This window comes from Deinococcus marmoris, assembly GCF_001949125.1.
Classification (GTDB): Bacteria; Deinococcota; Deinococci; order Deinococcales; family Deinococcaceae; genus Deinococcus; species Deinococcus marmoris_A.
In genome coordinates this window covers 1-57,671 of record NZ_MSTI01000005.1, presented here as the reverse complement: position 1 = coordinate 57,671, position 57,671 = coordinate 1, and the positions used below count along the sequence as shown (strand labels likewise).

The window sequence follows — 57,671 nt, the reverse complement described above, 5'->3', positions numbered from 1 at the left end:
GGTGGAACTGGGCGACGAGCAGGTCACCGGGCAGGACGTGCTGATCAGCGACGCCGATCTGGAAATCCGGGGACAGGAAGTCGAGCGCATTCCGGGGCAACTGCGCGCCACTGGGGGCTATTTCACCACCTGCGCCAGGTGCGGGCGCACGCCCAACGACTACGCCTTCCGCGCCGAACGCCTGATCGTGTATCCCGGTGACCGGCTGGTGGCCTACCGCGCGCAACTGCTGCTGGCCGACGTGCCGGTACTCTTCCTGCCCGTGATCGTGATTCCGCTGAACGATCCCGAACGCCAGCCCCGGCTGCTGATCGGGCAGGATTCGGTGGACGGCTACACCGTCGAGGCCGATCTGCCGTTCTCGATTGGCGGCAGCACGCTGGGCACCACCCTGCTGCGCTACTACCAGAAACGCAGCCCCAGCGTGGGCGCGGGCGTGGCCCTGCGTTCATACGCGCCACTGCCCTTCGTGGACCGCCTCAACCTGTACACGCTGGCGGACCCCAAACCCCTGAACGCAGATGGAAAGTCCGGCTACGACATCGACATCAACTTCGGCGTGACGGGCCGGGTGCCGCTGTCTCTGGCGGTGCGCGATCTGGACTACCGCCTGAACGTGACCCGCCAGGACATCGGCCTGAGCGAAACCGATCCCAACAAGGGCGTGACGCGGGTGGATTTTGGCGCGAAGGTGGAATACCCACTGTTCTCGTCGGAGTTCTCTTACCTGAACCGCTTCGGGCCGGAGCCGACAGACGGCATCTATTCGCCGTACCGCAAGGCCGAGGTGGTGCTGGACCCCAAGCCCTACACCAACGGAACGTTCAGCGCCGACACGCGCCTGACGGCGGGCAGCTACAGCGCCCAGAGCAACCCGCTGTCGCCCAGTGCCACGGCGCAGGGCAAGAACATCGCCACCACGCGGCTGGAAGAACAGCACGCCCTGGCCTACACCGCCCAGCCGTGGACGAACGCGGATCTGGCGCTGGGCAACACCTTTACCGGGCGCTATTACGGCACCGGGGCCAGGACCGTGGACCTGAACGTCAGCGCCCAGCTCACCCAGCGCTTCAACACCACCAACACCGTGACCTTCGGCGTGGGCTACCTGCGGCGCGAGGGCACCAGCCCCTTTTCCTTCGACGCGGTGAACGGACGCCTGCTGAGCGCCCCGCTGACCCTGAACCTGAGTACCGTGCCCGTCAAGGACGTGAGTTTCGGCGTGCTGCTCCAGCGCGACCTGTTCCTGGCCCCGGACTTGCAGGCCCCCGCCCTCTTCAGCGTCAACGTGAACCGCCTGCCGCTGAGTCTGAGCGCGCAACTGGGCTATCAGCCGTTTACCAAGGAGCTGGAGACCTTCTCATACAACGCGACGGTGGGCGATTCCGGCTCCGGCACGCTGACCCCGGTGGACGCCCAGCCCGCCCGCGAGGCCACCGAGTACGGCCCCGCCGTTCCCGCCCGGCCCGCTTACCTGCGGCGCAGCAGCGCGTGGCCTGCGCCAGACCTGACCCTGAGCGCCTCGGGCAGCTACTCGCGCATCAACGGGTACTCGCCCTTTACATTGCGGGCCACCGTAACCGGGGCCACCCGCGCGGACTCAATCAGCGCTTACGCCACCCACGACATTCAGTTGCCCCAGATCGACGAGGTGGGAGCCACCATCAACGCCTCGGTAGGACGTGACGCGGTCCTCAATCCCATCACTTTCTCGGCCAGCGAGACGCTGTACCCCCCCACCGGGCGCGTCGTGGGCAACGCCAGCCTGACGTGGCGGGCGCGTTACAGGCTATCCACCGCGCATGACCTGCTGCTCAACCGCCCGGTGGACCCCAACCCGGCCCCCGGCAGCTCGCCGAACAGCGGCAACGTGAGCTTCAGCGTCGGCACGGTGAACGGCAGCGCCAACGACTGGCAACTGACCTACGGCGGCCCCTACGATCTGGTGCGCGGTGGCTTCACCCGTCCCGCCGCCACGGGCAGCCTGAGCGTGACCCGGCCCGGGCAGCGGCTGGCACTCTCGGCCACCGTCAACACCCCCGGCCTGGACCAGTTCCGCACCGAGCTGGCCCAGGCGCAACTGGACGCCAACATCCAGTTCGGCAGCCGCGCGGCGCTGTCGGGCAATGTGCAGTATTACCGCAACCGTAGCGGCCTGTACCCCGACGACATCGCCACCGATTACCTGAGCCTCAGTCCCCTGCGGGTCAGCCTGGGGATTGGCCGCAAGGGCGAAGCGCCCGGCGCATATGTCACCGCCAGCCTGCGCCAGACCTTTATCTGGCTCGACGGCGTACCCCAGAATCCCACGCCGCTGTCTCCGGTGATCGGGCTGACCATCGACCGCTGCTGCTGGGCGATCCAGGCCGAGGCCGATCTGGGCCTGCGGCGTTACCGCCTGTCGGTGGGCCTGCCCGGCCAGACCCAGTACCCCCTGTTCGACCTGACGCCGGACGGAGCCAAGGTCCCGCTGCTGAACCCCAGCACGCCCTGAGCGCCGGAGAGAAGTTTCCTCTTTCTGGAAACTGGCCGCTGGGATGGGGGAACTACCGTGCAGGCCGTCACCGACGCGGGCCAAACCCTTTCCCACGACACTCTTACCCACTACTCCCGAAGGAGGCCCATGAAACCCCTCAGACCATCACTGCCCAGATCGCCACTGCCCAGACCACTGACCCGTCTGTCTGCCCTGTGCCTGACCCCGGCCCTGCTGGTGGCCTGCACCGGCACCGAGGAGCCGCAGGTGGCCCTGCGCGTGGCCCTGCTCACAGACGGCGGCGCGACGTTGCGGACGGTGACGCCCAACGCCGACAGCAGCTCCGCACCCGTCAACGCCGACCAGCCCGTGCCCGTGACCGACGGCGTGACTCTCACCTCGCTGCCCAGCGGTCAACGGCTGGCCCTGACGCTGAAAACCGGGATCGAGAGCCGGAGCAGCGCCCTGGCCGATCCCCAGTCCTTCGCCGCGCCGCCGTTCACACCCGTCTGTCTGATCCAGACGGCCAGCAGCGCCGCGCGGGACCGCCTGCTGACCCTGAGCCAGTGCCCCAACGGCCCGCAGCAACTGGCGCTGTACAGCGCGGCTGGCACCCTGATCTGGACCGCCCCGCTGCCTACCTTTCTACCGCCCGCACCGGGAACCGATGTGCCGCCCGTGCGGCTGGCCGTGAGCGGAGACGTGGGCGTGGTGGCCCGCCCGCGCCTGGGCGGCGGCAGCGAGGTCCTGCGCGCCGCGCTCCAGAACGTGGGCGACACGGTGGCCGTGGTCAGCGATCCGCTCCCCACCCCCGCCATCCGCGATCTGGTGGCCTATAACGCCGATCTGCTGGCTGCCACGGACAGCGGGGTACAGAGGTTGTCGGCCACGGGCATTCCAGACGGCGTGGCGCTGGCCGCCTTCGCGGCAAGGCGGTATGACCGCCTGTGGAGCGGCACCGCCGGAAGCCAGAATCTGCTGGCGGCGTGGCGCAGCAATGTCCTGAGCAACCAGAATACCCAGCCGCTGCTGGTCTGGGACGGCAACACCAGTCGGGCGGCCTCCACCGTGACGTCCGTGGCCGACCTGCGCGACATCACCCTGGCCCCCGACGGCAATCTGTACACCCTGACCGCCAGCACCCTGACCCGCTACAACACGGCGCTGGGCCTGCAATCGGGCAACTTCACTCCCCGCGTGCTGCTGACGGACCTGAACGATGCCCGCGCGGTGATCTGGCTGGTGCCGCCCGCTGCCGCGAAGTAACCCTCCGGGTGAGGGGGGAGCCGACCATCCGGCTCATCCTGATTCCAGGCCCTCCAGTTCTTGTGCTGGGGGGCTTTCGACTGTCGTCTTCGATTAACGGCGGGAAGCACTTTTCTTCTGCAGGTAGCCCAGGGTTTGTCGTTGACCCAGGCGTAAGCCCGTTTCGCCCGGAGTTGCCGCTCTTCGTGGGCAGGAGGCCCAGGCTGGCCGCCACCTGGCATCCGACAGGCCGAATGTGTGCTGGGCGCGTTATAAACAAGGTTCTGCATGAAAATGCACCCCACTGTATGGTGAATCCATGAAGACCTCGCTGCGTCAGGCGGGGCTGTCATTCCCAGCCACAGGAGCGTGCCCCTATGCCGAACAACACCGACCGGAACCTTCCGGGTCAGCCTCAGCCTCAAACCTCTTCCCAGGGCGTGCCTCCTCCAGCGCCGCCCTCCCGTGAAGAGATCGAGGGGGCGCGGCAGCACGGCCTGTACGTGGGCCGCGAACATGACGCCTGCGGGGTAGGTTTTGTCGCCCATATCAAGGGCCACAAGCAGCACTCGATCATCGAGCAGGGCCTCAAGATTCTGGAGAACCTCGATCACCGGGGCGCGGTGGGCGCGGACGCGCTGATGGGCGACGGCGCGGGCCTGCTGATCCAGATTCCCGACGAGTTCTACCGCGCGCAGATGGCGTTGCAGGACGTGACCCTGCCCCCCGCCGGGGATTACGGCGTGGGCATGATCTTCCTACCCAAGGAAATCGCCTCGCGCCGGGCCTGCGAGCAGGAACTGGAGCGGGCGGTGCAGGCCGAGGGCCAACTGGTGCTGGGCTGGCGCGACGTGCCGGTCAACCGCGAGATGCCCATGAGTCCCACCGTGCGCGAGAAAGAGCCGGTGATCCGTCAGATCTTCATCGGGGCCGGGCCGGACACCCTGGTGCCCGACGCGCTGGAGCGCAAGCTGTACGTGATCCGCCGCCGCGCCAGCAACGCCATCCGCGCGCTGAACTTCACGCACGGGGCCGAGTACTACGTGCCCAGCATGTCGTGCCGCACGGTCATTTATAAGGGGCTGCTGCTAGCCACCCAGGTGGGCGAGTATTACCTCGACTTACAAGACACGGCGGTGGTCTCGGCCCTGGCCCTCGTCCACCAGCGCTTTTCCACCAATACCTTCCCCGAGTGGCCGCTGGCGCACCCGTACCGCATGGTGGCCCACAACGGCGAGATCAACACCGTCAAGGGCAACTTCAACTGGATGCGCGCGCGCGAGGGCGTGATGTCCTCTCCGGTGCTGGGCGACGATCTGAAGAAGATTTACCCGGTGTCCTTCGAGGGCGAGTCCGACACCGCCACCTTCGACAACGCGCTGGAACTGCTGACGCTGGCGGGCTACCCGATGGCCCACGCCGCCATGATGATGATTCCCGAGGCGTGGGAGGACAACCCCCTGATCGATGACCGCCGCCGCGCCTTCTACGAGTACCACGCGGCTTTAATGGAACCCTGGGACGGCCCCGCCGCGATGGTCTTCACCGACGGGCGGCAGGTGGGCGCGATGCTGGACCGCAACGGCCTGCGCCCCGCGCGTTACATCCAGACCCGCGACGATCTGGTGATCCTGGCCTCCGAATCGGGGGTGCTGCCGATTCCAGAGAGCCGGATCGTCAAGAAGTGGCGCTTGCAGCCCGGCAAGATGTTCATGGTGGATCTGGAAGCCGGGCGCATCGTGGAGGACGAGGAGCTGAAAAACCAGTACGCCTCGGCCAAGCCGTACCGCCAGTGGGTGGACAACACCCGCGTCCCGCTGGCCGACGCCGAGGACACCGGCACCGTGGGGCAGTTCAGCGAGTCGCTGCTGGACCGTCAGCAGGCGTTCGGCTACAGCCAGGAAGACCTCAAGTTTTTAATGGGGCCGATGGCGAAGTCCGGCGAGGAGGGCCTGGGTTCGATGGGCAACGACTCGCCGCTGGCCGTGCTGTCGGCGCGCAGTAAGCCGCTGTACTCGTACTTCCGGCAACTGTTCGCACAGGTGACCAACCCCCCGATTGACCCGATCCGCGAATCGGTGGTCATGAGCCTGCGGTCCTTCGTCGGGCCGCGCCCCAACCTGCTGGACATCAACGCGGTGAATCCGCAGATGCGTCTGGAAGTCGCACAGCCCATCCTGGACTTCGACGATATGGCGCGAGTCCGCTCCATCAGCGAACACACGCGCGGCAAGTTCAGCGCCTACGAGCTGGACATCACCTACCCGTCCGACTGGGGCGCACGCGGCATTGAGGCCAAGATCGCCACCATCAATGCCTGGGCGGTAGACGCCATCGAGGGCGGCCACAACATCATCATCATCAGTGACCGCCGGGTGGATAGAGAGCGCGTGGCGATTCCGTCGCTGCTCGCACTCTCCAGCGTGCATCACCATCTGGTTAAAGCCGGATTACGGATGAAAGTCGGGCTGGTGGTGGAAACCGGGGACGCCCGCGAGGTGCATCACTTCGCCGCGCTGGCCGGGTACGGCGCAGAGGCCATTCACCCGTATCTGGCCCTGGAAACACTGATCGACCTGCACACCGAGATTCCGGGGATGCCCAACCTGAGCGACATTCCCCCGGCCAAGGCCATGCGGAACTACATCAAGGCCATCGGCAAGGGCCTGAGCAAGATCATGTCCAAGATGGGCGTCAGCACCTATATGTCGTACTGCGGCGCGCAGTTGTTCGAGGCGATGGGCCTGCAAACCGACTTCGTGGAGAAGTATTTCCGGGGAACCGCCACGCAGATCGGCGGCATCGGCATTTTCGAGGTGGCCGAGGAAGCCCTGCGAACGCACACGGCGGCCTTTGGCGCGGACCCGGTGCTGGCGCGCGGGCTGGACGCGGGCGGCGAGTACGCCTGGCGCAGTCGCGGCGAGGAACACATGTGGACCCCGGACGCCATCGCCAAGCTGCAACACGCCACCCGCAGCAATTCCGCGTCCACCTACGAGGAATACGCCCGCATCATCAACGAACAGAGCAAGCGCCACATGACGTTGCGTGGCCTGTTCGAGTTCAAGACCGCAGAGGCGACGCCTGTGCCGATCGAGGAGGTGGAAAGCGCCGCCGAGATCGTCAAGCGCTTTGCCACCGGGGCGATGAGCCTGGGCAGCATTTCCACCGAGGCGCACACCACGCTGGCCGTCGCCATGAACCGGATTGGCGGCAAATCCAACACCGGGGAGGGCGGCGAGGACCCGGCCCGCTACGAGCGCGAGTTGCGCGGCGAGGTCATCGGCGAGGGCGAAACCCTGGCCGGCATTCTGGGAGCCAGTCGGGTGGAAGTCGATTATCCGCTGGAACCCGGCGATTCGCTGCGTTCCAAGATCAAACAGGTGGCCTCCGGGCGCTTCGGCGTCACCACCGGCTATCTGGGCAGCGCCGATCAAATCCAGATCAAGATGGCGCAGGGCGCGAAACCCGGCGAGGGCGGCCAGCTTCCCGGCGGTAAGGTCACGGATTACATCGGCTACCTGCGCCACAGCGTTCCCGGTGTGGGCCTGATCAGCCCGCCGCCGCACCACGACATCTATTCCATCGAAGACCTCAAGCAACTCATCCACGATCTCAAGAATGTCAATCCGCGCGCCGACATCTCGGTCAAGCTGGTGTCGGAGGTGGGCGTCGGCACGATTGCGGCGGGCGTCGCCAAGTGCAAGGCCGATCACATCGTCATCGCCGGGCATGACGGCGGCACCGGAGCTTCCCCCTGGAGCAGCATCAAGCACGCCGGGACGCCCTGGGAGATGGGGCTGGCAGAAACTCAGCAAACGCTAGTGCTGAACCGTCTTCGAGACCGCGTGCGGGTGCAGACCGACGGGCAGCTCAAGACCGGGCGCGACGTGGTGGTGGCCGCCCTGCTGGGCGCGGACGAGTTCGGCTTCGCCACCGCGCCGCTGGTGGTGCAGGGCTGCATCATGATGCGCAAGTGCCACCTGAACACCTGCCCCGTTGGCGTGGCGACGCAGGACCCCGTGCTGCGCGCCCGCTTCACCGGCAAGCCCGAACACGTCATCAACTATTTCTTCTTCGTGGCCGAGGAAGTGCGCGCCATCATGGCCTCGCTGGGCATCCGCAGCTTCGATGAGCTGATCGGGCGCTCTGACCTGCTGGACACCCGCGCCGGAATCGATCACTGGAAGGCGCAGGGCCTGGATTTCAGCCGCCTGTTCTTCCGCGCCGACCTGCCCGACGTGGGCCACCGCCACACGGGAACGCAGGATCACGGTTTAGAGGGTGCCCTGGACCGCGTGCTGATCGAGAAATGCCGCCCCGCCATCGAGAAGGGCGAGCGCGTGCATTTCCTTCAGGACGTGCGAAACGTGAACCGCTCGGTGGGCGCGATGCTCTCCGGCGAGCTGATCCGCGTGCGCCCGGAAGGACTCCCCGATCAGACCGTGTTTATCCAGATGGAAGGCACCGGGGGCCAGAGCTTCGGCGCGTTCCTGGCTCCGGGCCTGACCCTCTACCTGATCGGCGACGCCAACGACTACGCGGGCAAGGGCCTCAGCGGCGGGCGCATGGTGGTGCGGCCCAGCATCGAATTCCGGGGCGACGCGCGCCAGAACATCATCACCGGCAACACCGCCCTGTACGGTGCAACCGCTGGCGAGGCGTTCCTGCGCGGCGTGGCCGGAGAACGCTTCGCCGTGCGCCTGAGCGGTGCGCGGGCCGTGGTGGAAGGCACCGGCGATCACGGCTGCGAGTACATGACTGGCGGAACAGTGGTGGTGCTGGGCCAGACCGGACGCAACTTCGCGGCGGGCATGAGCGGCGGCGTGGCCTACGTCTATGACGAGGACGGCAGCTTCGAGAAGAAGTGCAACCACAGCATGGTCAGTCTGCATAAGGTTCAGCCCGCCGACGAGCAGATGCAGAGCGCTGATCTCGCCAGCCTGCACAGCGGCGAGGCTGACGAAACCCAGCTCCGCACCCTGATCGAGAGCCACCACCGCTGGACGGGTTCGGTGATCGCCAGCGACATCCTCGACGACTGGGACAACGCCCGCAAACGCTTCGTGAAGGTCTTCCCACTGGAATATCAGCGGGCGCTGAAGGAGCGGGCCGCCGCGCAGAAAGAGGCCGGAACGGTTCAGGCCGCCGACACCACGAGTATGCAAACGGGGCCGAGCCGCAAGGGTGGGCAGGGGACGCTGACGAAGTAGTGGAGGGCCGTATGGATCACCACGAACTTGTGCAGCAGTACATCGCCGTCTGGAATGAGACCGATGCCGAGTGCCATCTCGCGCTGGTGAAGGCAGTGCTGACCGGGGACGCCACCTACGCTGATCCCCGGATGACTGCCCAGGGCCAGCAGGGCATTTCAGACATGATCGGCGTGGTGCAGACCCATCTGCCCGGCCTACGGTTCAGTCTGGCTGAACGGCCCGTAGAGGCGCATCACGGGTATCTGCGTTTCTCCTGGTTGATGGGGCCAGTCGGCGGGGCCAGCGTGTCCGGCGGCACAGACATCATTGAGTTGCGCGGAGGTCTGCTGGGGCGCGTCATCGGTTTCGTCGACTTCCCCACGCCCGTGGACTGAGCGTTCAGATTCACGGCAATCTTGCCAGCTTCTAGCCGCCCACCACGCTCCCGTCTTCTTTGATATCCACCCATCCACACCCCCTGGAGGGCATCCCAATGAGCAAAATCACCGGCTTTCTCGAACAGCCCCGCGTCAAAGAGAAGTATCAACCCGTCGATGCCCGTCTCAAGAATTACGCTGAATTCGTTCTGCCGCTGGCGGGCGACTCTGCCCAGAAACAGGCGGTGCGCTGCATGGACTGCGGCATTCCGTTTTGCAACAACGGCTGCCCGGTCAACAACATCATTCCCGATTTCAACAATCTGGTGTACGAGAACGACTGGCTCTCGGCCATCGAAACGCTGCACAGCACCAACAATTTCCCGGAGTTCACGGGCCGCATCTGCCCTGCGCCGTGCGAGGCCGCCTGCACGCTGAACATCAACGACGATCCGGTGGGCATCAAGTCCATCGAGCTGGCGATCATCGAGCGCGCGTGGCAGGAGGGCTGGGTCAGGCCACAGCCGCCGCAGGTGAAGACCGGCAAGACGGTGGCCGTGATCGGCAGCGGCCCGGCGGGACTGGCGGCGGCGCAGCAACTCGCCCGCGCTGGACACGCCGTGACCGTGTTCGAGAAGAATGACCGCGTGGGCGGCCTGCTGCGCTACGGCATCCCCGATTTCAAGATGGAAAAGCACCACATTGACCGCCGCGTCGAGCAGATGGAGGCCGAGGGCGTCACCTTCCGAACCGGGGTGCTGGTGGGCGCGTGGGATAAGAAAAGCACGGTGACCAACCTCGCCAAGCAGACGGTGACCCCCGAAGAACTGCGCGCCGAATTCGATGCCGTGCTGCTGTCGGGCGGCGCGGAACAGCCCCGCGATCTGCCGGTGCCGGGCCGCGAGCTGGACGGCGTGCATTTTGCGATGGAATTCCTGCCAGGCCAGAACCGCGTGAATGCGGGCGACAAACTCAAGAAGCAACTGCGCGCGGGGGGCAAACACGTTGTGGTGATCGGCGGCGGCGATACGGGCAGCGATTGCGTCGGCACCAGCAACCGCCACGGCGCGGCAGGGGTGACCCAGTTCGAGGTGATGCCTCAACCGCCCGAACACGAGAACAAGCCGCTGGTCTGGCCCTACTGGCCCCTCAAGCTCCGCACCAGCTCCAGCCACGAGGAAGGCGTCACCCGCGAATTTGCGATTGCCACCAAGGAATTTGTGGGCAAGGGGGGCAAGCTCACGGGTGTCAAGACCGTGCGGATTGAACTGGTGGACGGCCACCTCAAGGAAATCGAGGGCAGCGAGGAAATCCATCCGGCGGAACTGGTGCTGCTGGCGATGGGCTTCGTCAGCCCGGTGGGCAGCGTGATCGACGCCTTCGGCATCCACAAGGACACGCGCGGCAACGCTCTGGCTGGGACGGAGGAGGAAGGCGGCTACGTCACCAACCTCCCCGGCGTGTTTGCTGCGGGCGACATGCGGCGCGGGCAGAGTCTGGTGGTCTGGGCCATCCGCGAGGGACGGCAGGCGGCGCGGGCGATGGATCAGTATTTGATGGGGACGAGCGTCCTGCCGAGGTAGCAGCAATAGCTAGAGCTATGGGGGAGGAGAAGTGAGGGACGGCTTCTCCTCCTCTCCGTGCATATGGCCCCACACCCCCTGCCAGTATGCAGGCGTTTCCGGTGTCCGGGCTGGATTTCTGAAAACGAAAAAACCCCGTACTGGACGGGGTTCTCTTGTGTTTGGTGCGGATGCCCAGACTTGAACTGGGGACCTCACGCTTATCAGGCACGTGGCTGCGCTCAAACCACCTGAACACTGTCCAGGACGCACTTTATCCAATCCCCGCGCTGGTCTGACACCACGCTCCCAACTTCAGAACCCGAACACCCAGAATATACAGTTTTGCCGTGCCAGACGCAAGTAAGGTCTCATGAGATGACCCAACGCTCCCCTGGCATCGGCTCAGTCCCTTCCCGCCCCCAGCCACCCTCACGGTGCGCTGGGGGCTTTCCTTTTGGAGGAATCCCCATGATGTATTTCACCGATGTTGAACGCACCCGCGCCCGCCTAGTTGACAGTGCCATTCCGGCCAAGGACGGCATGGCGTACCTGCAAGTCCTGAGCAACCTCAACGCTCTAAGCCTCCTCCTCGCGCCCCTCAACGCCGATGAGCTGGAGGACGGCGAGACCGAACGTCTGGAGAAGATGTTCCGTGACCACCTCGCTCGGCGCACGCTCTTCGAGGTCCAGTACCCCGAGTTGGTAGTGCTGTCCCGGCCCGACGACTGGACCGGTAACTAACCCAATATTGGAGAATGTGAGAATTGCGTCCTACACGGTTTCCCAGACTTTTGACATGACATTGACGAGGTGGGTTTGTGACTGAACCCAAACGCCCATTGACCTTCAGCTTCACCCTGGCTACTGAAATAGGCCGCCCAGCTTCAACGCCCTTTGGCCTAACATCTCGCTCTGCATGCGTCCTACCGGCCTCGGTGGACGGACTCAGGAGGTTGTCGCTTGATGCCCGGTCTCCGATGAAGCGACGCGCACCCGGCACCGACGCTGTTCGCGCCATGACAACAACCGCTAGGGGTCAACCATGGAAAAGTTGAAGCTAACCCTTTTGACCTTCCTGACTCTGTCCGTCCTGGTCTTCGTGGGCATGACGGTGGCCGAGGCGGTCCAACCACAACCACCCGCTGTCCCAGCCCAGTGGGAGTACATGAGCCTTCCCATCTCCGGCCAGGGAAGGGTCACGTCAGCCAGTGACCAGGACATCGAATTGAATGATGCACAGCTCGCGGCTCTGAGCCTCCAGGGCTGGGAACTGGTGTCCACCATCACCGAGCTGGAAACCACCCACACCAACTTTAGCAACTCGCAGTACGTCACCGGGCTTCAGCCAAACATCCGCGCTGACCGGGCTGTGCTGGTGTTCAAGCGGCTGCTGGACCCCAGACGGCCTGCCCTAGAAACTGGGATAGAGCAACAGCCATGAGCTTTAAGTCCCTAAATAAACAGCCCAGCCTGTCCCACCACAGGCTGGGCTGGTAACGGAGGAACAAGGATGGCAAGACTGTATTACGCCAACAATGGCGTTATGGACCTTAAGCCCAGCACGCTGGACGCGCTGCGGCGACTCCCGAAAGCCTGGGACATCGTCCTGAATCTGCGCCCACTGAACGGCAAGACCGCGCGTGAACTGGACGCCGTGGTCATCACGCAGCGGGCCATTCATGTGCTGGAATTCAAACAGCGCAAGGCACCTGTGACTGTCGTGTCCGACAGCCGCTGGCTGAGCGGAGGACGTGAGGACCGCAACGGGGTGCGGGGCGGCGAATCCCCCTCAGAACAGGTGTGTAACAGCACCAAAGCTTTTCAGGAGGTTCTGACTGGTAAGTTCGCCCAGTTGCGTGACCTCACTCTCCCCTGGGTGGTGCTGGAAACACTCAACCCCGCTAACCGGGTAGGCAATGAGGCCCATCCCATGCCCACTCAGGACTGGCACGACGCCGGGTGGGCCAAGGTCATCCACGGGCTGGATTATCTGGAGGCGCTGCTGCGCCGCCGGGAAGAGAAGATGACCGAGTGCATCACCGACATGGATGCCGAACACTTCCGCCGTCATTTCGGGGCCAAGCCGCTGGGCCAGCTCACCACCCAGGGAGTTGCACTGCTTCTGGATAACCGCGAGCGGCTGCAAAACACGGCGCTGTGCCTGACCACCCTCAGCACCAGACAGGTTTTCGAGACCACGACGGATGGGAACGGGGCCTTTGAGCTGCAAGGGATGCCCCTGGAAGCGTTCGAGGTCACGGTTCCCAGCCTCCCCGAACTGCGCGTGCTGCCCGGTGCCACCTTCAAGGCCACCACCGAACTGCTGGTCATGCACGTCTTTCTGGTGCGTCCGCAGGTCAGTGAGGAGCGTATTCAGGAGTTGCTCAGCGCCGAGATGGACCGTGTGCGCAGTGACGTGGAGGCCGTGCTGGAGCTGGCGCAGGGTGCTGAGCAGCGTTTGGCGAACCTCGAAGGCGAGCTGGCGCAGACCCGGCAGACCATCGGGGCACTGATGGGCCTTCCCAGCACACACGACAACGAGGTGATGCACCAGACCATCAACGGCCTGATAGCGAAAGTCGAGGAGCTGGAGCGGCAGCGGCGGCAGGTAGACGCCGTAACCTACCTGGACCCCGATGTGGTGCGGCGAGATGCCTTAAGTCCCTTGCAGGCTGAACTTGATGCACTGGCGACACGTGTGGGTGCGCTTGAAACCCGGTTGGACAAGGTGGGTCAGACGGCCACACGCGCAGACCAGAGGGCTCGGCGTGCTCTCGACGACGCCACCGGCGCGAAGCAAATGGCCAACGTGGCTGGGGAGCGTGCAGGCAAGGCTGAGAGCAGTGCCAGGGATTCGGCCCAGAGTGCCCGGCAGGCCCAGGGTCACGCGGCGATGTCTGAAGCGGAAGCTCAGCGTGCCGCTGACGAGGCCAGAATCAGCCGGAAAGTGCAGGAGGACGAGCTGAAGTTCAAGCAGGCTGTCTACTTAACCGAGGAGGAACGCCGCCAGAAACGGGCTGAGGCCCTCAAGCTGAGCGCCATTGTGGGGGCGGCGGGGGGCATCATTTCCATGCAGCCCATCCCCTTCGCCGACAACGTCATCCTGACGCCCATGCAAATCTGGCTGGTGGTCCGTATCGGGCAGTTCTACGGCCAGAGCATCACCCAGGACGCCGCCCTGAAACTGCTGGGAACCGTGGGCTTCGGCTTTGCCGCCCAGCACGCCACAGTGGCCCTGTACAAGCTCATCCCTGGCCTGACCTTTGGTCTGGATCCCTTCACCGTTTTCGGCTTCACGGTGCTGCTGGGGGCAGCGACGGCACTGTTCTACGAGCGCGGCAGTGCGCCCGGCAGGTCAGAACAGAAGGCCCTGATGGGCGGTATCAAGGTGCTGTTGGGTGACCGCACCTTCAGGGAAGATGTGATGGCCATGGGCAGGTCTGTTTTCAAGGAGTTCAAGGTCCGTGGGTACAAAACAGGTGCTGACGACTTGAGGGCAGTCTTCGATATTGCAGGCGAGCGTGCCAGACCCATCGGTGACCGACTAGAGCGAGAGCTGTTCGGCAAGGACGGAAATAGGGCGTAACCATGACAGCGGGGGCAGAACATCGCCTGCCCCCATTCACGGGTGTCCTGCGCGGTTCAGGCCACCAGTTTCCTCAGCACTTCTTGAATGTCCCGAAGTGGCTCCAGCACCTGGTTTTCCAGTTCATCAATCTCCTCATCGCTACGGGCATGCAACTCCGATAGGCGCTCGTAGTCGGCGAGCAGCTTCCTACCACGAACCGTCTCTGGGTTGGTCAGGTCATCAGTCTGGCGCTCCAGCCGCTCATAACGCCGCGTGAGTTGGTCATGTCGGTCATTCCTGCGAGCCAACTCTGCTTCCAGGTCTACCAGCATTTCAGCCAGCATAGCTTGGTGACCTTGCCAGCGTGCTTGGGACGCTAATGACGTTTGCGATTTCACGAGAGCCATCACCATAGCGGCTTCCTTTTGGTGTCGTGCGTGACGGAAATAACTTGCCATGAAGGGTTTTTACTGCTCCCCGATGTGTTCGCGGACTCCTCCTCAGCTTCGGCCTCACGCTCAACCATCCACTTCAGCAAGGCTACTTCGAGACGTTGCTCTATCACGGTCTCTAAACTTTTGCGCGCACCTTCAGCAAAAACCAGTAAATGAGGGAATGCTGGTTCAGACATAGCGACGAGTTCCCTCTTCGCCCGCACCTCTTCGTCTTGTAGAAGTTCGTCGAGCAGATTGAGCAATTTGGTCAGGTCAGTTTTTACAGCGTACTTGTTCTCGGTCATAAGTCTTTGCCTCCTAGGCGTAGGTGAAGCACAAGGGTGAAGTCCAAATCTTGCGCTTCAAAGCGAAGAGTCGATATACCGGGAGGTAAGCCCATTCCTGGGCTTTACTCAAGTCAACCGGCATGCGGACAGGGCGTCAGACCACTTGGTTACGTCATCTTCCTCTTCATAAGGACAGACAGCGGTGCGACTCAATTTCGATGTTCGATGTACTACCTATGCCCTTCCTGGGCGTTCTGTGGCCTGTAGGCCGTTCCCCTAAAACATACTTATAAACGCTGTCCCTGTCAACAAAATTCACCACGTCGCCAACGGGGGGGGGTACCGCAGATACCAAGTTGATGCACCAAGGCCAGGCATCATTCGGCGCTTCCCCAATGATATGAGCAGTGCCAAGACCGGCAATCGCCCATAAGTTGCCCATATCTTGAAAACATGCCGCGCTCAACAGCGACTGGCACGAGTTTTTTGGATATACACCCACTATTCACTGTCGCCCATAAGTACTCTTATCGTCATCAGGCTGACCCGCCAACTCGGAATCCAACTCGGAACCCACTTGGAAAGTCCTGGAACCCACTTGACGCAGAAAACCTGTGCCAGACAGAAGTTCCATCAAGGACACAGCTTCCAACTCGGAATCCAACTCGGAAATGGGGTTAGGTGTGGTCAGCTCTTTGGCCGCGAGTATCACTCCAGTTGCAGTTTCAGGCCCAGGTTGCGTGCATTCTCACTGAGGTTACGTTGCTGTGTCGTGTTCAGCCCGCCCCGCACGTCGCCGCGAATGACCAGTTCAACGCTCACGTCACCGCCCGCATCAATGACCTGCTGAATGATTTCCTCGTAGATGGTCTGGAACTTACGGACCATGCGGGCATCATCAAGCTTGCCTTCTGCAAAAACTTGCTGGGGTAAGGGCGGCGGCACCACTGGCTTTGGCTCAGGTCTGATTGGGTCAGTTCTGAAACCGTCCTCCGTGCCTGTCTCGTCTGGTGTTTTATCGCTGTCATGGGGTTTAGAGGACCTTCTGGCTTCCTCCGCTTCAGCAGTACGCTGAGCCTGCGCGGCGGCCCGACTGACCACCACGGACAGGTCATCGGCACGCACGGTGGCGTCCTGTCCGAATTTCAGGTTGGAGTACTTGCCGTCCACGAACCCATCGGCATAGCCAAAGTACGGCTCACTGGCCGCCACGCCCTCCCGTAGCGCTGCCAGCAACACCTCTGAGCTGGTGAGGCGGTCCAGATACAGATACTGCGCGAAGTACGCCAGAAGCTGTTTCACACTCAAATGTGGCTCATTGGCCCAGAGGTGTTGCAACTTCATGTTCAGCAGCAGCGCACCGAAGTTTCGGGTCAGCTTGCCGCTGTTTACCAGTTTCTTGGTGACCCGCTCAATCAATTCCCCGTCGCCTGCCAGACGTTCCTCGTCCATGAGGATGGCAGGCGGTCCCTGACCTGCATCTTGGGTCTGATAAGGCGTGAGCAAAAAGGTGTAGGCCGCGCCAATTTGGGCGTCGCTGCCCTTGTCATGCTCCTTCATCCGGCTCTCGGCCTGCCGCTTGTTGCTGGGCGTGAGGTTGCTAGCGTCGGCATCCTGATGAATCTTGCTCCAGGCCAGGTACTGTTTAATCCGGCCAAACAGTTCGTCCAGACGGGCCTTATCCACTGCTAGGACCACCACGTTGTTGCGGCCTAGACGGTCTGCATTGCCCCGGCGGGTCACGATTTCATGGGCGCGCGTCGTGGCCGGACTGGTAGCACTGCCCTTCAGGTGGGGAAACTCTGGCGGCAGGATGACCAGGCGCACGGCAGGCTCTTTCGATTCGTCCGGTACGCTGCCGCTGTCTGCCGTGACATGCACTCCTGCAAAATCGCCACGGGACCTGGCCGAGGTATGAACCTGCAAGCGGCGCTCGATGTCGTGCAACACCTCGTCCTCGGGGAGATGGGCCGCCAAATCAGCCGCACGCCGGTTAAGGCTGGGCTGCGTGCTGAACCAGTAATGGGACGCGTCCGCATACAGATACACCGCCTGTTGTGAGACGCGGCGCAGGGCGTCGCTGAACGGCCCGGCCTGCTCCCCTGGCTGAATGCTGCTCAGGAAGACGCTACGGGTGTCGATGCCCTGGTGGGCCGTGTTCGCTTTGGGGGCCGTACACATGAACACGCTCCGGGTGACCCGGCGCGCCGCCGCCACCTGCCCCAGCATGCCGCTCTTGTCCTCCGCCTCCACCTGAACCGGCAGGCTGCTGGGGCCGTCCACCTCTTGATTCATGATGGCTTCCCAGGATTCGCTGAGGTAATTCCGCAACTCGGCCTGTACGCGCACATCATCGAGTGGAAGGGTGCCGGGCAGAATCATCAGGCTCTTTTCACCGTCCTGCCAAAGTCGATGAATGACCAGGGCCATCAGGCGCAGCACCCCACGCGTTCGTTGAAAACGCTCCATAGCGCTCCACGTTCCGAACAGGGCATCAAACAGAGAGGGGTGAATGGGGTAGCTGTTCTTCAGCCTGCGCCCGAAATCCGGCTCTGCTGCGCCTACCGGGAAGTCGGTTCTGTTGGCTGCATAGTGGTCCGTGAACGCCTTGACCACCGCGTCCACCTGACGGTAGGCGTCTCCCTGAAGCGGCTCGAACAGGCGGCGGCGGACAATTTCAAAGGACTCCTCTGGGTTGGCGGGTAGCCAGGTACTCTGCACGCGCTTGAAGGTCTGCTTCAGGGCGTCCAGGGCTGCGCTGCCCCCCTCCCCGGCCACTTCCGTCTGACTCGCTGGCAGGCTTGCCACCACCAGCGCCTGCGGCACACTCTTGGCCGCCTCCGTCAGCGACTGGGCAAAGCTGACATTCGACTCAAAGGACCCGGCGGGCAGGTCATGACGGTTGTACAGTTCGCGCAGTTGGGACACCCACTCGTCAATCAGAATCAGGCAGGGGCTGGCGAGTTTCAGCAGACGAATAAGCTTCTCGGTGCCGGGATTGGCACGTTGCTCGTCGGCCTGCGACACAAGCGCATAGCCCTGCGGCCCGGCCAACTGGTAGGCCAGTTCGCCCCAGATGGTGTTGGTCACGGTGCCGTCGCGCTGTTTGCGCTGCCCGGTTCCTAGGCTGTTGCCCACTAGGACGGCGCGGTTGACATTGGCGGGCGCAGTCGGCACGCCAGATTTGGCATGCACCGCCTCCAGCCCTGGCAGCTCCTGCGAAGGCACATCCCCGAAGAGGTGATACAGCGCCAGCATGGAGTGCGTCTTGCCGCCCCCAAAGTTCGTCTGCAACTCCACCACCGGGTCACCCTCGCCCTTGCCCAGCCGGGTCAGCGCGTTGGTCAGCAGGTCCCGCAGGCCCGCCGTAACGAAGGTCCTGTTGAAGAAGGCTCGCGGTTCGCCGTACTCGGCGCTGGCATCTCCCTTGTAGACTTGCGCCAAATCTGCCGCGAACTCCGCCGCCAGGAATTTACCTTCGCGCACGTCAGCGTGGGGGATAATCACGTCACGCCAGGCTTTCAAGCCCTCTGGAATCTTGCCGTCCACATGTGTCACGCTGCGCGACACCGAGCGCTCCTGTTCACGCAGCTTGATGCGCATGGTCTCGTCGCGCTCCTTCATCAACTGCGCGGCCACACCCAGCCCGATGCGGGATGCTACCCGGTGCATGGTGTCCAGCGCACGGTGCGTGTCGTCGTAGGTGAAGGGCTGGTCATGGGCCAGGGCATTGCGCCAGTCGCGCAGCTCAAAGATGTTATTGCGGTCCGTCTGTTTGAGCTTGTCCCCGAAGGCGTCATGCCAGAACTCAGCCATCACTTTGACCGCCAGTTGCATGTCCCACTGCGGCTTGCCCACGCCATCAATCGGGGTGCCAGCAAAGCGCGCGGTGACGCGGTTGACCCAGTCTTCGCCATATGCCCCGCGAAGCGCGCGTTCCACGTACACCACCAGTTCATCCAGCAAAGCGTCCTGAGCGCCCTGCACGCGCTGTCGATTGGAAAGAGCCATATGCGCACAGGCTAACGGTTCCGCAGTGACAAGGTAGTCACAGACAAGCGACACGTCTGCTCAGCAGCCCCCCAGATTCCAGTCACGCTTCCTCCCATCGGGGTCCGCACTGGTGCGCCCCAGCTCTAACCTGTAGAGGGCTGCTGGTCTTTGTCCGTCCCCCGATGATGCCTCTCGTCACCAGCACCTGACCGCTACTCCAGCACTGGGCGGACCCAACCCAGCCTGAGCTGCATCGGTCAAATCTCAGCAATAAATGGATTGACTGGGGAGCGAGGGAACAGCTCTGTTCTGCCGCTGGCATTCTGCATGACCATATGGCGGTCATAGTTCGGGGTGGTGCCGTAAGAGTCTTCTTCCCAGGTCATTGGTAGGTAGCCTTGCTGCAAGAGAGGACGCAGGGTCCGAAACCACTCCCGGTACGTGTGGTCAGGGCCATACGCGAGCCGTGAAAAATCAGCGAAGTCCAGAACCCACAGCCCTACCAGATGCTTGGAAGCAAGTTCGCCCTCAAGCAGACCCGCCCATTTCTCTTCAAGACCCCGCTCAGCACAGGACATGCCCCACAGGTAAAGTTCAGTGTGGGAGAACGTGAATTGCTGAGCAATATCCCACTGAATGCCCTCACCACTGCGGCTCAGGCTGGCCGGATAAAGCTGAAGACGGACACGCTGACCCTCATAACTTCGCGCGAACCGAAACTGCTCAAAACCGATGCGGTGCAATTCGTCCAGCAGTTGTAGAACCCGCAGATGAAGCCGCAGAGGGTCCACGTCCATCAGTCAAACAGCCCTGGCTGCGTGTTTGTGGGTTGCTTGTCCACCCGCGCCGCCGCCTCTGCTGCTTCCGTCCAGCTTGCCACCAGAGCGTTGTAGACCTGGCCCTCGGCACTCCAGCCCTTCCGTTCACAGATGCCGTACAGACGGTAGGCTAGTTGACGCGCGCTATCGGCCAGCTCACCCAACTGGGCCATCAGCACGCCCGCCGCGTCTGCACCGTCCTTGGCGTTAATCCGCGCCAGATGTTGCACCGCTTCCCAGGCTGTCGGGCGCTTGTCGGTCTGGGGGGTCCAGTCCTGGGGTAACTCATCGCGCGTCCGCAGCCGCACTTTTCCGGCCCTCGCCACAATCAGGCCCGCTTCCTGCACCCCGGCCACGCTCACGCCACGCGCCGTTGCCAGTGTTTCGGCGTCGCCATACGCGGCTTCCTCGGTGCCGTGGCTTTCAAACCAGGTCACGGCAAAGCGGGTGTCCTCGTCCAGATGGCCTTCCTGTTCAGAAAAGAACTCGTCCAGCGCTGCGTTAATCAGTTGCAGCGCCACTCGCACCGGCATTCGCGAGCCGTCCGATTCCAGCACCTGCGCGTACTTGCTGAACACCGCCATACCGGGGCCAATGCTAGCCTGCGCCATGTCCACCGGGGCTATGTTGCTGGCAGTCAGGGCTTGCAGGGCATCGGGGAGGGAGCGGCGCAGTTCACGCAGGAAGTCGGCACGGGTGGTCATAGGTGCGTCGGCCAGACGAGGACGACACACCATAACGATGGAGGAGGCGAGGGCGTTGGTTCCATTGCTAACCATGCGGCCTTCTTTCTCACTTCGTACAGGCCAAGTGCCGTTGATTGAATAACCTGCCTCAATAACTGCTTCAAGGAAAGTCGCCCATCCAGTGCTGCTAACACCGCCTCCATCTGTCTCCGACTGCTTGAAGGCATAATAAATCGCCGCTGGATATTTTTGATTTCCGCGTGCCGCCATATTAGATATAGCTTGGGTCATGCCCTCAAGGAAGAACTTCTCCGCGTTATTCTTACCGCCGTGACGGTAGGGCGTCGCCACTAACTCCTCCGCTTTGGGGACCAAAATGCCGCCGAATAAATCTGGGTACGTGGATTTCAGGGAGCGCCGCATCCAAACATAAAAAAAGTCGGAGAGGTCAGCATACCCAATGTTGTCGTAATACGGCGGGTCAGTGGAAATTATTGCCCCCTCCGGGACGAGGAAGGAAGCAGCATCTAACTGACGCTCTGAGCCTGGTACTCCCCTGTAGGGCATAGCCTCCAAACCCTTTTGAATAAAATCAACGCATGTATCTATCCAACTGCCGCCAGCCGTGCCAAAGGGATTGGCTTCAGCAGAATCCCAGACCATTGGTAGAGCTTGACGAGAGAAAGTTGTCCGAGTTGAGCCTACGGAATTGCGCCAGCTCGTAATTTCGGACCAATTGTCGGCACCTTTATCTACTGCAAACCCAAGATATACCCCAACCGCTTCCGCATAAGCCTGCGCTCCAGTTCCACCGTCACGCAGAAACTGGCCTTCTTCCATAGCTGCGGTCAGGGCATCGGCCTTCACGCGTTCGCGGGCCTCGGCCACCAAATCAGAGAAGGTGGTCAGGGCGGTGAGCTGGCGGTTGGTGAAAATGTCCGAGTAAAGCGGCATTCCATAATCGGGCGGTGAGAACCAGCGGGGATTCTCAGGCATGGGCTGGTCAGGCTTCCAGGCTGGCTCAGACACTCTGGCAACCTCCTCCATCTCTTCTGTCGGGGCTAGGTAAATCCGTTTTCTTTCACCCTCGGCCACTGTCGCCATCAATTGTGCTCCCATACGTCCCGCCTTGCCCTCGGCCTTGATGTGCTTATCGTCCACGGCAGTTCCACACGCAACACAACGGAAGTTTGCGCCGCGTCCAGTTTTGGGCGACTCTGGTGGCGTTCCAGTCGGGCCGCCAATCTGGAAACTGACTTTTGGCGGCGAAACGCTGCGGTCTACCTGCGGCTCTACCCAGGCACGTTTGCCCACTTTGGTGCTGAGTTCAAAGCTGCTGGCAAGCGGCATGTTCGCGCCGCAAACCGGGTTGGGACATTTCACTGTTCTGGCCCACAACCATGCGATGACGGTGGCCTCACCCCCACCCGGCAGCTTGGCCTTGGGGTACAGGTGACCTATGCGGGCCTCGGCCTGCTCCTTCATCCACTGGCCGTAATAGCGGACATCCTCGGCCAGCCCCTGCGCGCCCTTGTACGTGCCGCCACTGATGGCTTTTGTCTGCGGATGGACAGGTGGACGGCCCGCGAAACGCGGCGGAATCTCGATGCTGGCCTTGCCAATCATGACCGCCACCGGGTTCAGGTCACTGCCGTGCGCTTCCAGCCCCAGCCGCTGCGCTTCCAGCGGGATGGTGCAGCCACCGGAAAAGGGGTCTAGAACGGGGGGTGGGTTGCCGTCGGTACTCAGCAGAATCAGGGCGTGGGCCTGCTTCATCACCATCTCGTTGGTGGTGTTCTCCCACTCCACCAGCTCGGCAATAAAATCGAACAGCCGATTACGCGGGGTGTCCTCGGCGGTGGCGAAGGTGCCTTTGACGCCTGGAATACGCGCCTTGGTGGTGATTTTCCCGCTCTTGTCCTTGACCTCCTGCCGCCCAGTCAGGACCACAAGGTTCTGGCATGCCTCCACAAACTCAGGTGGTGCGGCCTCATGGTTCGGGTCATCCACCAGTTGCGCGAACAGAATGGCGCGTGCTGTTGCCAGCGGGCGGCGCGCCCACCAGAGATGCAAGGTACTGGGGTGGCCGTGGCGAATGCTCTTCTCACGGGCCGAGGCAGCGTTGATGGCCTCCAGTGGCAGGGCCACCTCAATGAGTTTCCGGCGTGGAGCAGAGGCTGCGGTCATCGGGGTTGTGGGTTCCTGCGTGAAGTCATAGTGTGGGTCAGAATAAATTAGTAGTCAATGAGAATCTTCCGTATCCCACTCACTATCCTATTGGAGCATCAAGGTCTTTCGTGTGTCCCACTGTGACAAACCTGCTATAGCTTCTTCGGTTTACTTCGTCAACGGTTCTTAAGAATTGACCCGTTCTCGGAGGAGAAACCCATGACCAGTGCAACTCCATCAGGCAGGATGGACGCTGAACAGCTCTATCAACAGCTCGGCGCTCTTATCACTTTCGTCCGCCCCTTGGCTGACCGTCTGATGGAATCAGGCACGCTGGACGGGGCAGTGGCGCAGGGCAAGAAGATGGCCGCCGAGGCCGTCATGAATCAGTTTCAGAAAGGCTCAACAGCCACGGGAACCACCACAGGGCCAAAGCAAAATGCTTCTGCACCCAGTGCGGATATGCCAACGGGTGGGCCGTCCCAGTACGTTGGGCCTATGCCATCTCATGGAGTTTCCTTTGCCGCCGTGAGTGGCCCTGCAATTTCAGCTATCGGCTCGCGTTTAGCAGGTGGACTTGCGCCGGGCACGATGTATGTGCAGGCAGGTCTACAAGCTACAAAGACGGTTGGCGATTTTGCCATGGACTACGTGGAAACTGTGCAGCGTGAAACCACCGCCAGACACGACATCACAGCCCGAAAAGACGCCCGCATCGCTGAAATCGAGACTGTACGCGCCACGCTAGAGCTTTACCTGGAAAAGACCTTCGACGAACGCCGGTCTAATTTTCGAGAAATGTTCGCGCGCTTGGATACAGCACAGGCTCAGGCCAATTTGGCAGAGATGCAGCTCCTTCTGGGCGGCATCCTTGACCTCGCCAAGTCAAGCCCTTTTAAAGACCTGGCCACTTTTAAGGCGAACCTCGATAATCCCGATTTCGTACTTGAGCTTTAAAGGAGATATATGCCTTTTCCACTAATTTGGGTCGTTGGCGTTATGGCGGTTGGAGCAATCAAGAAAGGTGCGGATGCCGGAATGGCTTTCAGTGATGCCAAGTCCACCCACGAGAAGGCAGAAGTTGCTCGTACCGCAGCACAAAACAGGTTTGCTGAGCACATGGAGCGTGTGCGCCAGGCAAGCCTGGAGTTGGAAGAACAGAAGCATGCTGTAATGGACGGCACCGTTAAGCGGTTCGTGGAACTCTGGAAGCGACAGAAGAAGAACGTTAACATTTCCGATAAAGATTTTGCACTGAAGCTCAATATCACCCCGGAAAAGCTGGAAGAACTTAAGTTCAGCCTTGGGATTCAGGGGCAGGATGTCGTAAAAGGCGTAACTCAGGTTGCCGTGGCTGGAATGGCAACTGGCATGGGAGTCTCATCTGCTGTGACTGCGTTCGGAGCAGCCAGTACCGGAGCAGCCATCACTGGGCTTAGCGGCGCTGCGGCCAACAGCGCTGCTCTGGCGTGGCTAGGCGGTGGAACACTGGCGGCTGGTGGTGGAGGCATGGCGCTGGGAGCCATTGTCGCCACTGGTCTCTTCGCGGCACCAGCGGCTCTGGCAGGAACATTCATTGCTGCCAAGAAGGGTCAAGAGGCCCTCACTGCCGCAACCAAATACTCAGCAGATGTCCAGGAATACTGCGTCAAGGTGCATGTGGCGCAAGTGGGCTTGACCGGTATCGAGAGTCGCATGCAGGAAGTCGGTGACCTCATCAAGCAGATGGTGGTGCGAGTGCGCAGTGCACTAGCCCAGTGCGAGGCAGATGAAGCCGAATTAGGTGGCGCAGTTAGAGAAAACAATTTTTTCATGGCAGCCACGCTCGTCAAAACCCTGACAGAACTGCTGAGCGTCCCTATCATTGACGCTGACATTACGGCCACTGCGGCGTCCAAACAGGTGGTAGCAGAGACCCGGCGCACTCTCTGAACAGCTTATTCGTCTTTTACCCCATATTCTGAAGCCAGAATAAGCCGCTTGATACGAATATCCAGGCCAGTTATTCAGTGCGCTCTGTGCGCTACTCCGAGCAGTTCTCCGAGATGGAACGTGGCCGCCACCTCAGCGAAGCTGGGTTCCTTGAACTGGCACTGGCTGAGGTAGCGCGGTTCGCTGGGGCCACTCGGCGTGACCTCCACCAGAGCCAGCCGGAACTGCTCCGGTGCGTTGCGGCTCGCTAGAATCTCGTTGCGGGTGAGCGTCACCGTGTCCGCCCCCTGCCAGCGCCCTTTAACTTCGATGAAGTACAGCCTGCCGGTGGCCGGGTCTTTACTCTCGATGTCATACCCCAGGCCGCGCTGGGCACTGACATCTCGGGGAACCCGTCCCAGCCGCACTTCAGCCTGCGTGACGGCCTCCATCGCAGCCCTCTCCACGGCGGCGCGTGCCACTGGGTCAGGACTGTGTGCTGTGCGCGTGTCTGAGATAAGTAGGGCTTGCGGAATGACCAGGGCCACGCCCAGGACTTCGGGAACCCCCGCGCTGATGGTGCGTTCGCGGTTCAGCTCGTTAATTCGGCGGTCCAAGCGTTCGGCCAGGTCAGTGGCCCGCTCGCTGGCCTTCTGGCTGTTCACGCGCGGCGTCTTGCCGTCACGCTCCTGCGCCCTCAGTTCACTGGCCCGCCCATCCCAGTAATTCATCTCGCGGGTCAGGCGTGAGCGCACCTCCCGCTCCACCTTGCCGATGTATTCCAGGCGCGTTTCTTTTATCTCCTGAACATGCTGCGGAGCAAGTCGTGTTGCGGCGTAAGCGCGCACCAGGGCCTCCACATCGCCCTCCAGCCAGGGCTGACGCATCAGCGGTGGGAGCAAGGGCAGTTCCTCTGGCCGGGGTGAGCGGTATTCCAGGTGTGGGGCCAGTCCAGCGTCCTGAGCCTGTCCGTCCGCCCCCAATTCGACGAACTGCAACCTGCGGCTGATGACGGTGTGGTTCTGTCCCCGGCTGGGCCGACTGTCGCGCACTTCATGCTGCACGTAGGCGAGCAGGCGTGGAGTGGCCGTGCGGTTCAATGGGTCAATCAACACGCTGCCTCGCTTCAACACGGCCCGGTTCTGATGCAGGGTCAGGGCGATGACCGCATCCAGCAGAGGATGTCCAGGGCAGATGAAGGCCGCTTCGGGCTGGGTGCTGCGGACCAAGTGCTTGTCAAAGGTGACGCGCGAGTACTGCCGGTTCACTGATTGCCCTGGATGAAGCTCCCTGGCTTTTTCGCGAATGCGTGCTGGAACATTGCGCAGCTCGAAGCGCCCTGCCTCTCTGGGGGTCAGACTGCCGCCCAGTTCCTGAAAAGCGCTGATGAAGAACGCCTGGATGAAGTGCGGCTGGAGCTTGCGGGCTTCGGCGCGTTCCATGTCGTCGCGAATACGGCCCACCTCGCTAGTATCCATACGAGTGTGTCCCAGCGCCCTGGCCTCCAGCAGCTTTCGCAGCGACTCCGCATCCACGGCACCCTCCACTGCCTGATGTAGTTCGGCCCTGACTTCAGGGCGGTCACCGTACAGCACTGCCTTCATCAGCAGGTCACGGAGGGGCTGACCCTCGAAGAGTTGACCCAGCACATCGAATACCTGCCCGCCCAGCGTGCGCGACTGGTTTTCCAGCTTATGCAGCAGGGCGGCGTACACGTCTCCCTCCCTGGTCCCCTGCGCCAGCAGGTTCCACAGGAAACAGACCTCCTCCTGCCCAATTCGGTGAATACGCCCAAAGCGCTGTTCCAGCCGGTTGGGGTTCCAGGGCAGGTCATAGTTGACCATCAGGTTGGCGGTCTGGAGGTTCAGTCCCTCGCCCGCCGCGTCGTTGGCAATCAGGACTTTCAGGTCCGAACCGTAATTGAAGCGTTCCACGATGGCCCGCCGCGCATCCCGGCTGACGCCACCATGAATGACATCCACAGCTTCAGCCTGTCCCAGCAGCGTGCGGATGCGGGTGGTCAGGTAGTTCAGCGTGTCCCGCGCCTCACTGAAAATAATCATCTTGCGCCGGGTGCCGTCCGCACGCAGCATCTGCGGCGACTGCAACACGTCGGCCAGTTGCCGCCATTTGGTGTCCTCTCTGCTGTTGCGCAGCCTGAGCGCCTGGGCTTCCAGTTCGGTCAAAGCCCCGATTTCGATGCGCAGCTCATGGACCGTCTGGGCACTGGTGGCGTAGTCCACCACCGTTTGCTCCAGCTCATTGGCCTCCGCGTCGTCGAGGTCATCAAAGTCATCCCAGTCGTCGGCAGTGGGCATCGGAGCCGCCGTCTCATCTCGCAGGCGGGTCTCCAGTCGCTCCCGGCGGCGGCGCAGGGACTGGTAAATTGCCTCGGGGCTACTCGCCAGGCGGCGCTGCAAGGTCTGCAAGGCGAAGCCCACGTTGACCCTCCGGGACTCGTCGAGCCGGTCAGCGCTGTTCATCTGGTGGCGGACATAGTCCGTTACAGCGTCATAGAGGGCCTGCTCTCCCGGCGAGAGCGCATAAGCCACTGTTTCGGACACCCGTTGTGGGAAGAGCTTGCGCCCATCGAAGCGCCGAAGGTCTTCCTTGACCATGCGGCGCATCAGGTCGCTGGTGTCCACCCCACCGGAGTGATGCCCCTCGAAGCGGTCAGCGTCGAGCAGGCTCATGAATACGGCGAAATCGTCGTCCTTGCCGTTGTGGGGTGTGGCGGTCATCAAAAGGAAGTGCCGCGTCTGGTGCGAGAGTTCCCGGCCCAGCAGGAAGCGCTTGGTGTACTTCACTTCCCGGCCCAGCGCCTGTGCGCTCATGCGGTGTGCCTCATCCACCACTATCAAATCCCACTCATGATTTGCCAGTCGCTCCTGCAATTCGGGGTTCCGACTGAGCATGTCCATGCGGGCAATCCAGAAGGGCGACTCCCCGAAGGGGTCCGCGATGCGGTTGGCCGCAATACGGTCACGCGACAGCAAGTCGAAGTGCAGGTCAAATTTGTTCGCCAGTTCGTCCTGCCACTGCTCGACCAGCCCACCTGGTGCGACGATGAGGCAACGTTCCAACTCGCCACGCACCAGCAACTCCTTAATAAGGAGGCCCGCCATGATGGTTTTCCCAGCCCCTGGGTCATCGGCCAGCAGGAAGCGCAGCGGCTGGCGGGTCAGCATCTCCCCGTACACCGCCGTAATCTGATGCGGCAGCGGCATAACCTGCGAAGTGTGGACCGCGAGGTAGGGGTCAAAGAGGTGCGCGAGCTGAATCCGCAGGGCCTCAGATACGAGACGCAGGCTGTCTGCATCGCCGTCGAAACGGTATGACGACTGCGGAGTGACCAGTTCACACCCTTCTAGGTCTTTCGCGTACACCAGCCGTTCGGAAAGCTGGCCCTGCACGTCCTTAATGACCAGCGTGGCGATACCGGTGGTGATGGGAATAACGCTTAGCACCTGCACCACCTGCTCAGCAATTAGACCGCGAACGTAGGCACCAGGAACAAGTTCGGAGAGCAGCAGCACCCGCCAATTCTAGGTGGGGAGCGGTCAAGAGATGAGCAGAAGAGATTCGCACCAGAGAAAAGGTACCGACTTAAGACCAACCCATCCCTCAGACCATGATGTCTAGACAGAGCAGTGATTGACTTCAGATGGCAATGACCTCCGGTTTTGGGACGTCTCAGCTTTTTTTGCTGTTCACAACGCACTTCTTGGAATTTCGCCCAATATTTCAGTTTAAGCCGAAGTGTGGGTCAGGCGTCCGAAAGGCTTGACAGCCTATTTAAGCTGCAAGCGTCAACGGCCTATCTGAGTATCAGAGGCCCGCACAAACAGCACACCAGAAGACGGACGGAGCCAACGAGGCTCCGTTCTAGCTTTGTGCTGTCGCCATCAGGAGGCACCCATGTTAGATATTCAAGCCGCTATTTTCGTTCTCTCGCAACTCCCTCACATCCTTATGTTGACCTGCTGGTTTATCCAGCAACTCTTTATCCGCATCCGTTTTCAGATTGCTCTGCACCCCGGTGCGCTGCACATTGCTCTGGGCTGGCAGGGCGCATGAACGACATCAACACCTTCTTCGGGGCCAGCGGCGTACCACCAAGATTCTTGCTCTCAGGTTCAGTGTTATCCTCCGTCTCTTCCAGTCCAGTCCCCATCAGACCCACGCTGACTCTGCCCGACGACATCTTTGAGCAGGCGATGCTCGTTAGCCGAGAACTATCCGCTGTTAATGTACGGATAGAACGCTTCTTCCGGCAGGGCAACCGCGTTGTCCGCCGAGTCAGGGACCCGGAGACTGGCCGAATGACCCTGGAGCCAGTCACGAGGCAGCAGGTACTGGAAACGGAACTCAGCCGACTGTTCAAATTCAGAACCACACGAAAGGAGCTGGCCGGGCCGCCAAGCGGAGTCGTGAACTTCCTACTGAACGCCGATATGGAATTCTGGAGAGTGCCGGTCATCAAAGGGATACGGAATATGCCGTTCTTCAACCAGGACGGGCAATTTGTTCAGGAGAACGGGTATCACGTTGATGAACGGGTCTGGCTGGATACCGGCAAACTGAATCTTCCCCACGTTTCCGTCACTCCATCAACCACGGAAATGGCCCAGGCCAAAGCGCTGCTCGAAGACCTGCTCCAGGACTGCCTGTTCGCCGATGAGGCTTCACGCAGCAACGCACTGGCCGCCATCCTCACACCCCATATGCGCGACATGGTGTCTGAAGCGATACCCATGCAGCTCATCGCTGCTGAGTCACCAGGGGCTGGCAAAAGCCCCCTGGCCCGCATCATCTTCCAGCTTGCTCAGGACGGCCCATTCACTACACTCCCCGAAGTGAAGCAGGAGGACGAGTTCCGTAAGCGCATCCTGTCATTTCTCCGGGACAGCCCCCGCGTCCTCGTCATCGACAACATTAACCATCGACTGGATTCTGGTGTCTTCGCCAATCTCATCACCGCCCCTTCCTTCTCAGACCGCGTGCTGGGCGGCAACGAAACCGAGACGCATCTTAACCAGATGCAGTGGATTCTGACGGCCAATCGTCCTGAAATTTCCGGCGAGTTGCGGCGGCGGACCAGTCTGGTACACCTCGATGTGCAGTCTGGAGTCGCGCAGAACCGCACCTATCGGCGGGCCGACCTGTTCGACTGGTTTAACCAGCACCGCTCCAAACTCTTGTGGGCCATCTTCACCTTGATTCAGGCATGGGTGAAAGCAGGCATGACTAAAGGCACCGTCCACGAGGCCGGTATGAGGAATTACAGCCAGAGCGTGGGCGGCGTCCTTGAATACGCCGGTTACGGGGGCGTCCTGATGAACATGGCTCAGCTTCATAACCAAGCCAATCGTGAGGATGAAGATTTCAACACCCTGATTGCCATTTGGGCCAAGGCTTACGGTACCAAACGGGTCACTGCTACTGAGGTGTGCAAACTCATGGAGGAACATGACCTCTATCCTGATGGACTTCAAAACCACCAGCCTGCTGCCGTTGGCCGGAAGGTTAAATACTGGAAGGGGCGAAGCGCACACGGTTTCGAGGTCCTGCGTCCTTATGACTCTGCAAACCACCGTTATACCCTTCAACTTCAGTCAATTTCTAGTCTCTCAAGCTCTCCGGGAGGAACGGGAACAACGGGAGATACGGGAGAAGAAATGGAGCCGGTAGACCAGCCAGACTTTACCTCAGAAGCCGAAACGGGAGAAAATGCTCCCGTAGCTCCCGCTGAGTTGCTGTTCTGACACCATCGCCGCAGGGTTGCTTGGACTTGGCGGACATCGGAGCTCTGCTGTCCGTAAAAAGCCGCTGCAAGGCTGTAAATGGTATGAGGAGGGCTACATCCCCCTCCTCTTCACGCGCAGCCCCCCAACACCGCAGGCAGAGGGATTGTAAGGCCCCCCCCCGCCCCCGCACTTACCTCGAAGACCGCCTGCCCACAAGGCTTCCTCAGCCAACATCACTGCTGCTTCAGCTTTAGCAGTGGGTTGCCCGGCAAAGCCGGGGCGGCTGCGCCGCGATTTCCAGCGAAACTCTCGTGGTTTCACAGCCTGACGTTGCCTTGGGGCGATGTGCCGGGCTACTCGCGGCTTTCAGGGTCTGTTCTGCCTTCACCACGTCCTTGCAGTCTATGTAACCCTACTCACGTTCTTGAGCGAACCCCGAAGATGTTAGACGCTGTTAGGGCTTGCAGCGTAGCTTCCCTTGATGTTGAAACTGACAAGTGAACAGATTTCTATTGGGGGTTCCCATTCTCCTTCTGTCCATTCCACAACCCAGTCCTCTCTCTTCCGCCCAGCACACGCCGGGCGGATATCCATTTTCTGGAGGTCACACTATGTATATAAGGCACATCGACATCCCACAGTTCTACGCAGCCCACGCGGGTGGCGCGAACAACGCTGAGCTTGCCACGCAGTTCAGAATCAGCGTTGCCACAGTCAAGCGTCATAAGAAGGCACTAGGACTCGGCAGCAACTGCGAACGCAACAACCGGGGCAAGCTCGGGGAACAGCTGGTGGCCGACTATTTCACTGGGCAGGGGGTGACAGTGGCCTTCGCTAAGCCTGGCGCACCCGCTGACCTCCATGTTGGTGACGTGCGGGTGGAAGTCAAGGTGATGACGCCCAGGGCTGGCGGCTCAGCACAAGTCAAGCTGCCTGCCCTGCGAGGCTCCAACCACAACCAATATCAATACAGCAAGGATTACCGACGAGACGCCGACATCCTTGCACTGGCGGTGCTGTCGGGAGAGGCGCTAAGCCACCTCTACCTGCTACCCAGCGCCTACTGGAAGCCCACCATCACTGTTCATCCCGACTCTTCCTTCTGTCCGTTCAGGCCGTTCCAGAACTGGCTCGGCTGGCTGCCCACCCAGTCAAAGGCCGTCTGATGGGGACAACGGTAAGCCCCAGTAGAAGGCCGCACCCACCAGCCCGCGCACGATGCCCGCCAGACGCTCGATGTCCAGTGTCATCTCCCAGGCAGTCCCGTCTGCTGTGGCTGGTATCCAGGCCCGCAGCCCGGCCAGTAGGCGGCGGGAATCGGGGGTCATGACCATCTCGACGCACCCGGAGCCGATGGCCGCACGCCACTGCGCCAGGTTGGCCGCTAGACCATCGGGGTGGTCCAGCTTCAGGTCTGGGATATCAAGTTCCTGCTTTATGCGTGGCATCAACGAATCCTCGGCCAGGAAGTCCAGTATCTCTTCGAGCGGCGTGAGCGCCACAAAGGTCAGAAGCGTCATCACGAGTTGGGCGGGGACGGACACATGCTCATAGGCCCGCTTCGGGTACTCCCAGGAATACTGAATCTGCGTGAAGTTGTGGCGCAGTCCCAGGGTGAGACGCCGCGTGTCTTCGGTGCGCTGTTTGTCGTTCATGGAGTTCTCCTCTCCTTCATCGAGGTTCGCCCATCGCCGCGCAGCTATTCAGTTCAGTGCGGCGATGTTGGGGCGAGGTGGCGTAGCCTGCGCTGTTTACTTCAACGCGCTCATGGGACTGGCGCGGCGATGAACGTCTTTGAGGTCCTCGGTATTCAGCACGGCGTAGCGGTTAGTCATCTCCAGCGAGGCGTGGCCGAGGATGCGCTGAAGCGTGAACACGTCCCCGGAGTTCCGCAAGTAGTTCACGGCGAAGCCACGGCGGAAGGTGTGAGGGCTGTAGGTGGCCGTTCCAGCAGTCACGCACAGCCGGGCCAGCAGTTGCTTGACCGTGTCGCGGCACACGGCAGCGTCAGGCAGGGTTAGGAATACGTTGGGAAGCAGGCTGGCTGGGCGCTCCGTCTGGACATAGCGCGCCAAGTGCTTAAGGCCCACCCGCGAAATCGGCACGATGCGGTCCTTGCTGCCCTTGGCCTGCCGGACGTTCAGGCGGCCCCCCGGCTCGATGTCGTCCAGATGCAGGCCGCACAGCTCCGAGACCCGCAGGCCGGTGTCGTACAGCACGGCGATGATGGCGCGGTCCCGCTGGGGGTGGCGGTTCCCCAGCGCCGTCTCCATCAGGCGCTCGACAACCTCCGGCTCAACGGCAGGCAGAATCTGGCGCGGCAGCTTGGGCATCGACACCCGGCGCATCGGGGACTTCTCGATGACCTCGTCGGCCTCCAGCCACAGGAAGAAGGTCTTGAGTGGGCGCAGCCGTGCGTGTGCGCCGCCAGGACTCATCTGCTCGGTCAGCGAGCTGGCGTAGTTGCGTAACAAGGTGCGCGTGACGGCCTCGGCACGTGTGACCCCGGCGGCCTGCGCGTAGGCCGTGAACTTGTCCAGCGAGGTCCGGTAGGCCGAGAGCGTGGCCTTGCTGTGGCCACGTTGACGACAGCCCATGAGAAAATCCTGAATGTGTTGTGCCAGCGTGAAGTGCATAATCACCCCTTCCCGCCGTGCATATGACCCCACGCTTCGGCCCTTTTGACCTCACGCTTCGGCGTGGATGACCCCACGCTTACGGGCATTATGCAGGCGTTTCCGGTGTCCGGGCTGGATTTCTGAAAACGAAAAAACCCCGTACTGAACGGGGTTCTCTTGTGTTTGGTGCGGATGCCCAGACTTGAACTGGGGACCTCACGCTTATCAGGCGTGCGCTCTAACCAACTGAGCTACACCCGCACACCACTCATTTCCGCGTGTCCGTAACCGAACAGGCGGCAGTTAATCTAGCAAGGGCGCGGCGGGGTGTCAACGTGCGCCCGCAAAACCGCGATAGACAGCGCATATACAAAGCAAAAACCCCCGCCGAGGCGGAGGCTCAAGTTGGTGACCCCAACGGGATTCGAACCCGTATCGCTACCTTGAAAGGGTAGTGTCCTAACCGTTAGACGATGGGGCCACACCTTCAGCATTCACTTTTTTCTAGTGTGTCCGCCGCCCTTTCAAGGGGTGCTTTTCAGCACGGCGAGAATCATAGCCCAGCACGGGGGCCACGTCAATGGGCAGAGGTTGTGCGGGTGCGCTTCGGCCAAAAGAGGCAGGGTATGTCCGAAATAGGGAGAGCTGGCCTGCTGGTTCACAGACGCTGTGACAGATGCATTTTAGGCCTCCACGACGGCGCGCAGAGGCCACCGCGTCACAGATTTTCCTTAAAGAAGGCCACGCTGCGGTCCAGGGCCAGCCGCAGATTGCCGCTCAGGTTGTGGTTGTCGCCAGGGTACTTGTAGGCCGTAAACTGCTGCCTAGCGGCCCGCAGATCATCGGCAAAGTCCTTCTGGAAGCTGTACGGCACGTCCTTGTCAGCGGTGCCCTGATGAAGCTGGAGGGGCCGCCCGTCCAGCTCTTGCAGGTAGGCGTTGGGACTCAGGGCGCGCAGGTAGCGGCGGTTGAGGGTGTCCAGCGTTGGCTTCTGCTCGCCGCTGGGGGGATTCCAGTCGGTGGCCAGGATGTCGTAGCTGGCCATCACCCCTGCCCACAGCGAGGCGGCCTTCAGGTCCGGGTCCACCAGCATGGCGCGCAGGCTCAGTTGGCCGCCCATGCTGTGCCCCCACACGCCCATGCGCGCCCGGTTCACGCGGGGGTCCGCCTTGAGGCTGGCGGCGGCGTTCAGCACGTCCACGGTGTAGCCGGGATCGTTATAGCCGCCACGGGCCGTGCCCTCGGAGTCGCCGTGGCCCCGGTAATCGCTTTTGAGGGTGACATACCCGGCCCGCGCGAAGGCGTCCTGATAGGCCACGTAGCGCTCGGTGGTGCGGTACTCGTCCGGCGGGATATAGCCGTGGTTGAACACGATGGCGGGCCAGCCCCCCTGCGGCGGCGTGCCGCGTGGAACGGTCAGCAGGGCAAAGATCCTGAGACCGTCCGATTGATACGAAATTACCTGACGGCTGTAGTTGCCCCCCGGATTGAGATTCCGCACCACGCTGAGTTTGCTGCCCGGATACTCGCGCGCCCGCAGTGCCGGAATGCTGATGGACTGGCGGGCCACGAGGCTCTCGATGGCCGTGTCGGTGACCCTTCCCAGCGGGCCAGCCTGCACGGTGGTATCGGGAGGCGGAGGGGACGCCTGTGGCAGAGCCGGGGCCGTCTGCACCTGCCACGGCACCCTGAATGGCAGGTTCTCCGGCTGCGTCACGGCGATGTAACCCGCGCCCAGCACCAGCAGCAGGACGGCAAAATTGATCAGTCGTCGCATGGGTTCAGAGATGCTCTTTGAAGAACTGCACGCTGCGGTTCAGGGCCGTCCGCAGGTTGCGGGACAGGTTGTGGTTGTCGCCCGGATAGACGTAACTCTGCACCGGCTTGCCGATGGCCTTGAGGTCCCTGCTCAGCGCCGTGTGGAAGACCACCGGCACGTCCTCGTCCGCCGTACCGATGTGAAGCTGGATGGGGCCTTTCAGGTCCTTAAGGTAGCTGTTGGCGCTCAGGGAATTCCAGAATTTGGGATTGCTGGCGGGCGTGCCGTACTTCGCCACCGCCGTCTTGCGGAGGTTCAGCACGCCCTGCGGGATGCTGGCGGGCACCGGACTGCTCCACTGGGTCATCATGGCGTTGTAATCGCCCACCACCCCGGCCCAGATCACCCCGGCCTTGATATCGCCGGGAGCGATCACCATCGCCCGCAGGGTCAGGAAGCCGCCCATGCTGTGCCCCCACATGCCGATGCGCGCCGCGTTCACCCGCCCGTCGCGCTTGAGGCTGCCCAGCGCGTTCATCACGTCGTCGGTGTAGCCGGGGGAGTAGTAACCGCCCAGCGCCTCGCCCTGGCTGCTGCCGTGGCCCCGGTAGTCGCTCTTGAGGGTCACGAAGCCCGCGCGGGCAAAGGCGTCCTGATACGCCACGTAGCGCTCGGTGGTGCGGTAGACGTTCGGCGGAACATAGCCGTGGTTGAACACGATGGCGGGCCAGCCCCCTTTTGGCGGTGTGCCCGTGGGAACAGTCAGCAGGGCGCGGATGCTCAGGCCACCAGATTGATACGACACCACCTGCCGCGAGTAGTTGCCCCCCGCACGCAGATTGGTCAGCACTTTCAGGGCGCTGCCGGGATATTTTTTCTCGCGGGCCGTCTGGATGCCCATATCGGCCACGTCCACCTTTGCCAGGGCGGCGGCGGACTGTGCCCCGGCCTGCGCGTTCAGAACAGCCGCGCCGAGCAGAAGTGGAAACAGGAGAGCGGGTGTTTTCATGCCTCCAGGCTAGACGCAGACGGCCACAAGAAAAGCGTCAGGACCGACGTTACGGCCCCGAAATCGTCTTCAGCATCTGTCAGGCGGATCAGCGGCTGATGTCGTAGCCGACGATCTTGCCGACGGCGCGCGGGTTGCCGTCTCCCAGTACTTGAGAACGGTCAAACAGGTTCCAGCCGCGCGAGACGGTCATCTGGGGCAGCAGTTCGGTCCCGCCGCCGGGCCAGTTGTCGGGCAGCTCGAAGGGGCCGAACGTACCACCCGCCGGGCTGAAGACCAGCCACAGGCGGTTGCGCGCCACCGTCTCGCCCAGGCTCAGGCGCGCGTCGTTGTTGGCGTCGTTATAGGCCACCACCTGATACACGCCCGCCACACCGGGAATGTTCGGCAGATCGAAGCCGTACTGCCAGGAGTTTGTCCCTGTGCCGACCACATTCTGGGCAATGGCGCTGTCGTTGGTCACGGCCACCGGCACGCCAGTTCCCACCAGCGCCAGCCGCAGCCGGGGAGACACGCCCCAATCGCCGCCGATGCTGCCGCTCAGGGCGTAGTCGGCGGGGGCCTTAACCTCCTGTTGCCCGCAGGCAGCCAGCGTCAGGGGAAGAAGAAGGAGACCAGGCAGAAGCTTACGCATGGTCCCAGGATAAGCGGCGTCCGGGTGAGAAGCAGCCCTGCCATTCATGAATCCATCATTTCGCACGAGGGTTCGCTGAAGCTGGCATGCGTACAGTTTGCGTAAAATCAATTTTGCATTTGCCAGGGTCTCTCGGGGGACCAAAGATGAGACCATTGAAAGCGCTTGCTCACCTGAACGTCACGCGCTATCGTGCCTCCGTCCCATAAACAGCTTGATACCGATCATCAAGCGTCACAGTCTCATCCGAACGCCCCGCCGCGTTCATTGGCCTGTGTTCATTCTGCGCTGCCCACAGGCACCCACCTGACCACTCAAGCCATCCAGAGACTGGTCTAAAGGAGATCACATGAAGCGATCCTCACCCCTCGCACTTCTGGCCCTCACCGGGTTACTGCTCACGGCCTGCGGAGGCTCGGAGACGCCTCAGCCCGGCGACACCACCAAGCCCACCGTCACCCTGACGGCCTCGCCCAGCAGTGTGCAGCCGGGCGGCACCGTCACCCTGACGGCCACCGCAAGCGACAATGTGGGGATCTTCAAGGTCAGCTTCTACCGGGGCACCACCCTGATCAACGAGGACACCACGGCCCCCTACACGGTCACCGACACGGTGGACGGCGCAGCGAGCGGCACCCTGAGCTACCGCGCGGTGGCCAGCGACGCGGCGGGCAACAGCGCGGAAGCCAGCGCCACGGTCAGCGTGACCAGTGTGCCCTTGGGCAAGGGCGTGATCCAGGGCATCGTCGTCGATCAGAACATCGGCGCGCCGGTGGCGGGCAGCACCATCACCGTGATGTCTGGCGGCAAGACGTACAGCACGGTGACCAGCGGGGCCGACGGCACGTTCAATGCGCCGCAGTTGCCCGCCGGAACCTATGATCTCCAGGCACGCAAGGCAGGTCTGGCGGGATTCGATCTGCATGGTCTGGTGGTCACGGACGGGACCGTCAAGGTCCGCATGATCCAGCCGCCAGCCTTCGAGACCAGCGCCACAACCGACGGAGCCAAACTGGTGCTGACGCGCGCCGACGGCAAAACGCCGCTGGCAGACACCACCTTCACCGACACGGTGGACTTTAAAATTACCGGGGCCGCCGACTCCAACCATGTGGGACCGGTACGCGTGATGTACGCCCAGTTGGGCCGCACGCCCGGCTCCGGCAGCGTGGCCGGATCGTCGCTGGACGGCAAATGGTTCTTCACTCCGCAGCAGGACCTGTTGACGCCGCCCACGTCCGGGGCCGTGACCCTGCCCAGCGCCGAAACCCCCAACTTCATCAAGGGCTTCGGCAGCGCCGCTGGCGAGAAGCTCAATCTGGAAGTTCTGGTCGTCGATTACAATTACAACTACTCGCTGTACCTCGTGCCGATCACCCTGAAAAACACGGCCAAGGAGGCTGCCGCAACCGTGACGGCCCCCAAGAACGCCGCCGCCATTGCCTATACCCTCAAACAGGAAGGTTCCTGGACCCAGCCGTACAGCCTGCCCGGCGCGGACGCGACTACGCCCATAGGCGACGCAGCCCCTAACGGATCGGGCGTCTTCGTGGAACTGCGCTGGTGCAATGCCGACGCCGCACCCTTCGCCTTCGACATCGAGCGTTCGGCAGACGGCACCACCTTCAACAAGGTGGGCACCGTGGCAGGCGGCACGAGCGCGTCATGCCCGGCCAACCAGCTCTCCCGTCCCTTCTTCTACCGCGACAACAGCGCCGATCTGAGCGTGGGCAAGACCTTTACCTACCGGGTCGTGGCGCGCGGCGCGAACACCGCCGCCAGCAACACCACCCAGACCACCCCGCTGGCCGCGTTCACGCCCAAACTGCTGGCCCCCGGCGACGAGACGACGGGCGTGTCGCTGACCCCCACCTTCGTGATCGGCAGCCCACAACTGGCGATTGGCGCGGACGGCGCGGGCTACAACCTGCAACTGCGCGACCTGTACAACCTGAACGGCTACAACATGCCCGGCAATCCGGCAGTGGCCAATACCCTGGGCCTGTTCCGGGTGGAAGAGGGCACCGGAGATGCAGGCAACGGCGTTGCCGTGGGCCAGACGCTGGTCTACACCTCGGGCCTGACCAAGAACACCGTCTACACCGATACGGCTGGGGTCCTCGACAAGAGCAAGCCCAAGCGGCTCCCGGTGGACAGCGCTGCCCACAGCGTCAGCATTCCCCTTACCGAACTGGGGATTCCCGCCCTGCAATCGCTGCGCCCCTACAAGTGGCAGATGTACGCGGGCTACGCCTACAAGTACCTGCCCGCAGAGGGAAACCGCGTCAGCGCCTACTCGGTGTACGCCTGGCCCAGCAGCACCACCCAGCCCATTCCAGCCACACGTCCCCTGAACCAGAACTTCGACTTCGTCACGGGCCAGAAATAAGCGCCAGGGTGGCCAGCGCCGGGTGAACCAGGGCCGTGCCCACCGCAGGTTCACCGCACCGGAGTTGACCACCAGAACCGCCCTCAGAACAGAGTCAAGGTGCGCCCCGTCTTTCAGCGCATTCCTACTTCCGGCGCTTTCCCGCGCTTCCAAGGAGCATTCATGCACAAACCCTCCCGGCACAACCTCAACTGCACCCTCGGAGTGGTGGCCCTCACCGCCCTCCTGGCTGCCTGCGGACAGCAGACTCCTGGAACCACCTCGGTGGCCACCACGCCCAAGGCCGATCTCAGCGAACACGCCACGGTGGCCCAGAGCGGCAAGCTCAAGTATGTCCAGAACGAGCTGATGGTGGGCTACACCGACGACGCCAGCCTGAGCCGGGCCGCCACCACCCTGAACGCCACCGTGGTGGCGACGATCCCCGAGATCCGGGTGGCCCTGCTGCGCGTCAGCGGCGACAGCCTGAAGGTCAGCTCGCAGGCCTTCCGCCTGCCCGGTCTGCGTTACGCCCAGCCCAACCAGATCGTGACGGGCGAAGCACTGCCTGCCGTCCAGGGCGCAGCCAGCCTGAACGCCCAGGCCGCCTCCAAGGATCAGATCTTCGATGAACTGCCGCAGTACGCCCTGGACCCACGCCACCTGAACGCCAAGGCCGCCTGGGACGCTGGCCTGGACGGGACCGGCGTGGTGGTGGCCGTGCTGGACGATCCCGGCGACGTGTCTCACCCCGATCTGGCCGCCAACTGGGCGGGCAAGGCGTACAATCCCTTCCTGAACAAGGTGTACACGAACGCCGCCGAATGGGTCAAGGACTCCGCCAGCAACTTCGCCTCGCACGGCACCTTCGTGGCGTCCAGCATCGTGGCGGTCAAAGACGGCAAGGGCATCGTGGGCGTCGCGCCAGGGGCCAAGTGGATGCCCGTGGTGATCAACCCAGCGGCCACCACCGAAAACGAGTTCTACTCCTCGTTCTACATCGCGCTTGGGGCCGTGTGGGCCACCAACAACGGCGCGCGGGTGCTGAACAACTCCTGGGGCGGCGGCACCAGCTTCGGAGCGGTCAAGGACGCCTTCGACTATGCCATGAGCAACGGCACGTCCGTGGTGGCCTCGATGGGCAACAGCTACTACGACGAGTTCCAGTACCCCGCCGCCCTGCCCGGCGTGATCGCCTCGGGCGCGCTGGACGGCAGCAACCGCAGGACCACCTTCTCGACCATGGGCCGTCACATCTCGTCCTCGGCCCCCGGGCAGGACACCATGCTGGCCAACCCCACCTGGCTGGGCGGCGGGCACGAACTGATCTCCGGCACCTCGTTCTCCAGCCCGTACACCGCCGGGGTGGCCGCGCTGGTCTACCAGAAATGCCCGGCAGCCACGCCCTTCCAGGTGCGCCGCGTGCTGGAAACCACCGCCAACAACACCATCGGCTCCAACCCCACCGGCTTTGACCGCGACACCGGCTGGGGCGCACTGAACGCCGGAAACATCGCCAAGACCCTGACGTCCTGCGACAAGCTGCCCGCCAAGGGAGCCAACGTCAAGATCAACGTGACCTACGCCGACAGCGGCGGTCAGAAGCCCGGTGTGCTGGGTGACGTGATCCTGCGCGGCAAGGGCATGCGCGCCGGGGCCACCGATGACCCCACTCCGCTGTACCTGTCCACCACCGACGCCCAGGGGAACGCCACCTTCGCCGAGATCGCGCCGGGTGAATACGACCTGTACGTGGCCGGAGCAGACCTGAACATTACCGGCGGCTTGCAAGACGACCGGGGAACCTATGTCGGGAGCCTGACCGCGACCTCCGGCTCCACGCGGGTCAATCCAGATATGAAGGACGTGACCCTGACGGCCGCTTCGCCGAACTTCAATCCGGTGGACCCCTACGAGCCTAACGACTCGCTGGACACCGCCAAGGCCATCGCCTACGGTCAGACCACCCAGACCGCCTATATCTACGGCACGCCCGACGACTTCGACGTCTTCAAGTTCACCGCTGCCGCCGGCGACCAGATCAAGGCCGACGTCCTGGCTGCCGGTCAACTGGGTGGATCGCTCGACTCCTACCTCTTCCTGCTCGGCCCGGACGGCAAGACGCTGGCCGACAACGATGACCGGGGCGACCCCCGGATCGACTCGGACTCCGAGGTGACCTTCACGATCAAGGCGGCAGGCACCTACTATCTGGCCGTGACCAGCTACAACATTGCCACCGCCACGGGCGATGACGGCGGCCCCTTCAACAAGTACCAGTTGAAACTCGCCAAAACCAACTGAGCTTTTCATAAAGCCCCTCTCCTGAAGGCTTCTTCCTTCTGACAGCGCGCCCGAACCCCTGTGTCATTCAGGTTCGGGCGCGTTTGCGTAATTCCGGGCAGGATGATCGGCACCGTGAGCATGCTCCTGGCAGACTTTTCCGTGAGACCCGAATGATGAGAACCTGAGCAGGGGTTGCTCACCTGGAAACCACGCGCTATCTTGCCCCCGTCCTACAAACAGCTTGATCTCGGTTCAAGCCCTCAGACCCAGGAGAAAGCCCCGTGGGGTCCTGCCCGGCTGCCGCCTTAACCTGACGCTTATCAGCCTTTCACCTGACGGACCCCACGCATTGGAGTCCAGCTTCAAGGAGATCACATGAAGAGGACCTCACCCCTCGCACTTCTGGCCCTCACCGGGTTACTGCTCACGGCCTGTGGAGGCTCGGAGACGCCTCAGTCCGGCGACACCACCAAACCCACCGTCACCCTGACGGCGTCTCCCAGCAACGTGCAGCCCGGCGACACCGTGACCCTGACGGCCACCGCAAGCGACAATGTGGGCGTCTTCAAAGTCAGCTTCTACCGGGGCACCACTCTGGTCAATGAGGACACAACGGCCCCCTACACGGTCACCGACACGGTGCCCGGCACGGCCTCCGGCACATTGACCTACCGTGCGGTGGCCAGTGACGCGGCGGGCAACAGCGCAGAAGCCACCGCGACTGTGAAAGTTGATATCGACCCCAATGAACCCAACGACAGCGTGGCGGCGTCCACCCTCCTGAACATCGGCACGCCGATCAGCGGCTTCATCGGCGGCCAGGACCGCGACATGGACTACTTCAAGTTCACGGCCACGGCGGGCGACATGCTCAAGCTGACGGTCAAGAGCACAAGCGTCGACGCCAAGAGTACGCTGGACCCCTACGTGGAAATTCTGCTGGCCGACGGCAAGACGGTGCTGGAAAAGGACGATGACGGGGGCGCAGACCTGGAATCCGAGATCCGTTTCAACGTGCCCACCACAGGCACCTATTACGTGGCCCTGACCAGCTTCGACATCCACGACGATCCCAAGGCCAAGGACGACAAGCCCACCAACACCTATCAGATCGCGCTGACGCGCCGCTGAGTGCCTGCGGATGCCAAGGAGTACCACTGTGAGTAAAGTCAACACGACCAACAGGACCATCAAGACCCTTGCCTTCCTCAGCCTGTCGCTGGTTCTCGGGGCCTGCGGACAGAGCGCCACCACGACGCCCAGCATGGGCAGCGGCCAGCAGGGCATCAAGATGCCGTCCAGCCTGCGGAACACCAGCCAGACTCCAGGAAAATGGTTCGTCGAACTCGCTGGCGACCCGACTGGCCTGACCGCCCAGAGCGTGAGCGGTCAGCAAACTGGCTTCCGGGCGCAGGCCGTGGCACAGGGCATCAAGTACACCGAGGTGCAAAGCTACGACACGCTGTTCAACGGCTTCAGCGTGGAGGCCACCGGGGCGGAGATCAACCGCATTTCCCGCATGCCCGGTGTGATCGGCGTCTATCCGGTTCGCCGTGTCGATGCTCCCCGGACGACGATCAGCCCGAACAGTCTGGCAGCCCCCGAGATGTACTACGCCAAGGGCATGACCGGCGCGGACATCGCACAGAATGAGCTGGGCCTGACCGGCAAGGGTGTCAAGGTCGGCGTGATCGACACCGGGATCGACGTGGATCACCCCGCGTTCAAGGGCCGGATCGTGGCTGGTTACGACTTCGTGGGCGACGACTACGGCAAGGACGGCAAATACGTCCCAGTCCCCGACAACAATCCCGACGACTGTGCGGGCCACGGCACGCATGTGGCCGGGATCGTCGGCGGCAATGTCGCCTCCAACGGCTTCAAGGGCGTGGCTCCCGAAGTCAGCTTTGGTGCATACCGCGTCTTCGGCTGCGAGGGCAGTTCCTATGACGACGTGATCCTGGAGGCCATGGAGCGTTCCGTCAAGGACGGCATGCAGGTCGTGAACATGAGCCTGGGTTCGGCTTTCGACGACTGGGCCGAGACGCCCCTGGCCAAGGCGGGCAACCGCATGATCAAGAAGGGTGTCATTCTGGTCGCTTCTGCCGGGAACAGCGGCGGGGACGGCCAGTACAGCATGGGCGGCCCCACCATGGGCGACAGCGTGATCTCGGTGGCCTCGGTGGATAATGTCAAGGTCGACCTGGCCGCCTTCACCCTCTCGGATGGCAGCAAGATCGGTTATTACCCTGCCACAGGCGCGCCCGCGCCGAAGAAAGGCACGACGCTGCCCATCACCAAGGGGCCAAAGGGCAGCCCTACCGTTGCCAACGACGGCTGCGATCCCTATGCGGCCAACAGCCTGACCGGCAAGGCCGTGCTGATCCGCCGGGGAACTTGCAGCTTTTACATCAAGGCCACCAACGCCCAGAAGGCCGGAGCCAGCGCCATGGTCCTGTACAACAACGCCGCCGGGTACATCAGTCCCACGGTTGAGGGCGACCCGCCCATCACCATCCCAGTGGTCTCCGTCAGCGATGTCGATGGGGCCAAGATCGATGGATTGATCGCTGGAGGGGTCAGCATGACGTTCGACGGTGGCCAATTGACCATCGCCAACCCCACGGCCAACGCCAGCAGCAGCTTCAGCTCCTACGGGATGTCTGCCGAGCTGGAACTCAAGCCTGATATCGGCGCGCCCGGTGGGAACATCTACAGCACCTACCCCCTGAATGCGGGCGATGGCAGCGGATACGCGGTTCTCAGCGGCACAAGCATGGCGTCGCCGCACGTTGCTGGCGCGGTGGCCCTGATTCTCCAGGCTTACCCCAAGACCCAGCCCAAGGATATGCGCGGCCTGCTGATGAACACGGCCTCGCTGCGCTGGTACCTGAACAACGGCACACTTCTGACTGGTCTGCCTGACTACGTGCAGCGTCAGGGTGCGGGCATGGTGAACATCGTTGGCGCATACAGCAACACGGTCAGCGCCACCCCCAGCAAGCTCAGCCTGGGCGAGAGTGCCGCCTTCGCCACACGCAACAAGGTGATCGTGCTGAAGAACACCGGCGCGCGCCGCGAGGTCTACACCGCTTTCAACTATCCGGCCCTGACCGTGGCAGGAACCACCCTGGCCCCCACACCCAATCAGAGTTACGCCACCATGACCATCAATGGCAAGAACGCGGACGCCGATGCTGGCGTGGAAGTTGTTGTCCCGCCCTTCAGCGAGGTCGAACTGAACGTGGTGGTCAGCCCGCCTGCCGCTGCGCCCGACAAGGCCCAGTACGGCGGCTACGTCAATCTGGTCAGCACCACCAGCCCGAGTCTGGTTGTTCCCTACGCTGGCTTCAAGGGCGATTACCAGAGCTTGCAGTCACTGGGCGATCTGATCATCGGCGGCACGAAATACAATGCGCCCCTGCTGGCCGACGACGGTGACGACGCCCTTTACCCTGAAGGTGCCGCCACCACCACGATGCCGGACTACACCTTCAAGCCGGTAGAAGTGACCTACAGTGACGGCACCAAGGACACGGTCATGGACGCCCCCTATCTGGCTGCCAACTTCGCACACCAGGTCCGCACCCTGACCTTCGATCTACTCGATGGGAACGGCGCGGTCGTCGATACCCTCGCGAAGGAAGAGTATCTGGCCCGCAACTGCACCAACGATCTCTCCAAGCAAAGCGACTCCTGTGACGCCCTGAGCCTCTTCAAATGGGACGGCAAGCTCACAGGCGGCAAGGACGCTCCGGCTGGCGTCTACAGCCTGCGCCTGAGCGCACTCAAGCCCCTGGGAGACCCGAGCAATCCCGCCCACACCGAGGTCTACACCAGCCAGAAATTCAAGGTCCTACGCTGAACCTGAGTTGACACGTCGGAGAGAAGAGGGGGGAGGCCGGGTGGCTTCCCCCTTTCGTTTGCCTACCGGCAGAGGCGTGCCGTGCGCTTCCGGTGTTCGCTCACCCCGGCGGTTCACGCCGCGCCTCTACAATCAGCGCCATGTCCCTCAAGACCACCCCTCCCCTGCTGCTGGCCCTGAGCGCCGTGCTGGCGGCCTGCGGCCCAGGTCAGGGCACGCCGCCGGGTCCGGCCACCGGGCCAGGTTTCAAACTCTCCTCCACGGCAGCCAGCGCCAGAACAGGATGGTTTATAGAACTCGCTGGCGACCCGACTGGCCTTACCGCGCAGAACCTCGGCGCGCAGCAGACCAGCTTCCGGGCGCAGGCCAGCGCCAGCGGGGTCCAGTACCGGGAAACTGCCAGCTACCGCACGCTGTTCAACGGTTTTGCGGTGCAGGCCAGCCCGGCGGAACTGGGCCGTCTGTCACGCCTGCCAGGGGTGATCGGCGTGTATCCGGTGCAGCAGATCAGCCCGCCCAGGACCTCCAAAGCGGGGTTGAATGCCCAGGCCCTCAGTCCCGATGTGCAGAGCGCTCTGGCGATGACGGGCGCGGACCTCGCCCAGTCGCAACTGGGGCTGAGTGGCAAGGGCGTGCGGGTGGGCATCATCGACACCGGGCTGGACCTGGGCCATCCAGCCTTTCAGGGGCGCGTCGTTGCCGGGTATGACTTCGTGGGCGACGATTACGACGCCTCGCAACCCGGCTCGAAGCCTGTTCCAGACGCCAGCCCCGACGACTGCCAGGGCAATGGCACCAACGTGGCGGGCATTCTGGGCGGCAACGATCCGGCGGGCGGTTTCGTGGGCGTGGCCCCCGGCGTCAGTCTGGGCATCTACAAGGTCTTCGGCTGCCAGGGCACCACCGACAGCGCCACCCTGCTGACAGCGATGGAACGCGCCAAGGCCGACGGGATGGGGATGCTGAACATCAGTCTGGGCGTGCCATTCCAGTGGCCGCAGTATCCCACCGCGCGGGCCGCCAGCAGACTGGTCAAGCGCGGCGTGGTGGTCAGCGCCGCCGCCGGGGACAGCGGCAAAGGCGGTCCTTACAGCGTCGGCGCACCCGCACTGGGCGAGAACGTGCTGGCAGTGGCATCGGTGGAGAACACGCGCGTGCAACTGGGCAATTTCACGCTGACTACAGGTGGTGCTGTCATCGGCTACCGTCCTGTCAGCGGCTCGCCCACCGCGCCCGTGGGGCTGAATCTGCCCGTGGGCAAACTGCCGTCCAGCACGCCCATCACTGACAACGACGGCTGCTCCATCGACGGCCTGAATCCGTACAAGGCAGGCAGTCTGAACGGGCAGGCCGCGCTGGTCCGCCTGGGCAACTGCGCGGCCCGCGAGAAGATCATCAACGCCCAGAACGCCGGGGCGCAGGCCATCGTGTTTTACAACAACCAGCCCGGCTTTGCCTCCATGACTGCTGCCCCGGCCACTCCCGATGACAGCAGATCCATCGACATCCCCGTCGTCTCGGTGCTGGCTGCCGATGGCACGCGGATCGACGCCGCAATCGCGGGTGGGGCGCGGCTGACCTTCAATGCAGACCCACAGACCTTCGACAATCCCAGCGGCAATACCCTCAGCGCATTCTCGGCTTTTGGCGTTTCGCCGGATCTGGAGCTGAAACCCGATCTGGCCGCGCCGGGGGGCTGGGTCCGCACCACCACACCCCTGAAGTCGGGTTCCGGTGGATACGCGGTTCTCAGCGGCACAGGACTGGCTGCGCCGCAGGTGTCGGGCATTGCCGCGCTGCTGCTTCAGGGGCGGCCCGGCATCCAATCGAAGGACATGGCGGCGCTGCTGATGAACAACTCGGCCCTCCTAACCACCCTGGACGGTCCCCCGGCCCCCGTGCAGCAGCAGGGCGCGGGGCTGGTCAACGTGCTGGCAGCCTCCAGCAATCCGGTCACGGCCACCCCCGCCAAATTGAGCCTGGGGGCCAGCCAGACCTTCGGCCCCCGCAGCAAGGTAATCGTGCTGCGGAACAGTGGCACACAGACGGAAACGTTCACGGCAACGAATGTTGCGGCGCAGAGCCTGGACCGTCTGGGCAACGTCATGCCCCCTCAGCCCACCGGCATGACCATCAACGGCCAGACCGTGGACGGCGGCGGCGTCCGCATCACTGTCCCGGCAGGCGGAGAAACAGAATTGAATGTGCTGATCACGCCTCCGTCCCGTCCCGTGCTGGGGCAATACGGCGGTGCCATCGCCCTGAGCAGCGCCAGCGGACGCCGCATGGTCATTCCCTACAGCGGGTTTGTGGGCAATTATCAGGCCCTGACGGTGCTGGGCGACGTGAGTTTCGACGGGGGCCGGACCTTCAAAAACTTTCCGGCGCTGTACGATCCCAGGACCTTCGAGTTCTACCCGGAAGGGCTGAACCTCGCCGATCCGCCCGCCTACACCCTGAAAGACGTGCAGGTCTTCGACGACAACGGCCAGAAAATTACGGTGCTGGACGCCCCACAAGTGCTGGTTCACTTCGGTCATCAGGCCCGCCGCCTGACGCTGGAGGTGCTGGACGGGGGCGGCGCGAGCCTGGGCAGCGTGTTCACTCAGGAATACATCGGGCGCAGCGCCACCAACATTTACACGGACCCGAACAGCGACGCCTTCAGTTTCGTGGGCTGGGACGGCACACTGGCGGGCGGGCAAATGGCCCCCGCCGGAACGTACCAACTGCGACTAAGGGTGCTGAAGGCGCTGGGAAATCCCGCCGCTCCCACCGACACCGAAACTTACCTGAGTCAGAAATTCACGGTGGTGCGGGAGTAGGCAGAGGCCACTTCTGGCCCCGTTCTACAGCACGCTGACTGCATTTTCCCAGCGCAGGGTCAGGCCGCGCAGGCTTTCGTCCTGGGGATACAGCGGCGGCCCAAAGCGCACGTACCAGCGCCCGCCGGGCAGGCCGCGCGGCAGCCACGCCGGGCGCTCGTGCCACACGCGCACGGGGACGATGGGCACCTTCGCCTTGAGGGCCAGCAGCGCCGCGCCGCCGTGCAGGCCCTGGCCGTTGCGGGTGCCCTGCGGAAAGATGCCCACCATACCGCCGCGCCCCAGCACCCGCAGCGACTGCCGCAGCGCGCGGGTGTCTCGCCCGCTACGGTCTACCGGAAAGGCCCCGGTGGCGCGCAATATCGGCCCGATGGCGTGGGGGCCGATGACCTTCCACTCGAAGGCATCCCGCTTGGTCATGAATTGCAGGCGGTGCAGTTTTGGCGGAATGGCGTAACCGATGGTGAAGGGGTCCAGCGCCATCGCGTGCGTTCCGGCCACAATGACCCCGCCCTCTGGCCCGCCGCGCGGCAGATGTTCCAGCCCGCTGACATGCACGCCGCCGCCGTAAGCCACGACACGCCCCACGCACCAGTGGATGATTGGATAGAGCCGGGGATGCGGCGTGGGGATGGGTTCGGGCTGTGTAGGTACGGGCATGGATTATGCGGAAGTCACTTGCTCGGGCAACTGCGCCAGAATGGTCTGGATTACGCCGTCCAGGGTCAGCGGGCCGGTGTCGATGACCACCGCGTCGAGGGCAGGCGCGCTCTGCACGCGGTCCAGCTCGTCACGGCGGATCAGGGCGGCCTCAATGGCAGGGACATCCTCCGGGCGCTCCTGGGCGCGGCGCTGGGCACGGATGTGGGGGCTGGCGGTCAGGTAGAACTTGGCCCCGGCACGGGGAAACACGTTCGTTCCCATATCCCGGCCCTCGGCCACGAAGGGGGACGGCAGGGCGCGGAGCTGGGCGTCCACCCACGCCCGCACCTCGGGCAGCACGGCCACCACGCTGACGCCCCGGTCCACGCGGGTGGAGTGCAGTTCGTCCGTCAACTCGCGCCCGTCCTGCCACACGCGGTTGCCCTCTGCCAGCGGTTCCAGACGCAACGGATGGGTTTGCAAATGGGCCAGCAGCGCGGGAGCGTCGTGCAGGTCCAGCCCGGCCTCTAAGCCCAGCAATGTCGCGGCGCGGTACAGCAGGCCGCTGCTGACATACGGCACGCCCAGCGCCCGCGCCACGCCCCCCGACACGCTGGATTTGCCGCTGGCCGCCACGCCGTCAATGGTCACGATCATCAACTGGGCAGTGTACAGGGTGCGGACTGATGCCGGGGGCAGGACTTCAGGACAACTGGCCGCAAAAAGGTCTTTCAGAGCGGGACAGCGGCACCTCACACGGCACACTCCACGCGTCCACCACACCGCCGCCCACCAGCCAATGCCCTAGAATCAAAACAAACGCCCGTTAGGAGGCCCGTATGGACCACAACAAGAGTGAAATGTCAGACCGCCGGATACGGGTGCTGATCGCCAAGCCGGGCATGGATGGCCATGACCGGGGCGCGAAAGTGGTGGCCCGCGCCCTGCGCGACGCCGGGATGGAAGTGATTTACACGGGGCTGCGCCAGACCGCCGAGATGATTGTCAACGCCGCCGTGCAGGAGGATGTGGATGCGATTGGCCTCAGCGTGCTTTCGGGGGCGCACATGCACTACTTCCGCGACGTGATGGCGCTGCTGAAGGAAAAAGATGCCACCGACATCATCGTGTTCGGCGGCGGCATCATCCCTGATCAGGACCTGCCCAAGCTGAAGGAACTGGGCGTGGGTCAGGTCTTTACACCGGGGGCGAATACCGGGGACGCCGCCACCTACCTTCAGGAAGCAGTCACCGAGCGCTGGCGGGCGCAAGGGGAGGGATGAGCATCTTCCCTTCGTCTCTGTGTAGCCCTCGCCATGAGTAAAGCTGCCCCCGCACCCCAGCAAATATCCCGCATTGAACTGGGCCGTCTGGTGCCGCTGTACGCCGCGCAGGCGCTGGCCACCGGGGCCACCACCGTCAGCACCATCCTGGCAAGCATCATCATGGGGACGCTGGGCTTCGGCAGTCTGTCGGGTCTGCCCAGCACGCTGATCAGCGTGTCGGCGGCGCTGTCGGCGGGGTTCTTCGGGGCGCTGATGCTGCGTTCGGGGCGCAGGCTGGGGCTGGGGCTGGCCTTCGCGCTGGGCACGCTGGGCGCGGTGCTGGGCTTTTTTGGGGGCAAACTGGGCCTCACGCCTCTGTTTCTGGTGGGCGCGTCCATGATGGGCGCGGCGCAGGGCGGCTACCAGCAGGCCCGCTACGCCGCCGCCGAGAGCGTGCCGGACAACCGGCGCGGCACGGCCCTGGGCGCGTTGATGCTGATGAGCGTGCTGGGATCGTTCCTGATGACCGGCTTCTCTCACCCCATCGAGCGGCTGGCCGTTACCTTTGGAACCACCCCGGAGATCGTCGGCTGGCTGGTGGGCGGCAGTCTGCTGGGCGTGGCCGCGCTGCTGATGCTGTTCTGGACACCAGTGCGCGAGCCAGTCGCGGCAACAGTCGCCGGGGCCACCCGCAAGACCCCCTCCTTTTCGGAGGCGTTCCGCGTTCCCGGCGTTCGCAGCACCGCGCTGGCGCTGGCCACCGCACAGGGCCTGATGGTCACGCTGATGAGTCTCACGCCGCTGCGGGCGCACAACATGGGCATGGACCACACCAGTATTGCCGCGCTGATCAGCGGACACATTCTGGGCATGTTCGGCTTCGGCTGGCTGACTGGGCCACTGATTGACCGCCTGGGCGTGCGCGTGGGCTACGTGGGCGGCGCGGTGCTGCTGTGTGCGGCGGCCCTGACCGCAGCGCAGCCGGGGACCGGGGCGCTGGGCCTGAGCATGTTCCTGCTGGGGCTGGGCTGGAACCTGGCCTTCGTGTCGGGCAGCAAGGCACTGACCCACTTTCCCGCCGTGCAGGGCGTCACCGATGGCCTGGGGTACATCACGGCAGGGGCGGGGACACTGCTGGGCGGTTTCCTGATCGCCCGCTCAGGCTTCCCGACGCTGGCCTACACCTGCGCCGTGCTGGCCCTGCTGCCGCTGTTCAGCGCGTGGCGGGCCGGAAAATCGGCTGCGCCTTCTGGTAAACCTGCATGAACGCCGCCGAAACCCGCGCCCTGCTGGACGCCCTGAACGCTGCTACCGCCAGAGGCCAACGCGCCGCCCTCGCCACCGTCGTGGGAGTGCAGGGCAGCGCCTACCGCCGCGAGGGAACACGGATGCTGGTGCTGGACGACGGCGCACAGATCTGCATGCTCTCCGGTGGCTGCCTGGAGGCGGAAGTGGTGGAGGTGGCGCTGGAAGTGATCCGCAGCGGTACGCCTGCCATCACCCATTACGATCTGTCCGAGGACGCCACCTGGGGCCTGGGCATCGGCTGCGGCGGCAGCGTGGACGTGCGCGTGGAGCGGGTGGATGGGGATGACCCCGTGATGGGCGCGTGGCTTGCGGCGCTGGAAAAGGGGGAACTGGCGGCGCTGGCCGTGCCGCTCAGGGGCGAGGGCCGCCTGCTGATCACGGCGGACGGGGAAACCCAGGGCCACCTCTCCCCCGCCCAGCTACGGGATTTTGCCGTTCAGGCCGCGCAGGAACGCCTGAGCCAGTTAGAACCTCGCGCCGTCACGCTGGCCGCGCCAGACGGTACACCTCTCTTCATTGACATCAGCACGCCACCGCCGGTGCTGGTGCTGTACGGCGCGGGCCATGATGCCATGCCGCTGGCGCGTGGGGCGCACGGTCTGGGCTACGAAGTGCATGTCATTGACCCACGCGGCGCTTACCTGACGCCAGGGCGATTTCCGGGAGCGATCCTGCATGACCTCGCACCGGAGGAATTGGAGCAGTTCACGCCGCCCGCTCGCGCCAGCCTGCTGATCATGAACCACCATCTGGACCGGGACCGCATCTGCTTTCAGCACGCACTGAACTCTGGCGCACCTTACGTGGGTGTCCTGGGACCGCTGAGCCGCGCCCAGGGTCTGCTGGATGAGTTGGAGGCCGAAGGCGTGACGTTCGGCGACACTCAGCTCTCCCGCCTGCGTGCGCCCGTGGGTCTGCGCCTGGGTGCAGAAGCCCCGGAGGAAGTGGCCCTGAGCATCCTGGCCGAACTGATGGCGTGGCGGCGCGGCTATGACGGCGGCTTCCTGAGCGGCCACGACGGGCGCATTCACTACGCCCACACGCACGCGGCGAGTCCGGCGCTGGGGGCGTCCCCGGAGCAGTAACCGCCTTCCGGCCCTCTCAACGGGTTCAATACAGCATGACCCCCTTGACCCCCACCTCTGACCTGTGCGACGCCCACCCGGAAGCACAGGTCTTTGCACCTCTATTCCAGAACTTTGGAGGGCAGGCGCAGTTCAGCGGTCCCGCCTTCACCCTACGTGTCTACGAGAACAACACGCCCGTGCGCGCCACGCTGGAAACGCCGGGCGAGGGCCGCGTGCTGGTGGTGGACGGCGGCGGCAGTCTGAACTGCGCGCTGGTGGGCGATCAACTGGCCGGGCTGGGCGTGGAAAACGGCTGGGCAGGCATCATCGTCCACGGCTGTGTGCGCGACACGGCGCAGCTCTGCACCATGCCCATCGGCATCCGGGCGCTGGCCGCCCATCCCCGCCGCAGCGGCAAGGCAGACGTGGGCGAGCGGGATGTAGTGCTGAACTTCGCGGGCGTAACGGTGCGGCCCGGCGACATGATTCATGCCGACGAGGACGGGATTTGCGTGCTGGCCCCAGCAGCGGACAGGTAAAACAGCAGATTCCACCCGTCGCTCGCAAGATGGGTGGAATCTGCTGGTGGCTCAGGTCAGTTCGGCCTGAACCAGTGGTTTATGTCTGGGCCAGACCCCGCAAAGCCTCCCGCATAATTTCCAGTCCGGTCTCCGCGTCCTCACGGGTCAGGATCAGGGGCGGGCTGACGCGGATCACGGCCTCGCCACAGTCCAGATTCAGCAAGCCGCGCTCAAAAATGGCAGTGCTGGCGCGGTCCCGCAGCTTTCCGTCCGGGCTGCCATCGGGCTTAACAAACTCTATTCCGATGAACAAACCCTCGCCGCGCACATCGCCCATGAAGGGAAATTCGGCTTGCATGGCCTTCAATTCGGACAGCAGGTAAGCGCCCACGTCGGCGGCGTTCTTCATCAGGCTCTCGCCGCAGCCGGGGTGCTTGACCACACCTTCAATCAGGTCCAGGGTGGCGTGGGCCGCCGCCGCTGCCACCGGGTTGCCGCCGTAGGTGCTGCCATGAGAGCCGATGGGCCAGGTCATGACCGACTCCTTCGCCAGCAGCGCGGAAATGGGCATGCCCGAAGCAATCCCCTTCGCCACCGTGATCATGTCGGGCTGAACCTCGCCGTAAATGCCAAAGTGCTGGTACGAGAACATCTTCCCGGTGCGGCCCATTCCGGCCTGAACCTCATCGTAAATGAGCATGATGCCGTGTTCGTCGCACAGCGCCCGTAAGCCGGGCAGGAAATCGGCGGGCGGCACGATGTAGCCGCCCTCGCCCTGCATGGGTTCCACGATGATCGCGGCCACTTCATCGGCGGGAATGACGCCCACGAACAGCTCGCGGATGTGGTTCAGCACGGCCTGACCGCAGGCTTCGGGGGTGGACCCCAGCGGCGGGCGGAAGGGGTTGGGATACGGCACATGTGACACGCCGGGCAGCAGCGGGCCAAAGCCGCGCTTGTACTTGGTCTTGCTGCCAGTCAGCGTGATCGCGCCGTAGGTGCGCCCGTGAAAGCTACCCATCGTGGAGATGATGTGCGCCCGTCCGGTGTGGTTGCGCGCCAGCTTGACGGCAGCCTCCACGGCCTCCGCACCGGAGTTGCCGAAGAAGACGCGCCACTTCTCTGTACTTCCATCGGGCAGGGGCCGCTCCACATGCTTGACCAGCCGCTCGGCCAGACTGGTGGTAATTTCCTGCGGGTAGTCGCTCAGGCAGACATGCGTGAATTTGGTGACCTGCTCCTGCACGGCCTTGACCACATGCGGGTGGGCGTGGCCGGTGGTGGACACGGCGATGCCCGCGAAGAAATCAAGCATGGTGTTGCCGTCCGGGTCACTGAGCCACACGCCCTCGCCGTGATCCGGCACGAAGGGGTACGGGCGCACGTAGGACGTGGAGAGGTGGTGGGCGTCGCGCTCCATGATGGCCTTGGTCTTGGGGCCAGGGAGGGAGGTTTTAAGGATGGGTTGGCGGGCTTTGGTGGCAGTGGTCATGGTGGCTCCTTTGGACATCTAAGGGTCTAAGAGTCTGAGGTTCTAAGGGAAAGACTGGGGGCTTGCCAGAAGGGTAAGGTTCGGAGATGGACGAGACATATTTTCCGTTTGAGGGGCTGGGGGTGTATTCGCTAGCGCTTGATTTTGCTGCCGAGGTTTATCGCCTGTCCGAGAGGTTTCCAGATCATGAGCGCTTCGGCCTGACCAACCAGATGCGGCGTGCGGCTGTATCGGTTTCGCTGAATATCGCTGAGGGAAGAGGGCGAGGCACAGACCGCGAATTCATCCGATTTCTGATGATCTCGCGCGGCTCCCTGTTTGAAGTCGTCAGCGCCTCTCAGATCGCCCATCGCCTCAACTACCTTGACGCTGAAAGTCTCAACATTCTGCGCCAGCAAGCCAGAACCCTCTCCGCCAAACTTATGACCCTGATCAAACGCCTCGGCCCAGTCCCCAGCTCCTAATCTCTGGCCTCTAGCCCTTAGACCCTTGACCCTTAGACAGCGGCAAAGCCGCCCTAATCCCCGCTATGCACCGGAATCGGCACATTCACTTTGCCGTCTGGCGAGGTGTCGCTGACGCTGGCGGGGTTCGGTGCGCCCACGCCATACGCTGTCCACTTGTCCTCGCGGCTGTTCAGGCGGTGGCTGACCCCGCCGGGGCGGTGGTGCGTGTCGCTGAATCCGGCAGGCTCAATGGAGATGCGCTCTCCCTGCATCAACCCGTAGATGCCGCTCTGACCGGGTTCCTTGCGCTCCCAGTCATCAGGAACCATCATGTCCGGCCCCACATAATCGGTAGGTTCGGTGTACGCGGCGATATAGCCCTCGAAGTTCCGCAGAATCAGCTTATCGGGGCTGTGGCTCAGCACGTAATTGGGCGCAACTGGAATCTTGCCGCCGCCGCCAGGCGCGTCCACCACATAGGTAGGAATGCTGTAGCCGGAGGTATGCCCGCGCAGGCTTTCCATGATCTCCAGCCCCTTGCTGACGGTGGTCCGCAGATGGCCCGCGCCGTGAACGAGATCGCACTGGTAGATGTAGTACGGGCGCACGCGAATCTTGACCAGCTCGCGCAGCAGCTTCTGCATGATGACCGGATGGTCATTGATGCCGCGCAGCAGCACGCTCTGGTTGCCCAGCGGGATGCCCGCACGAGTCAGGCGATCACAGGCGTCGGCCACCTCGGGGGTGATTTCCTTGGGGTGGTTGACATGAATGTTCATCCACAGCGGGTGATTCTCGGCCAGCACGTCGCACAGTTCCTCGGTCACGCGCATGGGCATGAACACCGGAACGCGCGTGCCGATGCGGATGATCTCGATATGCTCGATCTTGCGGAGTTCGGCCAGCAGGCGGCCCAGCACCTTGGGCGCGAGGGTCAGCGGATCGCCGCCCGACAGCAATACGTCGCGTACCTGGGGCGTGTTCCGCAGGTAGTTCAGTTGCGCCTCGTACTCGGCGGGATTGAACGTTTCGGTGGGATCGCCCACGATGCGGCTGCGGGTGCAGTAGCGGCAATAGCTGGCGCACTGCGTCGTCACCAGCATCAGCACGCGGTCCGGGTAGCGGTGGACCAGACCAGGGACGGGGCTGTGCTTGTCCTCGGCCAGCGAGTCTTCCATCATGGACATGAACGGCTCTAACTCGTGGTGCGTGGGAATCACCTGACGGCGCACCGGGCAGGTGGGATCGTCGGCGTCCATGAGGGAGGCGAAATACGGCGTGATGTCCAGCCGGAAGATGCCCTCAGCACTGGCCCCGGCGTGTTCGCTCTCGGTCAGGCGGATGACCTCTTCCAGTTCGGAAACGGAGTTGATGCGGTTCTTGAGCTGCCATTTCCAGTCAAACCACTTTTCGTCGGGAACATCGGCCCATTTGGGGGCACGGTGACCACGGGGCAGCATCTGCTGGCTGCGGACCGTGGCCTGCGGGTGTAGGGGGGCGTGGGACATTGAAGCCTCCTGGGAGAGAGAAACGTGAATTGCTTGACCTTTATTCTTCACGTTTTGCCCCCACCATTGGAAGGCGCGCAGGCCAGCAGATTGGTGGGGTCAGGTGGCCGTTTCTCTGGCAAATGCCACGCCTGACCTTGCATATGCCAACTGCGGTGCTAAACTCTGGTTATGCGACAGATGGGCGGCTCTCTCGATTCGCTGGATCACCGGATCTTGCAAGAACTCCAGACCGATTCGCGGCTCTCGATGCGCGAACTGGGCCGCCGGGTGGGACTCTCGGCCCCCGCCGTGACCGAGCGCGTTCGGCGGCTGGAGGACGCGGGCGTGATCCTGGGCTACGGCGTGCGCGTTGCCAGCAAACCGCTGGGGCGCACCATCACCGCGTTTATCGGCGTGCAGGACAGTGGGCGCAACGATCCCACCCTGGTGCGCTGGGCCACCGCCCACGACGGTGTGCTGGAATGCCACAGCGTCACCGGCGACAACTCCTGCATCCTGAAGGTGGCCGTGCCGGACGTGGGGGCGCTGGAAACCATGCTGGGCGACCTGATCGGCATGGGCTTTACCTGCGACACCAGCATCGTGCTGAGTACGCCGCTGGAAGGAAAATTGCTGCTGCCACCGAAGGAACGGGCAATGGGCCGAGCGGAGCCGTGACCGCTCGCCCCGCTTATCTTGTGGTTCACAAGCTGGCCCAGTTCACAGACGAGTGGTATCAGGATTACACCACCGATCTGGAGGGCGTCAATCCCGCTGGCCTGTATGAGACGCAGGAACAGGCAGAGGCGGCCATCCTGACCCTGACGCGGCGGGCCATGCGTGGAGCGACGTTTGATGATTTGCAACTGGATGAGGAAACCGACTACAGGCTGGCCGAGTTGCTAAAACAGCCTGACAAACTAAGTCCCATACTGCGGTCCAGTCTGCCCGGATTCGTGAGCCGCATGAAACCGCTGCTCGCCAATCTGAGCGACGTGCAACTGGACCGGCTGATCGAGCAGGCCGGAATCTGCCTGTACCACATTCTGGAAACAGAGCTGGACGAAGGGACGCGGCAGGTGGCCCACGCCGCGCTGATTCTGACCCCGCAACGGCCCTTTATTGGCCTGGAATTGTGTTACGAAGAGGAGGATGAGGACGGCGAGCATCCCCAGCAGACCATTCAGAAAGTGACGATCCGGTGGTGGCGCGGCTCAACCGGGTGACGCAATTGTTCGGGCGGCGCTACGCCAATGGCCTGCCCATCTAGGCGCTCGGTTTTTAGGATTAGGGCTTACGCGAAACTTACAAATGGGTTAGCAAGTTGCTGACGCATGTACTCGTCGAGGAGGCCAAATTTCAGTGCGTATATCGTCTTCTTTGCCTCTCGCGCAGCTTGGGCCAATCGAATCCAGACCAGCATCGCTATGCCAACATGATTGCGCTGAGATCGTCCTAGACGGCACTGACAGCCTTCAATCCCTGTGATCTGCTTCAGTTCGCGGTGAAAGACCAGGGCAGCCCAGCGGACGACGAGCGTCTGGCGCACGTCGTCCGCAGTCTGTAAAGCTGGGTCGTTGGTCACGACCCATTCCGTGCGCTCGG

Annotated in this window: 40 protein-coding genes, 2 tRNA genes and 1 pseudogene (1 of these 43 running past the window's edge); 25 read left to right on the top strand and 18 right to left on the bottom strand. The window is 63.1% G+C overall.

Annotated elements, in window-relative coordinates; genetic code table 11:
• From BOO71_RS00535 to BOO71_RS00500, 8 genes are all read left to right on the top strand, one after another.
• A protein-coding gene (locus tag BOO71_RS00535) for a hypothetical protein (RefSeq protein WP_254842973.1) crosses the window boundary here: on the top strand, nt 1-2,494 show its 3' portion. Its footprint begins 359 nt before the window's first position; the window shows 2,494 of its 2,853 coding nt (coding positions 360-2,853); its start codon lies off the left edge, out of view; the stop codon is at nt 2,492-2,494.
• A gap of 129 nt (nt 2,495-2,623) precedes the next feature.
• Nucleotides 2,624-3,742, top strand: coding sequence for a hypothetical protein (locus BOO71_RS00530; protein ID WP_075830043.1), 1,119 nt, complete (start codon nt 2,624-2,626; stop codon nt 3,740-3,742).
• Nucleotides 3,743-4,098: 356 nt separating this feature from the next.
• A complete protein-coding gene (locus BOO71_RS00525) occupies nt 4,099-8,934 on the top strand; it encodes a glutamate synthase-related protein (RefSeq protein ID WP_083652809.1) in 4,836 nt (1,611 codons plus the stop codon).
• Between the two features lie 11 nt (nt 8,935-8,945).
• Nucleotides 8,946-9,311 (top strand): nuclear transport factor 2 family protein, encoded by a 366-nt coding sequence (locus tag BOO71_RS00520; protein ID WP_075830042.1) that lies wholly within the window; start codon nt 8,946-8,948, stop codon nt 9,309-9,311.
• Between the two features lie 98 nt (nt 9,312-9,409).
• Entirely contained in the window at nt 9,410-10,876 is a 1,467-nt protein-coding gene (locus BOO71_RS00515; RefSeq protein ID WP_075830041.1) for a glutamate synthase subunit beta, read from the top strand.
• Between the two features lie 450 nt (nt 10,877-11,326).
• Nucleotides 11,327-11,599 carry a hypothetical protein gene (locus BOO71_RS00510; RefSeq protein ID WP_075830040.1) on the top strand — a complete coding sequence of 91 codons (273 nt, stop codon included), beginning with the start codon at nt 11,327-11,329 and terminating at the stop codon, nt 11,597-11,599.
• A 301-nt stretch (nt 11,600-11,900) separates the two neighbouring features.
• Entirely contained in the window at nt 11,901-12,299 is a 399-nt protein-coding gene (locus BOO71_RS00505; protein WP_075830039.1) for a hypothetical protein, read from the top strand.
• Nucleotides 12,300-12,368: 69 nt separating this feature from the next.
• A complete protein-coding gene (locus BOO71_RS00500; protein ID WP_075830038.1) occupies nt 12,369-14,444 on the top strand; it encodes an NERD domain-containing protein in 2,076 nt (691 codons plus the stop codon).
• A gap of 56 nt (nt 14,445-14,500) precedes the next feature.
• On the opposite strand, the gene BOO71_RS00495 is transcribed toward BOO71_RS00500, so the two are convergent.
• The 5 genes from BOO71_RS00495 to BOO71_RS00470 all read right to left on the bottom strand — a co-directional run bounded on the left by BOO71_RS00495 (nt 14,501) and on the right by BOO71_RS00470 (nt 22,831).
• The gene (locus BOO71_RS00495) at nt 14,501-14,758 is read right to left on the bottom strand and encodes a hypothetical protein (RefSeq protein WP_139322646.1); all 258 of its coding nucleotides are present in this window, start codon (nt 14,756-14,758) and stop codon (nt 14,501-14,503) included.
• A gap of 74 nt (nt 14,759-14,832) precedes the next feature.
• The gene (locus BOO71_RS00490) at nt 14,833-15,165 is read right to left on the bottom strand and encodes a hypothetical protein (RefSeq protein ID WP_075830036.1); all 333 of its coding nucleotides are present in this window, start codon (nt 15,163-15,165) and stop codon (nt 14,833-14,835) included.
• A gap of 690 nt (nt 15,166-15,855) precedes the next feature.
• Nucleotides 15,856-19,158 carry a DUF499 domain-containing protein gene (locus BOO71_RS00480; RefSeq protein WP_075830034.1) on the bottom strand — a complete coding sequence of 1,101 codons (3,303 nt, stop codon included), beginning with the start codon at nt 19,156-19,158 and terminating at the stop codon, nt 15,856-15,858.
• A gap of 239 nt (nt 19,159-19,397) precedes the next feature.
• Nucleotides 19,398-19,931 carry a hypothetical protein gene (locus BOO71_RS00475; protein ID WP_139322645.1) on the bottom strand — a complete coding sequence of 178 codons (534 nt, stop codon included), beginning with the start codon at nt 19,929-19,931 and terminating at the stop codon, nt 19,398-19,400.
• Between the two features lie 5 nt (nt 19,932-19,936).
• Complete coding sequence (locus tag BOO71_RS00470; RefSeq protein WP_075830032.1) at nt 19,937-22,831, bottom strand: DUF1156 domain-containing protein; 2,895 nt, start codon at nt 22,829-22,831, stop codon at nt 19,937-19,939.
• 201 nt (nt 22,832-23,032) lie between these two features.
• Between BOO71_RS00470 and BOO71_RS26195 the strand changes: the two genes are divergently transcribed.
• The gene (locus tag BOO71_RS26195; RefSeq protein WP_139322644.1) at nt 23,033-23,770 is read left to right on the top strand and encodes a hypothetical protein; all 738 of its coding nucleotides are present in this window, start codon (nt 23,033-23,035) and stop codon (nt 23,768-23,770) included.
• A gap of 9 nt (nt 23,771-23,779) precedes the next feature.
• Nucleotides 23,780-24,745, top strand: coding sequence for a hypothetical protein (locus BOO71_RS00460; protein ID WP_075830031.1), 966 nt, complete (start codon nt 23,780-23,782; stop codon nt 24,743-24,745).
• Between the two features lie 74 nt (nt 24,746-24,819).
• Here the strand turns inward: BOO71_RS00460 and BOO71_RS00455 are convergent, their stop codons facing one another.
• Complete coding sequence (locus BOO71_RS00455; protein ID WP_075830030.1) at nt 24,820-28,260, bottom strand: helicase-related protein; 3,441 nt, start codon at nt 28,258-28,260, stop codon at nt 24,820-24,822.
• Between the two features lie 382 nt (nt 28,261-28,642).
• Between BOO71_RS00455 and BOO71_RS27485 the strand changes: the two genes are divergently transcribed.
• From BOO71_RS27485 to BOO71_RS00445, 3 genes are all read left to right on the top strand, one after another.
• Nucleotides 28,643-28,801 carry a hypothetical protein gene (locus tag BOO71_RS27485; protein ID WP_175607317.1) on the top strand — a complete coding sequence of 53 codons (159 nt, stop codon included), beginning with the start codon at nt 28,643-28,645 and terminating at the stop codon, nt 28,799-28,801.
• Nucleotides 28,798-30,489: a hypothetical protein gene (locus tag BOO71_RS00450; protein ID WP_075830029.1), complete on the top strand. Its 1,692-nt coding sequence runs from the start codon at nt 28,798-28,800 to the stop codon at nt 30,487-30,489. Before BOO71_RS27485 ends, BOO71_RS00450 begins: the two co-directional genes overlap by 4 nt.
• A 593-nt stretch (nt 30,490-31,082) precedes the next feature.
• Nucleotides 31,083-31,637 (top strand): hypothetical protein, encoded by a 555-nt coding sequence (locus tag BOO71_RS00445; RefSeq protein WP_075830028.1) that lies wholly within the window; start codon nt 31,083-31,085, stop codon nt 31,635-31,637.
• Here BOO71_RS00445 and BOO71_RS00440 read toward each other — a convergent pair.
• The 7 genes from BOO71_RS00440 to BOO71_RS00410 form a co-directional block, all read right to left on the bottom strand.
• Nucleotides 31,623-32,126: a hypothetical protein gene (locus tag BOO71_RS00440; protein WP_075830027.1), complete on the bottom strand. Its 504-nt coding sequence runs from the start codon at nt 32,124-32,126 to the stop codon at nt 31,623-31,625. The genes BOO71_RS00445 and BOO71_RS00440 overlap by 15 nt on opposite strands.
• Before the next feature lie 96 nt (nt 32,127-32,222).
• Nucleotides 32,223-33,107, bottom strand: a complete 885-nt coding sequence (locus BOO71_RS00435) for a tyrosine-type recombinase/integrase (protein ID WP_083652804.1) — start codon at nt 33,105-33,107, stop codon at nt 32,223-32,225.
• Nucleotides 33,108-33,273: 166 nt separating this feature from the next.
• Nucleotides 33,274-33,350 (bottom strand) — tRNA-Ile (locus BOO71_RS00430).
• Between the two features lie 145 nt (nt 33,351-33,495).
• A tRNA-Glu gene (locus BOO71_RS00425) sits at nt 33,496-33,570 on the bottom strand.
• 237 nt (nt 33,571-33,807) lie between these two features.
• Nucleotides 33,808-34,866 carry an alpha/beta hydrolase family protein gene (locus tag BOO71_RS00420; protein ID WP_075830026.1) on the bottom strand — a complete coding sequence of 353 codons (1,059 nt, stop codon included), beginning with the start codon at nt 34,864-34,866 and terminating at the stop codon, nt 33,808-33,810.
• Between the two features lie 4 nt (nt 34,867-34,870).
• Nucleotides 34,871-35,857 carry an alpha/beta hydrolase family protein gene (locus BOO71_RS00415; RefSeq protein ID WP_075830025.1) on the bottom strand — a complete coding sequence of 329 codons (987 nt, stop codon included), beginning with the start codon at nt 35,855-35,857 and terminating at the stop codon, nt 34,871-34,873.
• A gap of 88 nt (nt 35,858-35,945) precedes the next feature.
• Nucleotides 35,946-36,491, bottom strand: a complete 546-nt coding sequence (locus BOO71_RS00410; protein ID WP_075830024.1) for a hypothetical protein — start codon at nt 36,489-36,491, stop codon at nt 35,946-35,948.
• A gap of 349 nt (nt 36,492-36,840) precedes the next feature.
• On the opposite strand from BOO71_RS00410, the gene BOO71_RS00405 reads away from it, so the two are divergent.
• From BOO71_RS00405 to BOO71_RS00385, 5 genes are all read left to right on the top strand, one after another.
• Nucleotides 36,841-38,880 (top strand): Ig-like domain-containing protein, encoded by a 2,040-nt coding sequence (locus BOO71_RS00405; RefSeq protein ID WP_075830023.1) that lies wholly within the window; start codon nt 36,841-36,843, stop codon nt 38,878-38,880.
• Between the two features lie 162 nt (nt 38,881-39,042).
• On the top strand, nt 39,043-41,163 hold the full coding sequence (locus tag BOO71_RS00400) for a S8 family serine peptidase (protein WP_075830022.1): 2,121 nt from the start codon (nt 39,043-39,045) through the stop codon (nt 41,161-41,163).
• A gap of 357 nt (nt 41,164-41,520) precedes the next feature.
• Nucleotides 41,521-42,276, top strand: a complete 756-nt coding sequence (locus BOO71_RS00395; RefSeq protein WP_075830021.1) for an Ig-like domain-containing protein — start codon at nt 41,521-41,523, stop codon at nt 42,274-42,276.
• Between the two features lie 28 nt (nt 42,277-42,304).
• Nucleotides 42,305-45,010 (top strand): S8 family serine peptidase, encoded by a 2,706-nt coding sequence (locus BOO71_RS28995; protein WP_303046695.1) that lies wholly within the window; start codon nt 42,305-42,307, stop codon nt 45,008-45,010.
• A gap of 140 nt (nt 45,011-45,150) precedes the next feature.
• Nucleotides 45,151-47,835, top strand: a complete 2,685-nt coding sequence (locus BOO71_RS00385) for a S8 family serine peptidase (RefSeq protein WP_075830019.1) — start codon at nt 45,151-45,153, stop codon at nt 47,833-47,835.
• A gap of 24 nt (nt 47,836-47,859) precedes the next feature.
• Here the strand turns inward: BOO71_RS00385 and BOO71_RS00380 are convergent, their stop codons facing one another.
• Entirely contained in the window at nt 47,860-48,495 is a 636-nt protein-coding gene (locus tag BOO71_RS00380) for a lysophospholipid acyltransferase family protein (protein ID WP_075830018.1), read from the bottom strand.
• Nucleotides 48,496-48,498: 3 nt separating this feature from the next.
• Nucleotides 48,499-49,134, bottom strand: coding sequence for a (d)CMP kinase (gene cmk, locus BOO71_RS00375; protein ID WP_075830017.1), 636 nt, complete (start codon nt 49,132-49,134; stop codon nt 48,499-48,501).
• A gap of 203 nt (nt 49,135-49,337) precedes the next feature.
• Between cmk and BOO71_RS00370 the strand changes: the two genes are divergently transcribed.
• The 4 genes from BOO71_RS00370 to rraA are packed head-to-tail and all read left to right on the top strand — an operon-like array spanning nt 49,338 to nt 52,656.
• Nucleotides 49,338-49,760: a cobalamin B12-binding domain-containing protein gene (locus BOO71_RS00370; protein WP_075830056.1), complete on the top strand. Its 423-nt coding sequence runs from the start codon at nt 49,338-49,340 to the stop codon at nt 49,758-49,760.
• A gap of 33 nt (nt 49,761-49,793) precedes the next feature.
• Nucleotides 49,794-51,008: an MFS transporter gene (locus tag BOO71_RS00365; RefSeq protein ID WP_075830016.1), complete on the top strand. Its 1,215-nt coding sequence runs from the start codon at nt 49,794-49,796 to the stop codon at nt 51,006-51,008.
• Nucleotides 51,005-52,135, top strand: a complete 1,131-nt coding sequence (locus BOO71_RS00360) for an XdhC family protein (protein ID WP_075830015.1) — start codon at nt 51,005-51,007, stop codon at nt 52,133-52,135. The genes BOO71_RS00365 and BOO71_RS00360 overlap by 4 nt, the downstream gene beginning before the upstream one ends.
• A 35-nt stretch (nt 52,136-52,170) precedes the next feature.
• Complete coding sequence (gene rraA, locus BOO71_RS00355) at nt 52,171-52,656, top strand: ribonuclease E activity regulator RraA (protein ID WP_075830014.1); 486 nt, start codon at nt 52,171-52,173, stop codon at nt 52,654-52,656.
• A 79-nt stretch (nt 52,657-52,735) separates the two neighbouring features.
• On the opposite strand, the gene BOO71_RS00350 is transcribed toward rraA, so the two are convergent.
• Nucleotides 52,736-54,130 (bottom strand): acetyl ornithine aminotransferase family protein, encoded by a 1,395-nt coding sequence (locus BOO71_RS00350; protein ID WP_075830013.1) that lies wholly within the window; start codon nt 54,128-54,130, stop codon nt 52,736-52,738.
• An 86-nt stretch (nt 54,131-54,216) separates the two neighbouring features.
• On the opposite strand from BOO71_RS00350, the gene BOO71_RS00345 reads away from it, so the two are divergent.
• Nucleotides 54,217-54,594: a four helix bundle protein gene (locus tag BOO71_RS00345; protein ID WP_075830012.1), complete on the top strand. Its 378-nt coding sequence runs from the start codon at nt 54,217-54,219 to the stop codon at nt 54,592-54,594.
• Nucleotides 54,595-54,647: 53 nt separating this feature from the next.
• Here BOO71_RS00345 and BOO71_RS00340 read toward each other — a convergent pair whose 3' ends face one another.
• Nucleotides 54,648-56,084, bottom strand: coding sequence for a KamA family radical SAM protein (locus tag BOO71_RS00340; protein WP_075830011.1), 1,437 nt, complete (start codon nt 56,082-56,084; stop codon nt 54,648-54,650).
• 171 nt (nt 56,085-56,255) lie between these two features.
• On the opposite strand from BOO71_RS00340, the gene BOO71_RS00335 reads away from it, so the two are divergent.
• Both BOO71_RS00335 and BOO71_RS00330 read left to right on the top strand, forming a co-directional pair.
• Nucleotides 56,256-56,744: an Lrp/AsnC family transcriptional regulator gene (locus BOO71_RS00335; protein ID WP_075830010.1), complete on the top strand. Its 489-nt coding sequence runs from the start codon at nt 56,256-56,258 to the stop codon at nt 56,742-56,744.
• The gene (locus BOO71_RS00330; RefSeq protein WP_139322643.1) at nt 56,741-57,292 is read left to right on the top strand and encodes a hypothetical protein; all 552 of its coding nucleotides are present in this window, start codon (nt 56,741-56,743) and stop codon (nt 57,290-57,292) included. The genes BOO71_RS00335 and BOO71_RS00330 overlap by 4 nt, the downstream gene beginning before the upstream one ends.
• A gap of 68 nt (nt 57,293-57,360) precedes the next feature.
• On the opposite strand, the pseudogene BOO71_RS00325 reads toward BOO71_RS00330, so the two are convergent.
• Nucleotides 57,361-57,671 (bottom strand): annotated as a pseudogene (locus BOO71_RS00325) (IS701-like element ISPlag1 family transposase); the annotation flags it as partial.

Bases quoted from the DNA above. Each gene is read 5' to 3' on its own strand.
- BOO71_RS00500 (WP_075830038.1), top strand. From the start codon at position 12,369: ATGGCAAGACTGTATTACGCCAACAATGGCGTTATGGACCTTAAGCCC.
- BOO71_RS00505 (WP_075830039.1), top strand. From the start codon at position 11,901: ATGGAAAAGTTGAAGCTAACCCTTTTGACCTTCCTGACTCTGTCCGTC.
- BOO71_RS00365 (WP_075830016.1), top strand. From the start codon at position 49,794: ATGAGTAAAGCTGCCCCCGCACCCCAGCAAATATCCCGCATTGAACTG.
- BOO71_RS00470 (WP_075830032.1), bottom strand. From the start codon at position 22,831: ATGACCGCAGCCTCTGCTCCACGCCGGAAACTCATTGAGGTGGCCCTG.
- BOO71_RS00405 (WP_075830023.1), top strand. From the start codon at position 36,841: ATGAAGCGATCCTCACCCCTCGCACTTCTGGCCCTCACCGGGTTACTG.
- BOO71_RS00395 (WP_075830021.1), top strand. From the start codon at position 41,521: ATGAAGAGGACCTCACCCCTCGCACTTCTGGCCCTCACCGGGTTACTG.
- BOO71_RS00350 (WP_075830013.1), bottom strand. From the start codon at position 54,130: ATGACCACTGCCACCAAAGCCCGCCAACCCATCCTTAAAACCTCCCTC.
- BOO71_RS00490 (WP_075830036.1), bottom strand. From the start codon at position 15,165: ATGACCGAGAACAAGTACGCTGTAAAAACTGACCTGACCAAATTGCTC.
- BOO71_RS00530 (WP_075830043.1), top strand. From the start codon at position 2,624: ATGAAACCCCTCAGACCATCACTGCCCAGATCGCCACTGCCCAGACCA.
- BOO71_RS00515 (WP_075830041.1), top strand. From the start codon at position 9,410: ATGAGCAAAATCACCGGCTTTCTCGAACAGCCCCGCGTCAAAGAGAAG.
- BOO71_RS00345 (WP_075830012.1), top strand. From the start codon at position 54,217: ATGGACGAGACATATTTTCCGTTTGAGGGGCTGGGGGTGTATTCGCTA.
- BOO71_RS00480 (WP_075830034.1), bottom strand. From the start codon at position 19,158: ATGGCTCTTTCCAATCGACAGCGCGTGCAGGGCGCTCAGGACGCTTTG.
- BOO71_RS00410 (WP_075830024.1), bottom strand. From the start codon at position 36,491: ATGCGTAAGCTTCTGCCTGGTCTCCTTCTTCTTCCCCTGACGCTGGCT.
- cmk (WP_075830017.1), bottom strand. From the start codon at position 49,134: ATGATCGTGACCATTGACGGCGTGGCGGCCAGCGGCAAATCCAGCGTG.
- BOO71_RS00360 (WP_075830015.1), top strand. From the start codon at position 51,005: ATGAACGCCGCCGAAACCCGCGCCCTGCTGGACGCCCTGAACGCTGCT.
- BOO71_RS00415 (WP_075830025.1), bottom strand. From the start codon at position 35,857: ATGAAAACACCCGCTCTCCTGTTTCCACTTCTGCTCGGCGCGGCTGTT.
- BOO71_RS00335 (WP_075830010.1), top strand. From the start codon at position 56,256: ATGCGACAGATGGGCGGCTCTCTCGATTCGCTGGATCACCGGATCTTG.
- BOO71_RS00385 (WP_075830019.1), top strand. From the start codon at position 45,151: ATGTCCCTCAAGACCACCCCTCCCCTGCTGCTGGCCCTGAGCGCCGTG.
- BOO71_RS00460 (WP_075830031.1), top strand. From the start codon at position 23,780: ATGCCTTTTCCACTAATTTGGGTCGTTGGCGTTATGGCGGTTGGAGCA.
- BOO71_RS00445 (WP_075830028.1), top strand. From the start codon at position 31,083: ATGTATATAAGGCACATCGACATCCCACAGTTCTACGCAGCCCACGCG.
- BOO71_RS00440 (WP_075830027.1), bottom strand. From the start codon at position 32,126: ATGAACGACAAACAGCGCACCGAAGACACGCGGCGTCTCACCCTGGGA.
- BOO71_RS00450 (WP_075830029.1), top strand. From the start codon at position 28,798: ATGAACGACATCAACACCTTCTTCGGGGCCAGCGGCGTACCACCAAGA.
- BOO71_RS26195 (WP_139322644.1), top strand. From the start codon at position 23,033: ATGACCAGTGCAACTCCATCAGGCAGGATGGACGCTGAACAGCTCTAT.
- BOO71_RS00525 (WP_083652809.1), top strand. From the start codon at position 4,099: ATGCCGAACAACACCGACCGGAACCTTCCGGGTCAGCCTCAGCCTCAA.
- BOO71_RS00380 (WP_075830018.1), bottom strand. From the start codon at position 48,495: ATGCCCGTACCTACACAGCCCGAACCCATCCCCACGCCGCATCCCCGG.
- BOO71_RS00510 (WP_075830040.1), top strand. From the start codon at position 11,327: ATGATGTATTTCACCGATGTTGAACGCACCCGCGCCCGCCTAGTTGAC.
- BOO71_RS00435 (WP_083652804.1), bottom strand. From the start codon at position 33,107: ATGCACTTCACGCTGGCACAACACATTCAGGATTTTCTCATGGGCTGT.
- BOO71_RS00520 (WP_075830042.1), top strand. From the start codon at position 8,946: ATGGATCACCACGAACTTGTGCAGCAGTACATCGCCGTCTGGAATGAG.
- BOO71_RS00495 (WP_139322646.1), bottom strand. From the start codon at position 14,758: ATGCTGGTAGACCTGGAAGCAGAGTTGGCTCGCAGGAATGACCGACAT.
- BOO71_RS00370 (WP_075830056.1), top strand. From the start codon at position 49,338: ATGTCAGACCGCCGGATACGGGTGCTGATCGCCAAGCCGGGCATGGAT.
- BOO71_RS00340 (WP_075830011.1), bottom strand. From the start codon at position 56,084: ATGTCCCACGCCCCCCTACACCCGCAGGCCACGGTCCGCAGCCAGCAG.
- BOO71_RS27485 (WP_175607317.1), top strand. From the start codon at position 28,643: ATGTTAGATATTCAAGCCGCTATTTTCGTTCTCTCGCAACTCCCTCAC.
- rraA (WP_075830014.1), top strand. From the start codon at position 52,171: ATGACCCCCTTGACCCCCACCTCTGACCTGTGCGACGCCCACCCGGAA.
- BOO71_RS00400 (WP_075830022.1), top strand. From the start codon at position 39,043: ATGCACAAACCCTCCCGGCACAACCTCAACTGCACCCTCGGAGTGGTG.
- BOO71_RS00420 (WP_075830026.1), bottom strand. From the start codon at position 34,866: ATGCGACGACTGATCAATTTTGCCGTCCTGCTGCTGGTGCTGGGCGCG.